The 48,431-nt window shown below is 57.6% G+C and carries 38 protein-coding genes; 18 read left to right on the top strand and 20 right to left on the bottom strand.

All coding sequences use genetic code 11. The features are described 5' to 3' along the window. Window positions 1-169: 169 nt before the first annotated feature. The 11 genes from SO180_RS30165 to SO180_RS30215 all read right to left on the bottom strand — a co-directional run bounded on the left by SO180_RS30165 (window position 170) and on the right by SO180_RS30215 (window position 15,721). A complete protein-coding gene (locus SO180_RS30165; RefSeq protein WP_449382468.1) occupies window positions 170-373 on the bottom strand; it encodes a hypothetical protein in 204 nt (67 codons plus the stop codon). 486 nt (window positions 374-859) lie between these two features. After that, window positions 860-1,795, bottom strand: a complete 936-nt coding sequence (locus SO180_RS30170; RefSeq protein WP_449382469.1) for a S1/P1 nuclease — start codon at window positions 1,793-1,795, stop codon at window positions 860-862. 1,748 nt (window positions 1,796-3,543) lie between these two features. Then, window positions 3,544-4,392, bottom strand: a complete 849-nt coding sequence (gene panC, locus SO180_RS30175; protein ID WP_449382470.1) for a pantoate--beta-alanine ligase — start codon at window positions 4,390-4,392, stop codon at window positions 3,544-3,546. 14 nt (window positions 4,393-4,406) lie between these two features. Continuing rightward, window positions 4,407-5,279: a 3-methyl-2-oxobutanoate hydroxymethyltransferase gene (gene panB / locus SO180_RS30180; RefSeq protein ID WP_449382471.1), complete on the bottom strand. Its 873-nt coding sequence runs from the start codon at window positions 5,277-5,279 to the stop codon at window positions 4,407-4,409. 368 nt (window positions 5,280-5,647) lie between these two features. Further along, window positions 5,648-5,923 carry a pPIWI-associating nuclease domain-containing protein gene (locus SO180_RS30185; RefSeq protein WP_449382472.1) on the bottom strand — a complete coding sequence of 92 codons (276 nt, stop codon included), beginning with the start codon at window positions 5,921-5,923 and terminating at the stop codon, window positions 5,648-5,650. Between the two features lie 69 nt (window positions 5,924-5,992). Then, window positions 5,993-7,165, bottom strand: coding sequence for a Wadjet anti-phage system protein JetD domain-containing protein (locus SO180_RS30190; RefSeq protein ID WP_449382473.1), 1,173 nt, complete (start codon window positions 7,163-7,165; stop codon window positions 5,993-5,995). A gap of 1 nt (window position 7,166) precedes the next feature. Next, complete coding sequence (locus SO180_RS30195) at window positions 7,167-10,646, bottom strand: SbcC/MukB-like Walker B domain-containing protein (RefSeq protein WP_449382474.1); 3,480 nt, start codon at window positions 10,644-10,646, stop codon at window positions 7,167-7,169. Further along, complete coding sequence (locus SO180_RS30200) at window positions 10,639-11,370, bottom strand: DUF4194 domain-containing protein (protein WP_449382475.1); 732 nt, start codon at window positions 11,368-11,370, stop codon at window positions 10,639-10,641. Before SO180_RS30200 ends, SO180_RS30195 begins: the two co-directional genes overlap by 8 nt. Further along, on the bottom strand, window positions 11,357-12,808 hold the full coding sequence (locus SO180_RS30205) for a Wadjet anti-phage system protein JetA family protein (RefSeq protein ID WP_449382476.1): 1,452 nt from the start codon (window positions 12,806-12,808) through the stop codon (window positions 11,357-11,359). The genes SO180_RS30200 and SO180_RS30205 overlap by 14 nt, the downstream gene beginning before the upstream one ends. A 468-nt stretch (window positions 12,809-13,276) precedes the next feature. Next, window positions 13,277-13,582, bottom strand: a complete 306-nt coding sequence (locus SO180_RS30210) for a hypothetical protein (RefSeq protein WP_449382477.1) — start codon at window positions 13,580-13,582, stop codon at window positions 13,277-13,279. Between the two features lie 63 nt (window positions 13,583-13,645). Beyond that, complete coding sequence (locus SO180_RS30215) at window positions 13,646-15,721, bottom strand: methyl-accepting chemotaxis protein (protein WP_449382478.1); 2,076 nt, start codon at window positions 15,719-15,721, stop codon at window positions 13,646-13,648. Between the two features lie 591 nt (window positions 15,722-16,312). On the opposite strand from SO180_RS30215, the gene SO180_RS30220 reads away from it, so the two are divergent. After that, on the top strand, window positions 16,313-17,239 hold the full coding sequence (locus SO180_RS30220) for a hypothetical protein (RefSeq protein ID WP_449382479.1): 927 nt from the start codon (window positions 16,313-16,315) through the stop codon (window positions 17,237-17,239). Window positions 17,240-18,373: 1,134 nt separating this feature from the next. On the opposite strand, the gene SO180_RS30225 is transcribed toward SO180_RS30220, so the two are convergent. The 5 genes from SO180_RS30225 to bioB form a co-directional block, all read right to left on the bottom strand. Continuing rightward, window positions 18,374-19,657, bottom strand: a complete 1,284-nt coding sequence (locus tag SO180_RS30225; protein ID WP_449382480.1) for an adenosylmethionine--8-amino-7-oxononanoate transaminase — start codon at window positions 19,655-19,657, stop codon at window positions 18,374-18,376. Continuing rightward, window positions 19,644-20,288 (bottom strand): dethiobiotin synthase, encoded by a 645-nt coding sequence (gene bioD, locus SO180_RS30230; RefSeq protein ID WP_449382481.1) that lies wholly within the window; start codon window positions 20,286-20,288, stop codon window positions 19,644-19,646. Before bioD ends, SO180_RS30225 begins: the two co-directional genes overlap by 14 nt. Further along, window positions 20,285-21,439 (bottom strand): 8-amino-7-oxononanoate synthase, encoded by a 1,155-nt coding sequence (locus tag SO180_RS30235; protein WP_449382482.1) that lies wholly within the window; start codon window positions 21,437-21,439, stop codon window positions 20,285-20,287. The genes bioD and SO180_RS30235 overlap by 4 nt, the downstream gene beginning before the upstream one ends. A gap of 79 nt (window positions 21,440-21,518) precedes the next feature. Then, window positions 21,519-21,872 carry an aspartate 1-decarboxylase gene (gene panD / locus SO180_RS30240; protein WP_449382483.1) on the bottom strand — a complete coding sequence of 118 codons (354 nt, stop codon included), beginning with the start codon at window positions 21,870-21,872 and terminating at the stop codon, window positions 21,519-21,521. 55 nt (window positions 21,873-21,927) lie between these two features. Continuing rightward, the gene (bioB, locus tag SO180_RS30245) at window positions 21,928-22,923 is read right to left on the bottom strand and encodes a biotin synthase BioB (protein ID WP_449382484.1); all 996 of its coding nucleotides are present in this window, start codon (window positions 22,921-22,923) and stop codon (window positions 21,928-21,930) included. 114 nt (window positions 22,924-23,037) lie between these two features. On the opposite strand from bioB, the gene SO180_RS30250 reads away from it, so the two are divergent. The 10 genes from SO180_RS30250 to SO180_RS30295 all read left to right on the top strand — a co-directional run bounded on the left by SO180_RS30250 (window position 23,038) and on the right by SO180_RS30295 (window position 33,133). Continuing rightward, on the top strand, window positions 23,038-23,670 hold the full coding sequence (locus SO180_RS30250; RefSeq protein WP_449382485.1) for a GntR family transcriptional regulator: 633 nt from the start codon (window positions 23,038-23,040) through the stop codon (window positions 23,668-23,670). 150 nt (window positions 23,671-23,820) lie between these two features. Then, on the top strand, window positions 23,821-24,150 hold the full coding sequence (locus SO180_RS30255; RefSeq protein WP_449382486.1) for a Dabb family protein: 330 nt from the start codon (window positions 23,821-23,823) through the stop codon (window positions 24,148-24,150). Window positions 24,151-24,266: 116 nt separating this feature from the next. Further along, the gene (gene pabB, locus SO180_RS30260; protein WP_449382487.1) at window positions 24,267-25,661 is read left to right on the top strand and encodes an aminodeoxychorismate synthase component I; all 1,395 of its coding nucleotides are present in this window, start codon (window positions 24,267-24,269) and stop codon (window positions 25,659-25,661) included. Next, window positions 25,658-26,242, top strand: a complete 585-nt coding sequence (locus SO180_RS30265; RefSeq protein WP_449382488.1) for an anthranilate synthase component II — start codon at window positions 25,658-25,660, stop codon at window positions 26,240-26,242. Before pabB ends, SO180_RS30265 begins: the two co-directional genes overlap by 4 nt. A 399-nt stretch (window positions 26,243-26,641) precedes the next feature. After that, window positions 26,642-27,967 (top strand): lysine N(6)-hydroxylase/L-ornithine N(5)-oxygenase family protein, encoded by a 1,326-nt coding sequence (locus SO180_RS30270; RefSeq protein ID WP_449382489.1) that lies wholly within the window; start codon window positions 26,642-26,644, stop codon window positions 27,965-27,967. Continuing rightward, window positions 27,964-29,211, top strand: a complete 1,248-nt coding sequence (locus SO180_RS30275; RefSeq protein WP_449382490.1) for an MFS transporter — start codon at window positions 27,964-27,966, stop codon at window positions 29,209-29,211. The genes SO180_RS30270 and SO180_RS30275 overlap by 4 nt, the downstream gene beginning before the upstream one ends. A gap of 22 nt (window positions 29,212-29,233) precedes the next feature. Beyond that, entirely contained in the window at window positions 29,234-30,013 is a 780-nt protein-coding gene (locus SO180_RS30280) for a phytanoyl-CoA dioxygenase family protein (RefSeq protein WP_449382491.1), read from the top strand. 24 nt (window positions 30,014-30,037) lie between these two features. Further along, the gene (locus SO180_RS30285; protein ID WP_449382492.1) at window positions 30,038-30,367 is read left to right on the top strand and encodes a cupin domain-containing protein; all 330 of its coding nucleotides are present in this window, start codon (window positions 30,038-30,040) and stop codon (window positions 30,365-30,367) included. Between the two features lies 1 nt (window position 30,368). Then, window positions 30,369-31,955, top strand: a complete 1,587-nt coding sequence (locus SO180_RS30290; protein ID WP_449382493.1) for a class I tRNA ligase family protein — start codon at window positions 30,369-30,371, stop codon at window positions 31,953-31,955. 11 nt (window positions 31,956-31,966) lie between these two features. Continuing rightward, window positions 31,967-33,133: an aminotransferase-like domain-containing protein gene (locus tag SO180_RS30295; protein WP_449382494.1), complete on the top strand. Its 1,167-nt coding sequence runs from the start codon at window positions 31,967-31,969 to the stop codon at window positions 33,131-33,133. Window positions 33,134-34,374: 1,241 nt separating this feature from the next. On the opposite strand, the gene SO180_RS30300 is transcribed toward SO180_RS30295, so the two are convergent. Beyond that, entirely contained in the window at window positions 34,375-36,468 is a 2,094-nt protein-coding gene (locus tag SO180_RS30300; protein WP_449382495.1) for a prolyl oligopeptidase family serine peptidase, read from the bottom strand. A gap of 1,376 nt (window positions 36,469-37,844) precedes the next feature. Here SO180_RS30300 and mddA point away from each other — a divergent pair. Further along, window positions 37,845-38,621 carry a methanethiol S-methyltransferase gene (mddA, locus tag SO180_RS30305; RefSeq protein ID WP_449382496.1) on the top strand — a complete coding sequence of 259 codons (777 nt, stop codon included), beginning with the start codon at window positions 37,845-37,847 and terminating at the stop codon, window positions 38,619-38,621. A 358-nt stretch (window positions 38,622-38,979) separates the two neighbouring features. Here the strand turns inward: mddA and SO180_RS30310 are convergent, their stop codons facing one another. Further along, on the bottom strand, window positions 38,980-39,633 hold the full coding sequence (locus tag SO180_RS30310) for a methyltransferase (RefSeq protein WP_449382497.1): 654 nt from the start codon (window positions 39,631-39,633) through the stop codon (window positions 38,980-38,982). A gap of 568 nt (window positions 39,634-40,201) precedes the next feature. On the opposite strand from SO180_RS30310, the gene SO180_RS30315 reads away from it, so the two are divergent. Next, window positions 40,202-40,948, top strand: coding sequence for an outer membrane protein (locus tag SO180_RS30315; protein WP_449382505.1), 747 nt, complete (start codon window positions 40,202-40,204; stop codon window positions 40,946-40,948). A gap of 1,125 nt (window positions 40,949-42,073) precedes the next feature. On the opposite strand, the gene SO180_RS30320 is transcribed toward SO180_RS30315, so the two are convergent. Both SO180_RS30320 and SO180_RS30325 read right to left on the bottom strand, forming a co-directional pair. Beyond that, complete coding sequence (locus SO180_RS30320) at window positions 42,074-42,838, bottom strand: autoinducer binding domain-containing protein (protein WP_449382498.1); 765 nt, start codon at window positions 42,836-42,838, stop codon at window positions 42,074-42,076. A 57-nt stretch (window positions 42,839-42,895) separates the two neighbouring features. After that, window positions 42,896-43,264 carry an adenine nucleotide alpha hydrolase family protein gene (locus SO180_RS30325; protein ID WP_449382499.1) on the bottom strand — a complete coding sequence of 123 codons (369 nt, stop codon included), beginning with the start codon at window positions 43,262-43,264 and terminating at the stop codon, window positions 42,896-42,898. A 574-nt stretch (window positions 43,265-43,838) separates the two neighbouring features. Here SO180_RS30325 and SO180_RS30330 point away from each other — a divergent pair. From SO180_RS30330 to SO180_RS30350, 5 genes are all read left to right on the top strand, one after another. Continuing rightward, window positions 43,839-44,273: an isocitrate lyase/phosphoenolpyruvate mutase family protein gene (locus tag SO180_RS30330; protein ID WP_449382500.1), complete on the top strand. Its 435-nt coding sequence runs from the start codon at window positions 43,839-43,841 to the stop codon at window positions 44,271-44,273. A gap of 256 nt (window positions 44,274-44,529) precedes the next feature. After that, a complete protein-coding gene (locus tag SO180_RS30335; protein WP_449382501.1) occupies window positions 44,530-44,790 on the top strand; it encodes a beta/alpha barrel domain-containing protein in 261 nt (86 codons plus the stop codon). Window positions 44,791-45,157: 367 nt separating this feature from the next. After that, window positions 45,158-46,348 carry an aminotransferase class I/II-fold pyridoxal phosphate-dependent enzyme gene (locus tag SO180_RS30340; protein WP_449382502.1) on the top strand — a complete coding sequence of 397 codons (1,191 nt, stop codon included), beginning with the start codon at window positions 45,158-45,160 and terminating at the stop codon, window positions 46,346-46,348. A gap of 38 nt (window positions 46,349-46,386) precedes the next feature. Next, window positions 46,387-46,854: a glycosyltransferase family protein gene (locus SO180_RS30345; protein ID WP_449382503.1), complete on the top strand. Its 468-nt coding sequence runs from the start codon at window positions 46,387-46,389 to the stop codon at window positions 46,852-46,854. Window positions 46,855-47,887: 1,033 nt separating this feature from the next. Beyond that, complete coding sequence (locus SO180_RS30350; protein ID WP_449382504.1) at window positions 47,888-48,154, top strand: hypothetical protein; 267 nt, start codon at window positions 47,888-47,890, stop codon at window positions 48,152-48,154. The last annotated feature ends 277 nt before the right edge of the window (window positions 48,155-48,431 follow it).

The raw sequence follows: 48,431 nt of genomic DNA on the forward strand, positions 1-48,431 counted from the left end.
TCCAGCCAGCATGGTGAATCAGAAACAAGCTGATTTGGGAATCCCAAATCGATTCAACCTAACCCCATCCCGCTTTAATCGCCGCCGGCTCAGCCGGCACGGGCATGAACCGTGGAGCGATGTAGCCAACACCAGTTTCTCGCTCTCACTGAAACGGTCGACTTCCGCGTCACTCTGGCGCGATCGTCGCAAGTCCAGCTTCGATGACTGCGATTTCTTGGCTTACTTGCGCGACGACTTGTCTTGGATCGATGCCGGTGACGCTCTTTAGTTGCCTCAGCAACCCCTGCCGATGCGCAAGAAGGCTCTCCAGCGCGCCACGGTCGTTTAGTCTGACATAGCCGTTGACGATCAACTCAACTGAATGCGACATCTATCTCTCAACTAAAGAATACCCTGATCTTGCTAATATATCGGATCCGGCAGCACCACGCAGCATCGCGTTTCGGAAACCTTGATTAGTAAGACTAACGAGCAAAGCTCCTTGTCGCCGTACATGAACCGCGCCCATTTTGGTGGCGGTCGCGGACGTGCCGATGTCTCGCGTAACCGGCGCCTTCGCGGCAAGGGGCCGCCGCCTCCAGAAGCGGCGGCCCCGCCCAACGCGAGCGACCAATGCCAGAGCGGGCTGCCAAATGATAGGAAGCGCGCCGACTTTTTGTTCGCGCCTTCTATTGTCCCGAAGGCGCTGGCATTCATCTCAATGGAAGCACAGTGCGTCTTGGCATGCTCGTTCTCACGCGAAGTGATACGACAAGCTGCCGTGGATTCTAGCCGCAATGCTCGCCTATCGAACATTTACTGCTGGGATGCTTTGCCGTCGTGCGCAACAGCTTAAGATGAGCACCTAGACGGACGCTCATTTGAATGCGTCGTTGAGGATCGCCGCAATCCTGGCGCCGGCGAGCGCAATCCGCTGGTTCGCGATCCTGTGGGCCCTCGACTGATAGGCCTGCGTGAGCTTATACGGGCCATCGCCGCCGCGGATCGGCGGTGCGTACACTGACTGCTTGGCGATCTCGAAGCTCTCCTGGATCCAATCCTCTTCATCCGTCGAACCGCTATCCACCGTACGAAGATCCGCCGCAGCGGCGATCGCATCTTGTGGTGGCGCGCTGGTCGGTCCCAACAGCCCGTCCCAGAACGCGTGGAGCTCTCTGGCGCTTCCACACTTGGTGCACTTGATCTTTACGTCGTTCCCGCCAGCGTCGCCATCTTGCTCGGCGTGCGTAAAGCGGGAGGTCGCGTGCAACGGTTGATGCAGGTCACCGACCAGATGCAGCAGCCAGGAAAGATCGTATGAGCGCACGTCGTCCGATGCCGTCTTATTCGCAACCGTGCTCTTGAAGACAGCAACCTGAGTTTGTGAGTTGGGCGATTGCGGCTGCTGCAAGGCGGTACCATCCGTCGAAAACGGTTCGTCTATGAAGTGCCAGTACTTGTGTCGGAAGTGATCTGCATAGCCGATGTTCTGCGAAGCTTCGGGCGTCTGGGGCGCAACATCGCCGTTTCTGTCGCCGTCGTTATGGTAGTCGCTGAGCGATTTGATCTGGTCCGGCCACGTCGCCGCCTTCACGAACGCGATTTGGTCACGCTGGCTCGCCGGCACGCCCTGGACCCAGCCATCATATTGAGGATTGAGTTTGAGGAGGCGCGTGGCTTCCTGCTTGGCGGCGGGCGTCAGCTGACTCCAGGCCAGCGCAGCCGCCTCCATATGTCCGAAGTTATTCCAGGCGTTGGCGGGCGCCCCCAAGAGCACTGCACAGCCCAAAGCGATCCAGAAACGTGTCTTCATGGAAATCCTCATCGAATTGGAAATGCAAAAGAACCCGCTGACGTTGCGGACGCGGATTCATACACGTCATTTATGTCGTCGAAAAGAAGGAAAGAGGGCGCTTGCCACGTGAGAGCCGGCTTGGGCGGCAAAGCTTGGTTCAAACCAAGTGCGGATCGCAATGCCGTGGGCGTACTGCCGGCGCGACCCGCCGGGTCGCCGTCCTCGTCATCACGCAAGCTCCCCATCGGTTTAATCCCCACACCATCGCAAGTCCCGCGCGGTCCACACCACTCGGAGGTTAAGCCAATGGAGGTCTTTCAGACCTAGAGGGCTGGCCGGGACACGCCACCGTATTGATCCATGACATTGTGGCGAGGCCGACGTTAAGCCAACATGAAGCTGCACTCAGCAAGGCCTCAAATCCAACAGGAACGAGAGTTTGCGCATCGTGCCTAAAGAAGGTCCGGGCTGTCAGGTAAGGGAAGGCGATGGCTGTCAGGTGACGACGTCGATAGCAGTCGTACTCGCAATATCCTCCTCCCGTTATCACGTCTCGCACATAACCTGGACCTAAGGACCGAGCACATCCGCTGCAGGTTGTGTTGCCGTGCGGGGTCCTGTGATTCACGAGGATGAACTTCATAGCGTGGCCCGTTAGAGATTTCATCCAGCCTGGGACTTGTCAGCGATGCTGTATCGAAGTTGCGCCGATCTCGGGGCAACCGCAGACCACATGGCATGTCCTGCCGATCTCGATGGAGCTAGGCCGCTCGCAGCCAGGAGAGCCATCTATGATCGCCCTCCCGCCGCACCCTGAAACGGTCGACGCACTTCTTGGAACAAAGAGCCGTTCGCCAGCAGTAGTAGCGGATCAGACCGAACCTTCCACCGCAGATCGCACAGCACCTTGCTGGACCATGCCCCGCATTTTGGGAGCTGTTTTGCATTCCTGCCTCCTGTCGGCGTTACGCGGATAGCCCTCGCGCCCGGCATTTCCTTCGGCGCAGCATTACGCGCGCAAACCGCGCGCGATTTCGGCCGGCGCCAAGCTTCCAGCGTATACGGGACACCGTGCGCCATCGCTTGATTGCGCACTGGCTTGACGAAGTAACCGCTCTATTGGAGGGCTTCGCCGATGTTGCTAACTATAAGCGTCGTTCGATCTTGATTAGTGCAATCAGTAGCGGACCTGAGCCTAAATCCTGCGCCCCATCGGCAGATTTCGAGGAATTTTAGCGAGATCGATCGATAACTTGCATTTGGGCCACACGGAAACGAGTTTGGCGCCGCCTTCGCACTCTCAACGCGCAGCAATCCGACGCCCGGTGGTCTCGAACTGTTCAAATCAGCATGGACACTCGGACCGGCCGAGGTGTTGCCTGTGTGGCTGGCGTAAGGCGCTCAGCGCTCCTTGCGAAGGCGGACGAGACGGCAGATCAAAATCGGTCTTATCTCCGTTTCGTTAAAAAAAGGCACAGAAACAGCGACGTTGCGGGCCAAGCACCGCAAAACTACTACACGACACGATGACCGAATTGGAAGGTGTGACGCGAGGGATATTCACCCTTCATATCTTCTTGCACCCGTTGGCCCGCGCCATCGGGCGAGAGAGAGAAAGTATGCCGCCCCCTTCGCCTGTCACGTTATGTGCTTGATATCGTGAGACTCGCACTCATGCTCAGCAGGGAGGATCGCGCGCCGCGGTCGCGCCTTACCGCGTAGAATCGTGGAGCCGCGATATCGTCGCTCGAACCCGATCGCTCGTACTACGTGCTCATGTCCGCCATGAGAATTACGTTATCGATCAGCCGCGTCGAGCCGACGTAGGCCGCAACGCACAGAGCCGCAGGATTAGCTAAGGGGCTTGAGGCCGGCTCAAGCGTGTCGGCATCGACCAGCTCAAGGTACTGCAGCCGGTCGACCTCATCCAAATGCCGCCTGGCGATCATGATAAGCTTCTCGCATTCGCGCTCGCCTGCGCGGAATTCGGCCTCCGCCGCGAACAATCCGCGACTGATCGCAAGGGCCCTCCGGCGCTCGTCTTTATTGAGATAGCGATTGCGGCTGCTCATGGCGAGCCTGTCCGGCTCGCGAACGGTTGGCACTGTGACGATCTCGACGGGAAGATTGAGATCAACTGCCATGCGACGAACGACCGAGCATTGCTGGAAATCCTTCTGCCCAAAAAATGCGATATCCGGCCGCACCATGTTGAATAGCTTGCAGACGACTGTCGCGACACCGCGAAAGTGCCCAGGCCTGAAAGATCCACACAACGGTTTTGCCAGTTCGCCAGGTTCGATAAAGGTCTCAAACTGAGCTGGATAGACCTCCCCTGCTTCGGGAGCAAAAAGAATGGTCACGCCGGCATCACGGCACAGCCCCTCATCCCGCAGAAAAGCACGCGGATAGGTGCCGAGATCTTCGTTCGGCCCGAACTGAGTGGGGTTGACGAAGATGCTTACGACCGTGACGTCGCACTGCGCCCGACTGGCCTCGACCAATGCCAGGTGGCCGTCGTGCAGATAACCCATTGTCGGCACGAAGCCGACCCGTTTGCCACGAGCTTTTGCGAGAGCGGTACGAAGCTGAGCGACCGTCGTAATCGTTTGCATATTTTGACTTTACATCAAGTTGGATTGGAAGGTGCCCAGTTTGAGAGCGCCTCGCTCATGCCTTCGGGAAGCCGATAGGATTCTTGTGGCGTCGGGAACGCGCCGTTGCGGACGTCTTCGGCCCAGTGTGACAGTGGCTCCTGCAACAGCCGAAAGCCCTCGACATAGGTCCGAACAAATTTTGGCCGACGGCCTTCGGTTAAGCCTAGCACATCATGAAACACAAGTACCTGGCCCGAACAACTGGGGCCAGCTCCGATTCCAATCGTCGGTATTGTCAAAATCTCGGTCGCTCGGGCGGCGAGCTCAGCCGGGATCCCTTCCAGAACGATAGCGAAACATCCAGCCTCCTGCAGACGGTAGGCGTCGTCGAGCAGACGTAAGGCATCATCGGCCTTCCGGCCCTGCACCTTGAAACCACCCATAACATTGACGCTCTGCGGCGTCAGGCCGAGATGGCCCATCACCGGAATCTCACAATCAACCAAGGCACGTACGATTTCGGCACGTTTGGCCCCACCCTCAAGCTTCACCGCGTCGGCCCCACGCTGCAGGAAACCTCCGGCGTTGCGGATGGTCTCCTCGGGACTGAGGTGAAAGCTAAGAAAGGGCATGTCGGCTACAAGCAAGGCGTGAGGCTTTGTGCGCGCCACGGCCTCCAGATGATGATTCATCATCGCCATGCTGACCGGCAGCGTGTTGTCGTATCCGAGGCAGACGTTACCAACGCTGTCCCCGATAAGGATGATGTCGACAACTGGATCGGCGATGCGTGCCGTCACCGCATCGTAAGCGGTGGTCATTACGACACGTCGGCCCTCCCCTTTCCACCGCTGCATCGCTGGAATCGTGACGCGTTTAACAGGCGTGTCCGAATTATGGCTCATCTTAAGTTCGATCCGTCGATTGCCCCGCGCATACTTAGAGTCGTCGCTTCCTAAAGAAGACAGGCGAAAATTGTCAATGCCGAACTGAAGAAAACAAACGTGCGCCTTCCAAAGTAAAGGCCAGATGCACCAAAACGTGCAATGATTGCGCGATCATCGGCTGGAAGCCTCCTCGTTGCTATCAACATGCGCGGTGGTTACATGGCAGGCGCGCGCGCCGGCCCGCCAGAGAGCAAGTCAGTCCCTTTTCCACCGGATGGTTTCGCCAAGGTTTAGTCGAATCCGGGTATCTCGTTTCCACTTGTGGCCAATCTCGACGTGGAATTCTTTTTGATCGAGCTCTAGTCCGCTCTTTAAAAACTGATCCGTCAGACCACCGCGGCTTGCATAGTAGGAGCGTTGCCGGCGAGTTGGGCCTTCCGGCTTGGGGGCTCGTACCAAGTGCATGATTTGATCGCGTCGTGATCCGGGGCCAATTGCTTCAGCATGTGATCGCTGAGATCGCGCGTGCTTACCGAGAAATGCTGAGCCCTTGTCGCAACGGTTTCCCGGTCCAGCGCAGCGATCGCTGTTCGTAGCAAATCTCCAGAAAAATCATCCTGGAGCCGGCCTTCGATCCGCTTTACCAAGTCATCATTAGGCATTTAAAGTCCGCGTTACCGAGGCCATGTTTCGAGCCAACATATGGGACTTGATGCCGGTGTACAGACAAATCATGAGATAGCTTCAACGGTAGTAATGGGCTCCGGATCGATCTTTTCCTGCTCAAGAGATCGAGCATCATCGCCTCCCAGGAAAGTGGCCAGAGACTGCCATGGGTGGCTTGGTAGCAAATCGATTTTCCGCGACGCCTTGCCGGGGATTCCGTGCAGGCGCGCCAACGCGGGATTCATGAGATGGGGCAAGACCGGGATTGGTAGAAGGGAAGTTAAATGCAGCGCGATACGCAGGCCGCCTTCGTCGATGTCTCCCCAATGATAGATACGCCTTATTCCGGGCCACCGTGAAATCGCTACCAACGCCGCTGCCACTGCCCTCGACGGGAAACCACCGGTGTAGACGGCGACCTCGTTGGCTTGCAGCACTTCCCGCACATGCCGATTGAAGCTCGCGAGGTTTTCGATCGTGATGATCGATCGGATCGCACCCGCTGGTTCGATCCCCGGTGCTTGTTCCGGGGGAAGCCCCACATAAACCAGGCTTGCGAAATCCACGCCCGCGAGACGAACCGGACCGGCCATCAAAACAGGCTGCGAAAACTTCTCCAAGCCCAAGCTCGCCATGGCTTCATTGTCAGTCAGATCGGCCTCGAGCTTTCCTATCTGCTTAAGGAAATTGATGATCCGCGATGCGTACCGTTCCAGGAGCTTGGTATTGCCTGTTGCTTGCCCGGAATACGTTCGAAGATCGCGTCGATCTATGGGATCACGCGTTAGAACGGCATCCAGAGCCGTGATAAATTCTGCGGCCTGCTCCGTCTGCTCAAAGCCAATCGAGAACGGTCGCTCTCCCCGCAGCCAACCGTCGATAATACTGTCTCGCGCCTCTACTGCGTCGGTGTGCTTTGGAACCACAGACGCTTGAAGTCGGGATACCGCCGCTCTTGCACGCTCGTGCGCCGGTGTCCTCCCAAGAAACTCGTAAAGGCGGACGGCATCTCTCAATCTGATACGTTCGGTCAGGTGCCGCGCCTCACCACGGCCTTTGACGACGCTGATGGCGCCTTGACGTTCCGCGTCCGCAAGAAGCCGGTCAAATGCCGCACGTTCCGCTGCGGACGGAAAATCGTAAGGCGCGCGCTCGGCCGGTTGGCGCGTCCGGTCGGGGACGCGTTCCACGCGGTCGAGAAGAATGCCCAAAATGTCGCGTGCCCTGCCTGCGCTCACGTCATTCCGCCGCCTTTTGCGTCGTTTGCTCGCTCTCTGTTCTGAACCATTCCACGCCGCGATGCTCCGGATTGGCTGCCTGCATCTCGGCCTGAGCTCTCGGGCCAATCCGTTCGGCATCGACGGCAACGCGATCCGTGCCGCTCATGCGCGTCACTGAGATGATACAGTCCACCGATTCAAGGAACGTCGCACGGTGAATCTCGGGTGCCGCGATGACCAGTTGGAGCCCGAGATCACGGTAGAGTGTGATGAGATTCTGCGTATTATTGATATCCAACTTGTTAAAGGCTTCATCAAAGGCAACCAAACCCATGCCTTCGGCACTGCCCTCACGTCCGCCTTTGGGGAAGTAAACGGACACCATGCTGGCGGCAATCGCTACATAATAAGGCGCCTGCCGCTGCCCTCCCGACAAAAGCCCAACCAGCTTCGAGAAGGCTTGCTGTTCACCTGCTTGATTCTCCAGGAACAGCTCGAACTCGAAATAGTTCCGGTAGTCTTCCAGGCGACGCGTATCCTGATCGCGAGTAACGATCTCCTCCACTTGCGCCATCGCGCGTTTCATCTCGTCGTCCGCCGCGCTTGCCTTATCCGCCAGTGCCGCAAATGATGCATCCTGGCTTCCGATAATACGCTTCACGAGATCGTAGAGCGGCTTAAAGTCCGCAGATATATACCTTTTGAAAGAGTACTTCTGGCCCACGAACGAATATGCGGCGAGCCGCTTGTTCAAAATGTCGAGCTGCGTCTTTATCTTCTCAAAGCGGTCGGACATTTTGGCGAGCAGGTCTTCCTTGAGCGCCGCCTCAAATTCATGACGGGCTTGAATGACTTTCTCGCGGTGGGGCCGGAGTTCATGTTCTTCGAGTCGAATCTCCCGCGCCGCGCACCAGAAGCAATGCTCGGCATGGCCGGCATCCTCCGGAAGAGGACTTGGGCCTTGAATATACTTCCGGACGTACTCACTAAATTCTCGCAGGGCACGCGTACCGTTCTCGCGCGCAAGCCGCGCATATTCGTCGGCGGCCTGCCTTGCTTGATCGCGGCGCTCCGCGAGAAATCGCACTTCCTCGCCGCGCTTCTGGAATACCTGCACACCCAGTGTCGTTCGAGCCTCGTCGATCGTAAAGGCGCCGGCCTCCGCGAAGGCGATCAGTTGCGTCGTGCGATCGGTGGCTTGTTCTCGCTCGATTGCTTCAGCCGCCATCAACATCTTCGTCACGGCTTCCTGACGCTCCGTGATGCGCTCTCCGGCGCGAATTGAACGCGTACTGCTTGTCCGTTCTTTTTCACGCAACTCTGTTAGTTCTTTCTCGTAAGCGTCAGTCTCCTTTTCGATGCGCTCAATCTCCAGCCGAAGGGCTTGGCTCTTAGGATCCTCGACCTGTTCCCGATCTTTCTGAAGCGCTATTCGCCGCGCTTCGGCCCGCTTGACGTTTTCCGCCGCTTCTCGCAATTGCGATACAATGTCTTCCTTGCGTTCAAGTCCAGCTAGGTACGTGACCGCGCTGTCGAGCATCTTCAGTTCCCGTTCCTTCTCACTCATCTGGGTTCGAAGGAGGGCACATTTCGCTTGCGTGGAGGCCAACGCCGCAGTTTGCGCCGTCTTTCCAAGAATAGGACTGAGATCGCTAAATACCCGAAGTGAAAGCGCGGCCGTCGTCTTGCCGTTGCGCATAACGGCGTGATCGGACTCCTGCAATTCCTGTTCGGTATCGGCGCGTACGTAGCGTCCGACCTGGGTATCGACAAAAGCACGCGCGTCGATGTTGTCGGTCCGCAACACGTTCGCAATCGATCGTTGCGGTAGGGTGCGGTTTGAGCCGCGCCGCGTCTTGCGCGTATTGACGATCCGGCAACCATGCAAGCTTGAACGGTGCCGCCACAGATAGTCAAACGCCCTTTCAAGCTGCAACTCCGGCACGATCAGGGCCTCGCGGTTCGGCCCAAGAAGCATTTCCAAGGCGAGAGCCCACGATTCGTCGGCGATCTCCACAACATTTGGAAGAGCCCTGCTTTGAATGTCGTTCAACGCCAGAGCGTCCATGAATTGCCGCACATGGGGCGAAAGCACGCTTGCGCGCCCATCATTCGTGCCGCGGAGCGACTGCTCCAGATTGTTTAACTGCTGGCGGTCCTCGGCAATTTCCGCGATTCGGATATCGCGTTGCTGTGCGAGCGATGCGCGGACCACAAGGATCGCCAGCGCGCGCTGCGCCAAGTCCGCTAGGGATTCGCTTTCGACGACAAGCCGCTCCGTGGTCTGTTCACTGGCAGCGCGGACAAGCTCGGCCGCCGCCTGTATGGCACCATGATGCACGATCGGCACGAATTGACGTATCGCGGAAAATTGGGAGATGTGCCGAAACTCATTCATGGCACTGTCGAATGACAAAATGGCGCGGGCCTTATCGTCGTTGGCAACCCGTTCCTCGACCTCGATAGCTCGAATCTTTGACGCGCCCTCGCCGTCCGCGAGCATGGTCCGCTTGCGGATGACTTGGTCGCGATTCTCCGATACGACCCCGGTGTGATTGACGATCAGCCGATTAAGCGATGCATTCTCGTGGTCGGCACGCTCCTTTTCCTTCGCCAGCTCCCTGATCTCAAACTCCAGCCGCATGCGCTCCGAGGCGCTGGCAATATATTCCTCCGTTTGCGACTGGAGCGTCTGCCTCGCCCATGTCGCGAAGCGACTTCGGACGAGGCGCACATCCCTGATTTCCGCTTCAAGTTCTTCAGCGCGCTTTTCCATCGACCGCCATGTCTCAATGGACGAGCGAATGCGCTCAACATTGAGGGGGTCCGCTTCAAGCACGAAGCGCCTCACAAAGTCCGTGGGATCGCGGATTTCTCTGGCCAGGACGGCGTTATTGAAGCTCCGCAGAAAGAGGCGCGCATCCGGCGATGAACGCGGCCGCATCGCGGCCAGGTACTCCGCGACGAATTGCGTCGATCGGGCGTGCAGCGTAAGCGCTTTGCCGTGCCTTTTCTTCAGCCGCTCGATGATTTCGTCATGGGACACGACAAACTCGTCGCCGTCTTCGTCGAGCTCGATAAAATCCTCAAACGAGAACGCGTAGCCCCGCGCGATGAATAGCGCCCGCGCCGACTCCGTTCGCTCGCTATGATCTGCATGTAGAAGTAGGCCGATGGACAACGGCTCATCCGTCGCCGTATCGCGAAACGTAAGAGCAAGAATCGTCTCACACCGTCCACGCTTGGGTGCCCCGCGATCGAAATCACTCACTTGGCCGAGGCAATAGCTCAGGACCGTGCGATCGCTTTTCTCGCCGGCAGAAGGATTGAGGTCGATGAAATTTCCGTTGTTGCCCGTAATGACCACTTGAACGCCGTCGAGGATGGCGCTCTTGCCCGCTCCGGTCGGTCCAATGACGGCGATCATGCCGGCCACATCGAGGTCGAGAACCTCGAAAACATACCAATTGTGGAACGAGAGGCGCGTGAGCTCATACATCAAAAGATGCCTCGTCTGGGTCGAGGCGATGCCGTTCCGATGACGGTCCAGCCTTATCCGGCACGACAGCTGAGTCGCGCTCGCGCACACTCCAAGCAAGAAACTCTTCAGGCGCTCCCAGCTCCACCCACTTTACAACAGAGGCGGTAAGGACATCATCGACAAGAATGCCTATGCCGGGGAGAACCGTAACCGGGGTAAGCCGCTCGACACGGTCCGCATCATGCAGCAGAACGGCTCCTCGCCGCCGCAACGACTTCAGGATTTCTTCTAGCCGCGACTCAAGGGGCGGCTCTGCCTTTGCAAGCGTCCGGATGCGGTCAAATATTTCGTCGGTGTTGGTCTCAACCCGACCGACTTCATCCATAAGGCCCGCGCGCAAGCCTTCGTCATAGGTGACGCGCAGCGCAAGCAGGACAAGCGTCTCGTCTTTCTTGAGACGCGAGAATTGCCAGCCGTATCGGTTCTGGCCTCGGACCAGCGCGATCATTCCGGTTGGCGGCTCTATGACAATGCCAACCCCCATCGCACCGAAGTACCGTTCGAAAAATGTGCTGTGACGGCGAATGAGGTCGTAGATTTCTCGCCGAAGCAGGCTTGTATCCGGATAGATGATCTGGTGAGCAAGGAGCGCTTGAATCGCGGTCTCAATATCGACTTTCTCGACGGGCGGGTTGCCCCGCCGACCTTCGAGAAGGTCGCGAAGTTCGTCAAGCTCCAGCATGCGACGCTACCCTTCCCACGCGACGAACGACAAAGTCGGGACATGAGATCCACTCATTCTCGAAGCGTGTGGGCTTAATTTCGATCGCATAGCGCCGTGCCAGAGCGCCGTCGCCGATCTGCTGCAAGGCACGGAGCCGCTCGAAAATGAAGAAATCATCTAGCGACGAGAGAGGCATGTCGGCCGCTTGCAGCTCTTGCCGTTCGCCGAGCGCAGTTTCGAGATAGACGGCCATCTTTGCCGCTGTGATTGCTGTACGGCCCCGGTAGGCATCAAGCGCCGCGCGATAGGCGAGAAATGCCGAATCTGGTGCTTCGCGTCGAATTTTTTGGGGCTTTACGACCTCCCGCCCACGTTTGTGCTGATAGAGGTCTTCCCTGCCGATCACCACTTGTTCCGGAAGGAGGTTATGCGGGATGGATAGCTCGAGCGAGGAGGGACCAGCCAGATCGCCGAGCTTGGCTAGCGCCTCGATCACACGCTCGGTCTTCGTCTCCGCAATGCGATCCATGAACCGCAAGGTATTGGAAATTCGCCGTTCAAGCCGCTGGTTCGTGGCCTCGATAATTTCGAGATAGTCCCCGATCCGGTCAAATACCGAGATAACGTTGCGCAATTCTTGGGCAATTAACGCATACGCGTCTTCAATGCTCTCACCGCGCCCTTCCTTGACGTAGGCTTCGGAGAGGACAGTCATCCTTATCTCGTTGGCAAGAATGCCCTCCGCTGTGTCGATAATCTTACGCCTGAAGCGGAACGGATTGGTTGTGCTCTTCAGCCGCTTGAAATCTGAGATCAGGAAATGCTCGACGAAATCGTCAAAGAACTTCCTGAACAGGGTCCGCATATCGGTCTGGCCAATCAACTCTTCTTCAATTTGCCGTATTGCGCTTGAGATAGAGCGCAAGTGATGCATAAAGGACTTGGCTGACCGCTCAGCGTTGCGAACGGCCTCCGACCTGTTCTCGGGATCTTTATCGGCTCCTTCGAGCTGCAACAGAACTTGCAAGACTTCACCTCCATAGGAGCGCGTTCGTCCTGCTTTTATTTCGAGTAGCGTTGTCAGAATGAGGCGTCCGTTGGCATTCATATCGACAACGCGGCGGTAGCGGTCCCGAAATTCGGCTAACCACCCCGTTTCGAGAAGCCGCCGGTACGCGACGATGGCCTTGGTATCTGTGGTCTCGGCTGCCGGCGCATACGGAGCCTCATCGTCGAGTTGGACGTTGCGTCCCTGACGGTCGATAAATTCCCGAATCGCCTCGGTCATTTCCTGTCGGGAAACGACGCCCGGAATATCTCCGAAAACATCGCGGTCGATGTGCTCCAAAAGGTCGGCGTAGAACCAACGCGCTGCGCCAGAAAAAATGCGAAAGATATCCGGCGGTAAACCGCCAAATATTCGAGAGCGCGCTTCGTAGGCTTCTTCCCCTGTCATGGACCGTCCCCGATTAGACACATCCGCGGGCAGACGCGAAAGGATTATTCCAGCATCCTATGAAGGCGAGTGTGAATAAAAACAACAAATACAGCAAGATAGCCTTTTTGGCGCGCCGGGCTCTCCGGGACCAGGCTGCCGTGATCCGGGCCTTTCGGATCGCTAAACGGGATGCCGCGTCTCGTAGCCGGCTCCCATCGCACCAATGGTCTGCGTCGCTTGCGCGACATGTATAAGACATAAACTCACTCATACACGTAGATATCCAAAATACGTCAATATTATCAGCCTGTTCTGCTAGATTTCATGCGACCCAAAATCGAGTGCCGCGCCGGTTCGCAGCGTTTTTTGCGTGTTGCGCGCATCTTTTGTGCAATCTTGAGCCTACGCCTATTTGCGAAGGGCTCCTTGACAAGGCACAGTGAGAACGAACTCAGCCTATGATGAGCCTTGGCCGATGACCTTGCTTCACGCGCTCTGCCGCTCGTTAGAATTGAGCCGAGTGGGTCCGTACTCCGCAACAATCCACTTGCTCGTTGTGACAGTGCCGCCCATTTCGTTCTCTGTTGCCAACCGGGGTGCTTCGAGCCTGGCCTCAGCAACGGCCAAACTGTCAAACATGCCAACCAATGTTGTGTTCGGCAGTCGATATCGTACGTTGTTCAAGCCCAGGATCCACAGTTTCCAGCCCTGCGCCGCTGCTTGCTTCAAAAAGATGGGGTGCGGATCAGGGCTGCTCCCCTTTAAATCATACGACGCAAGATAGACAGGCATTCTGAAAGCCTCACTGAGAGCAAATAATCACACCATCAAATAGTTATGCAGGAGCTTCAGTGATCACGACCTAACCCCGGCGAGAAAGCCATCGACTTCCAGTTTGAGACGATGGCTGCTTTGGGCCAGCGCATTTGCAGATGTCAGTACCAGCGAGGATGACGCACCTGTGCTCGAGGCGCTCTGAGCAACCTGCCGGATGTTGCTGGCGACCTGCGTCGACAATTCTGCCGCATGTTGGATATTCTGCGCAATATCTTTGGTTGCCGTACCCTGCGCTTCGATCGCAGCAGCAATCGTCGATGCGATTTGCGAGATCCTGCCGATGCTGCTGCCGATCTCCGTGATGGCGCAGACCGACTCTTCCGTGGCCGCCTGGATATCCGCAATTTGCTCTGCAATTTCCGAGGTCGCCTTGGCTGTCTGTGTTGCCAGCGACTTTACCTCGTGCGCCACGACCGCAAAGCCGCGGCCGGCCTTGCCCGCGCGCGCGGCCTCGATCGTTGCGTTAAGCGCCAAAAGGTTTGTTTGGCTGGCAATTGCGGCGATTAGCTCAACCACGCCACCAACCTTTAGCGCAGCTGCCGACAGGTGCTTTATCCTTTGGTCGGTTTCTTCCGCCTGACGCACGGCGCCTCTGGCGATTTCTGTAGATTGCCCGACCTGGCGTCCAACCTCCGTAGCAGACGCCATCATCTCAGCGGTACGTGCAGCGACGACCTGAACATTGCCTGAAGCTTCCTCCGAGGCGAAGGCGACTTTGTCAGAGACTTCCTGTGTGTTGTGCGCCGTGTCCGTCAGGCTGCGAGCGGAAGCCTCCAGCTCGGTCGAGGCGGATGACAGTGTGTCGATGACGCCGCTTACCGCATCTTCAAACGTCCTCGCAAACCTCTCCAGCTCCGCCTTCCGTCGCATCCCCGCCAATCGATCCTGTTCCAGATTCGCTGCAATCTCGGCCTGCGCCTTCTCACCTAGTTTAAGCTTGAACGATTCCATGGCCTGCGCCATTTCACCGATCTCGTCTGAACGATCAAGTCCGGGTAGGGTCACCTCGAATTGCCCGGCCGCCAGTTGGCGCATCGCTTTGGTCATGCGTGTGATCAGCCGGGCCATGCCCTGCCCGACAAAGACGGCAACCAACCCGATTACGAGCGTGGCAAACCCAATTCCCCAGCCTAGCATCTGGCGGATGCGCGAAACACGCTCTTCTGCTGCGGCAGAGCTGGCATCAGCCGCCGCGATCGCTTTCAGGAGGAGAGGACGATTGCGACCGTAAATCTGCCCGAGATCATCAACCTGGTCATCCAACGCCTGTTGAGCAACCATGAAGGCCACAAAGCTAGCTCGGTAGGAATCAATGAGCGCCTTCAGTTCCGTCTTGACGTCCGGCGCCAACTGGGAAGACGCAAGCGCGATTCCGAATTCGGCGACCCGCTTTTCCAGTTGATCGCCGTACTTCTCCTCACGCCGCAGCATGAAATCCTTTTCGTGCCGCCGCATCATCAGCATCAAGGCGGCTAGTTGCGGTTGATTGAGCTGCGTAAGCCGGGACTCGGCCTGATGCACGGAGTCGCGCAGCTTGCCTTGAAGCCCATCATTTTCGGCGAAGCCGAGGACGCGCTGCGCTGAAACGATGTTGTTGAAACGTGTTGCATAAAGGCCGATTCCGGCGCGCAGGAAGGATACGTCCTTCAGGGGGGCACCCTCCGGCAATGAGGCAACATACTTCTCGATCTGGCTGAGGTCGGCCAGTTCCTCCCCGATGCCTTGGGCGTGCCGCGCGATCAACGCTTGATCGTGCTTACGCAGAAACTCCAGCGCTAACTGCTGCGATTCAAGAAACGCTGCTGAAAGTGCCGTTAGGTGAGCACGCACGTGGATGCTCTGATCTGCCTCGCGCTGCACCTGCGCAACATAATTGAGCCCCACGATGCAAGTCGCTCCAGTGGCGAGCACGCCCACTATTCCAAGCATGGCAATCTTGGTTCGCAGGCTTGGCCGAAGTCGCGGAAGAATTGGCAATACGAAGCGTTTCGCAGCCGTTGATACGGACATCAAATTGCCAATCAATCCGCGACCATTTCCACTGCGCTTCTGATCAGAACGCTCGAAACGTAAGCTCGGGGAGATGCCGACCATTCGCAACCTCCGTTGGGTTTGTTACACAAGGCTAACGAAGAGACCGCGATCGACGTCGTACCGTGACGAGAGCGGAGCGGCAGTTTGCTTTTGCGTTCTTTGGCTTTCACGTCGTCAGGCTCAGCGTGTTCGCTTCGCCCATTGATCCATCCTCGACTGCCCCAAGAACGATTTCGAGATCGGCATATCATGTCCTCTAGCCGCGGACTCGCACAGCATGCGGCAGCACGCGCGTAAATTGAGCGATGTTTGCCGTAATTGCGCAGGATTCACTCGTTCAGGAGGACAAATCTCCGGACCTTATCAACTCCGGCACCGGCAAGTGCAACCCATCACGGAACATGCTAACAAGGACAGCGTTGGGCGCGACTACGGCAAGGAGTTCTCCATCAAGCCGCTGGATAGGGCGATGGCACAGATAGAATCCCCGGTGGACTTGTCAGGCTTGGCTTAGCAGGTACCTTGAATTCCCTTGACTGCTCTATCGCTAATTGCAGAATGGCGGCGGTTTCAACCGCAGCAACCGGACAGTTACGTTAGACCAGCTTTCCTCCGGCCACGCACTCGACATGACGCGAGTTAGGGCAGAGAATGTCAGTGCTCATCGACTATCGCAGCCGCGATTTTCCCGCTGTCTATTCTTTTCGTCCATATAGTACCCTCTCAACCACTTGGAACGAGCTTCTCTGGGCCGCCATAACGATTGGTCGCCCAAGCACCTACCACGTCTTCAGGTACGGCGAAGCCTCGTTCCATGAAGCTATTTTCCGGTTGGCCCTAGTACGGATGGCCGTCGAGCAAACTTGGAGCGATCGTCTTCAACGTACAAACGCCTTCGCCGCGCTCGACCCTACAGAGAAGGGGATGGTGAGCTACTTTCTGGGCATGACACTTTGCAAGCTATTCGCTTCAAGTTTACTGGGTACACCATGGCTCCTCCACCTTGATGTATTTCGTAATTCGTTGAACCCACTCCTACTTGGACGTTCGCGTCCCGATCTTGTTGGGCAGGATATCAGTGGCAATTGGCATGCCTTCGAAAGTAAGGGCCGCGCGTCAGTTCCGACATCGACCGACAAGGCGAAAGCTAAGGTTCAAGCGCAAAGGCTCGTCTCGATCAATAACCGCAATTGCACTCTTCAAGTCGGTTCGTTCGCGTTTTTCCGTTCGGAGGTTCTGGAGTTCTACTGGCGCGATCCCGAGCCGGATTCAAAAGATGATCCGATTCGCTTGCCGAGACCTGAGGCAGAATGGCGCTACTACTATGAACCGGCGCTGAGCCTAGCGTCTGACGTCGGTTCAGGGCCTATGGCTGCCGAGAGAGAATTGGCGGACGTAACGGTAGAAATACACCCGAAGGTCCGTCACTTGCTCTTGGAAGGCCGCTGGGCAGGAGCACGGCGTTTAGCCATGCGGTTGCGCACGACGCTCACGTCTGAGGGCTACAAGCCAGACGGCATCAAACTAAGTGTAGGTGAAAGCTGGTCGAGGCCCTACGTGCCAACTGAGCGCGGTTAAACTATTAAGTCGCCGAGATAGTTGGAGCATGACCATCACCGTCATTGCATGGCTTGATGAAGGCCTCAAAGCTACAGAACCCGATACTACCTCAACGACCAGCTTGAGGCATCGACCTTGAGCTGCCCCTGAGCATCAAGTCTTGCTAACGGGTGACAGCGCATTGAGGTGCCGCATTGAGCTCGTTACACTTTCCCCTCCCCCTCTCGCGCATGTAGTGGCTGCAGGATTGGGTTTCGCCTTCTCTCACCATTGGCTCTCGCATACGTGACCCTTGAAGTTGGTCTAGTGTAGAGGTGAGAGCTTCGTAAGCGTCGTTCTCTCCCTTGCGGAAGTCGACCGGCTTGGTTGCCACCATCACCCGGACAGTTCCGGTCGGGCCGATCACCGGCTTTCATGGACGATGGCCCTGACATCGCCACGTCCACGCCTCGGCCGATCTGGATAGTGACGCCCTCGGCCTCGATCTCAATGCCCCAGCATCGCAACGGCGAGCCCGGACATCCGGCTTGGCCTTGCATCGCGCTGTCTTGCGCTCATGGCCAACGGCTACGGCCGGTACCATGGCGTCTACCACCGCCGGTACAAACGGCGGAAGGTCAGCCATCGGCGTCGGCAACTGGCGTGCGTGCCAGCGCCAGGTGAACACTTGTTGTGGGGTCAGCCCGTGTCGCCGGGCAATCTCGGATATAGGAGGGTTTCCTATGTTTGTCCGCGCGTACCCTCGCGCATCGACCACTGAGCAGGAGGCACGCCGCGCCAAGGAGCAGCTGAAGGCCTTCGCTGCTTAGCGTGGTCTCAAGGTCGCGTCCCGGTATGTTGAAACGAGAGCAACGCGAAGCTTGCCCCTGTGCTGTTCCGACTGCTGGCCGTGCATCACTTGGAGACATTCTCCTGGTGGAGCAGGTTACCCTTTCGGTTTCCAGGACGGAGTGACTACATCGGCGCGAGCGAAACGCTGGATCCGCCGTGCTCCCTCTGGACAGGCGAGAGTTGCCCATCGTGAAGACGGACGTCCCTTTTCAATCTTGCGAGCATAACGCACCTCTATGGCTTCTTCGTCAAAGCCCACCTCGGGCAAGCGCGATGCTCGCCCTATCGTCGGAATAGTTAAGAAGTTGGCGCTCCTCGTGCCTAGGCACGCAAAGCGTCCCTTTCAGCCATCGCATCGGCAGCATCCCAGATGCCAGCGTAGATTTCATCAAGGTCTGCCGCTGTCGCACAATACGGCGGCATAACGTAGATCGTATTGCCGAGCGGCCGCAGCAGCAGATTTCGCTTCTTGAAGAAGGCGTGAAGCTTTGGACCCATGTCCGCCAGATAACCCGGATCGCTCGTCTTCAGATCGAGTGCTGTCACCGTGCCGGTTCGGCGAACGTTTCCGAAGCGCGCATCGGCCCGGAATGGCTCAATTGCCTGCTCTTGCATCGCGGCGATCGCCGTCACGCGTTGGTGAGTTTGGGGATCTTGCCAAAGATCCAGATTGGCTCTTGCAGCCGCGCAGGCCACGGGATTTGCGGTATATGAACTCGAATGGAAGAACGTGCGGGTCCGATCCTTCGAATAATGCGCATCGAAAATATCCGCGCGACACAGTGTTACCGCGAGGGGAAGCGCTCCACCTGTAATTCCCTTGGAGTAGCAGACAATATCGGGAGTGACATTGGCCTGCTCGCACGCGAAGAGAGTTCCAGTGCGGCCCCAGCCCGTCATGACCTCGTCGGCAATGAAAAGGACGTCCGAGGCCTCGCAGATACGCTTCATCTCTCTGAGCACCCAGGCCGGATACATCAGCATTCCGCTGGCCCCCAATATCAGAGGCTCGACAATAAAGGCTGCCGGAATTTCGTTTCGACATGCTGACTCAAGGGCGTCGAGCGTGTCCTGCTCATGACCTGTTGCCGGAAACGGGACCGAGGTGACGTCGAACAGCAAGGGCCCGTACGCCGCGTTGAACACGCCCCTAGCCCCAACCGACATCGCGCCAACCGTATCGCCGTGATACGAATGTTGCATCACGATGATGCGTATTCGCTGCTGGCCGACATTATGCCAATAGCCGAGCGCCATTTTTAGCGCGACTTCCACGCTCGTAGAGCCGCTGTCGGAGAAGAAGACATGCTCGAGCCCGCGAGGCGCGAGTTTTAGAAGCTCGGCCGCAACTTCCTCGGCCGGATCGTGGGTATGGCCGGCAAAGATGATCTGGTTGAGCTTGCCTGCCTGTTCCTGAATCGCGCGCACAATATATGGATGACAATGACCATGCGTCACCACCCACCAGGATGAGATTGCATCGATGATGCGGCGACCATCCGCGGTGTGAAGATAGGCGCCCTCGCCCCGAACAATCCTCGTCATCTCGTCTTGAAGGGCGTGTTGCGTGAAGGGATGCCAGATCGGCGACTTATTCTTTGGCATACAACTTGAAACTATCTGCACGAAATGAGGCCTTGAATGCTGCCTCCAGCGTGTCCGCCGTGAGGGGAGAGAGCCATGGCAATCGACCCAACCAACGCACCCGCCCCATCTCGCGAATGATGGTCTGGGTTTCGGCGTTTCTTTCGCCAATGAAGGCCATCCCGAGAATTGGGATCTCACGCTTTCGGAGCGCCTCTACCGACAGCAGCGAATGATTGATGGTACCCAGTTCTGTGCTTGCGCAAAGCACGACCGGAAGCCGCCATCGCTCGAACACATCAATGTAGAGTGTGTCGCCGCTCAGCGGCACCATCAACCCGCCCGCGCCCTCGATAACCAACGGCTGCCCGCCGGTATCTGGCACTTCAAGCGAATCTGGCTCGATGCGAACTCCGTCAAGCTCGGCAGAATAGTGGGGCGATGCTGGCGTTCGAAGGCGGTAGCGCTCTGGCAGGATGCGATCGGCCGACAGGCCGCCCAGCCGCGCCACAGCCTCGGCATCGGTCTCTTCGCCGAGGCCAGCTTGAATCGGCTTCCAATAGATCCCGCCAAGGAGTTTCGCAAGCCCTGCGGCAAACACCGTCTTTCCGATTCCGGTATCTGTGCCCGTCACCACGATGCTTGGGCTCATAGAAGTAAACCTCTCGTCTCCTCGATCAAGGTATCGAGCATTGCACGCACGTCGTCCTCGCTGACGTTGAGTGTTAGTGAGATTCGCAAACGGGCCGTGCCCACTGGCACGGTCGGCGGCCGGATCCCGCGGATATCGAACCCGCGAGCCCGCAGCGCAGAAGCGAGCCGCATCGCACGCGCGTTGTCACCCACGATGTATGGCACGATTTGCGAATCGGACGGACTTTTCCAACCGCACTTGCTCATCTGCCGATGCGTGAACGCGACCAGCTCGGTGAGACGCCGCTGATGCTCGGGTTCCTGCTGAAGGATCAGAATCGCCTCCTGCACGGCGACAGCCATCAACGGCGAGGGTGCGGTGGCAAAGATAAACGGACGGCAACGATTGACCAGGAAGTCTCGTAGCACGCCAGACGCAGTGACCAGCGCGCCCGCAGCGCCCAGCGCCTTGCCGCAGGTATGAACGACCAGGAGATTTTCTCGTCCTTCATAAGGCGCGGTGAGCCCCCGTCCCTGCTCGCCGTAAACACCCGTGGCATGGGCCTCATCCACCATCAGGAAGGCATCATGCCGGTCGGCGAGCGCAACCAGCTCTTTGAGCGGCGCAAAATCACCGTCCATGCTGTAGAGACTTTCGGCCACGATCCAGATGCGGCCGACCCCGCCATTTGCCCTCCAGTCACGAATCGCGCGTTCGACCGCCTCCGGGTCATTATGTGCGCTTATACAAAAATTAGCGCGGCTGGCTCGCGCGCCTTCATGAATGCTCGCGTGCACGAGAGAATCGAGGACGAGGAGATCGCCTTTCTGCGGCACCGTCGTCAGGACAGCAAAATTTGCGACATAACCGCCGCCAAAGAAGAGCGCTGTCTCCGCCCCAAAGAACCTGGCAGCTTCAGCTTCCAGACTTTCGTGCTCCTCGCAATTGCCGCGCAGAAGGCGCGAGCCGCCGGCGCCGATCGGTGTGCCGGCCTCGATCGCTGCCAAAACAGCCGCCTTCATGCGCGGCGCGCTCGCGAGCGCCAAATAGTCGTTCGACGTGAAATCGATTCCTTCACGCGGATTGAGGCGGCGCAACCGGTGGTCTTCTTTCAGAGCATGCAATGCCGCGGCATATCCGGCAATTTTTCCCGCGTGGATTGAATTCATTCTCATTTCTCGGGTAACGAAATCACGCAAAATTCGAATGGGCGCGAAGAAAAACGGCCTTAGGTCCGTTTTTCGGCCGCTAAACCGGCGTGATCCGATTTTCGCGATCAACCAGCACGATGCGGGGTTTGAACGTTTTGGCTTCCACCTCGCCAAATGAGGCGTACGCAATGACGCTAATTTTGTCTCCGGGTAACGCCAGTCGCGCGGCCGCACCCTTCAAGTCAATGGCACCCGAGCCGGGAGGCGCTTCGGTCACGAAAGTGGCAAAACGCGCGCCGGTTTCGACGTTGTGAATTTCGACGCGTTCGTTGACCAGGAACCCTGCTGCGTCCAGCAGCGTGCGATCAATTGAAATAGAGCCTTCATAGTGCAGATCGGCTTCAGTCACCGATGCGCAGTGGATCTTGCCTTTCATCAAGGTAATTTGCATTTCTCAACCTATGCCTAAAGGAGTTTCGTGAAGACCGCTTCGCCGTCCCGTTGGTTCAGGCAAGCCCGGACGTGATGCCGAGCCTGGTCAGCAAATTTGCGTCGCGCTCGGTCTTCGGATTTTTGGTCGTGAGCAGCACGTCCCCGATGAAAATTGAGTTCGCACCGGCCAAAAAGCACAACGCTTGCAATTCGTCGGTCATGTCATGCCGGCCGGCCGACAACCGCACCACGCTCATTGGCATCATGATCCGGGCGGTGGCGACCAGGCGGACCAGCGCGATCGAATCGGGGCGCTCCGCGGTATCGTTGACCGGAACCCCCTTGACCTCGTTCCAAAGATTGATCGGGACGCTTTCCGGAGGCTTTCGCAGATTAGCCAGCAGGACCAGCATGTCGAGGCGATCCTCAACGCGCTCGCCCATGCCGATAATGCCGCCGCAGCAGACCTTGATCCCAGCCTCGCGCACGTTTTCAAGCGTGTCAATTCGATCCTGCAACGTGCGAGTCGTGATGATCTTGTCGTAGAATTCCGGCGATGTGTCGATGTTGTGATTGTAGAAGTCGAGCCCGGCCCGGGAAAGCTGTGCTGCCTGCCCCAGTGTCAGCATGCCCAGCGTGACGCAGGTTTCCATGCCAAGGTTCTTGACCTCGCGGACCATCTCGCAGACCCGATCCAGATCGCGGTCCTTCGGACTGCGCCAGGCCGCGGCCATGCAGAAGCGGGTCGCACCAGCTTCCTTGGCCTGCTGCGCGGTGGCGACCACATCAGCGCGATCCATCAGGCGGGTCGCTTTCACTCCGGTTTCGTAACGTGCGCTTTGCGCGCAATAGCCGCAATCTTCCGGGCAGCCACCCGTCTTGATGCTGAGGAGGCTTGCTGTTTCGACGTGGTTTGGATCAAACTTATCGCGGTGAATGTTTTGCGCTCGAAACATCAGCTCAGCGAATGGCAAACCATAGAGCGCTTCGGCCCCGCTACGTTTCCACTTTCCGCCGGCCTCTTCGAGCTCGCAGCTTCCGTTCCGGTCAACTCCAACAGCAACACCCATAGGCCTCAAGTCCGTAATCATAGATAATCGCGTGAATTATCTCTCGTCATCGACATTAGATCGATGCTAATCGATGCGGTATCGGGGCGCACCCATTTTTCTGATAGATAATCTATGATGAGTGAGAACAGAACGACTGCTGGACGCATCGCGGAGTCAATCGGTGAGCGCATTATCAACGGCGCGCTGCAGCCAGACGCAAAACTCCGGCAGGATCATGTAGCGCGGGAATTCAATTCAAGTCATGTCCCAGTGCGAGAGGCTTTTCGGCAACTCGAGGCTCAACATCTTGTCGTGAGCGCACCGCGCCGCGGGGTGCGGGTCGCCCCGCTCGATGCGAATTCGGTGAAAGAGATCGCCGAGATGCGTGCAGCGCTCGAAGTGGTCGCGTTGCGCAATGCAGCTCCAAAGCTCTCATCGGTCCACCTGGCACGCATTGAACTTGCGCTGATTGAAGGAGACAGCGCTCAGACGATTGAGGATTTTGAGATGGCCAACCGGGCCTTTCATTACGCCCTGGTTGCGCCCTGCGCGATGCCCCGCCTGCTCGCCAGCCTCGACGAACTCCAGCTTGCAAATTCTCGGCTGGTATTCGCGATGGCAAGGACGGCCGGCCGGCGTCCACGGTCCAACCAAGATCACCGCCTGATTCTGCAGGCCCTGCGAGCGCGCAACCTCGACCTGGCCTGTAATCTACTCACACGTCACATTCAGAGCATTGAGCGCCTGGCGCTTTCCACCTCTTGATCAGGAAAACGCCTTTGTGAGCTCAGTTCAGACGCGAGGCGCAACAGTATCAAACAATCGATCATCAATATGCAGCAGCGAAGCGTTGCAGAGATCTCGATCCCAAGTTAGTTATGCGCTCATCTCTGATAGCACTCCTTAAGGCCATCCATGATTCGTCACATTGTCTTGTTCAGCGCAAAAGATGAGGCCAATATCGATCGTATCATCGAAGGCCTGTCGGTTCTCACGAAAATTCCGCATGCAAGCCGGCTCGAGGTCGCTCGCAACCGTAAGAGCGACCAGCTCGGCAACGACATCGACGTCGTTGTCTATGGTGAGTTCGAGAACGAGGCGAAACTCGAGGCCTACAAGGCGCACGATCTTTACCAGGAATCAATCAGGCGGGTACGGCCACTGCGCGAGTTGCGGCTCGCGGCAGACTATTGTGTGTCGGCGGATGTGCGGCTCCTCGCTCGCCGCGCCGTATCGGCCGGCTGAGGCTAAGCTGACCGTCGGTCTCACGAGCTTGCAAACTTCCGACCGAATGTCACTCTCCTTTGGCGGCCTATCATCGGAAGCGCGCGGACGCCACTCACCGGTACAGTGATAGCCCGATGTACGTCCGCGAACTGCAATGGATTGCCCCTGTCACGGCAATGCGGCGCCTCGCCGGCAGCTCTCATCTTACATTTCTCGATAGCGCAGCAAGTCACAAGCTCCTTGGGCGCTACTCATATCTGACCTGCGACCCGTTCGGCACCTATATCATCGCGGACGGGCAGGCGAGCTGGAACGGACAGGCCATTGACGGTGACCCCTGGGAAGCCCTTCGCACCCTGCTCGCCAAGTATCCGCAAGAGCATCACCCTGATCTGCCGCCATTTCAGGGAGGAGCGGCCGGAATCTTTGGTTACGATCTGAACAGGACACTGGAGCGATTGCCCGTGCCGGCAAGTTCTGGACACCGCTTGCCTCAATCCATTCTGCATTTCTATGACGTCCTCGTCAGCTACGATCATCGCGACGACAGATGCTGGATTGTGTCGACTGGATGGCCGGAGCAGGATCCCGCACGCCGGGCTGCGCGTGCACGCCAAAGGGCCGATGAGTTTGCAGCTCTCCTCGCCGGCTCACACGTACCGCGGGACAATGCCCATGGCGCAGTCGGACCATGGCAGTCGAACTCCAGCCGCGCGTCCTACATTGCGGCGGTACAGCGCGTCATTGACCTCATTCTGGCTGGCGATATCTTTCAGGCCAACATTGCGCAGCGCTTTAGCGCCAGACTCCCAACCTTATTTGATCCTGTTGCCTTCTACTGCCAACTGCGATCATTGAACCCCGCACCGTTTGCAGCGCTCCTGCGTTACGGCAATCTCACCATTGCATCGAGCTCGCCGGAGCGATTTCTGAAGCTCGACGGACGGCGGGTCGAAACGCGCCCCATCAAAGGCACGATCGCGCGTTCAACGGATTTTAGGGAAGATCAGCGTCGCGCGCGGCTCCTAGCCGCATCCGACAAGGACCGCGCCGAGAACATCATGATCGTCGATCTCCTACGAAGCGATCTTTCTCGTGTTTGCACGCCGCATTCAGTCGACGTTGCAGCGCTGTGCAGCCTCGAAACCTATGCCTCAGTGCACCATCTCGTATCGGTCATAACGGGTGAGCTTGCAGGGGACCAGGACGCGGTCGGCCTTATTCGCGCCTGTTTTCCAGGCGGCTCCATCACCGGGGCGCCAAAGGTGCGAGCGATGGAAATCATTGCGGAACTCGAGCAAGTCGCGCGAGAGGTCTATTGCGGGGCGATCGGTTTCATCGGCTTCAACGGGCACATGGATACCAATATTGCGATCCGCACCGTCACGATCGACGACGGCCTGGCTGTCTTTCACGCAGGGGGCGGGATAACTGCGATGTCGGATCCAGCGGCCGAATACATGGAGACTCTGACCAAGGCACAGCCAATCTTTGACGCATTTCGCGCCATTTCTACCGGTGAACGTTGATTATCATCATCGACAACTACGATTCCTTCGTCTTCAACATTGCCCGCTATTTCCGTAAGCTCGGGGAAGCGACGGAAGTCGTCCGAAATGATGCCATCAGCCTCAGTGATATTGTTCGTCTCAAGCCGCGCGCCGTGGTCATTTCCCCCGGTCCCTGCACCCCAATAGAGGCGGGAATATCGACCTCAATCGTTCGCGAACTTTCAGGTCGTGTCCCGATTTTCGGCATCTGCCTTGGACACCAGTGCATCGGGAGTGTTTTCGGCGGACGCGTCACACGTGCACGTCGTCCCATGCACGGTCGCTCCTCATTCGTTACGCATGACGGCCGCGGGCTATTCGAAGGACTTCCTTCCCCCCTTTGCGTCGGGCGCTACCATTCCCTCGTTGTTGAGATCGATCAATCACGCGCGTCGCGTCTTATGGTAACTGCGCGCTCGGACGAGGGCGAGATCATGGCGCTTGCACATCGCGATCAACCTACCTATGGCGTGCAATTCCACCCTGAATCGATACTGACCCAACAAGGAGATGCTCTGCTGACAAACTTTTTGCGACTGGCAAAGAGTTTCCAAGCCTGAGGATGGGCCCTTATGTCGCACGCCTCTCCCGCAATGAGGCGCCGGCGGCATCAGTAGGACTTTAAGTCCGATCGCATTTCTCTGCCCTCTGGCCGCCAGCAACCTATTGACCGCGCTTTCAGCGACATAAAGGCGGCTACGTCGCCCGGGCACGGCCAGTTTCACACATCCGCTACTGCCGACCAGCGATTGACGCGAATCCCCACCATTTCCTCGCCATCCAAGAGACCGCTCGGCAGGAGAGACGAATTTCGGCGCGCGGCGAGAAGACGCACTTACCTAAATCCCGGTCCGGTCGGGCTATAAAACATCTTGTATCTCACGCGGTGTCAGATTGTAGGCTTTCAAACGCAGCAACCGACCGCCTTCGATCCTTACACTGTCGTGAGAGAGACCTTCGTGGATACGCTGGATGTTATTGGCGTCGGGATCGGTCCCTTTAATCTCAGCCTGGCAGCCCTGATCGAACCTACCCCGCTACGCGCACTATTCCTGGAAAAGCGCGGGGCATTCTGCTGGCATCCAGGCCTGGCGTTGCCGAACAGCCGATTACAAGTGTCGCCGTTCAAGGATTGCGTGACGCTGGTAGACCCCACCAGCCCCTATTCTTTCCTGAACTACCTGGCACGACACGGACGGCTCTACGGCTTCGTCAACAGACGCAATGCTTCGACCTCGCGGCGGGAGTTCACTGACTATTACCAGTGGGTCGCGCGACAACTTGGCACGCTCCGCTACAACGAAGAGGTCGTCGACGTCGCGCCCTTCAGGGACGGCTATCGCGTCAATACGAGCACAACGACATACCTGGCGCGCGCCGTCGTGATAGCGGTTGGCGTTGAGCCAACGGTCCCCCCGTGCGCCAGACCCTTCATTTGCAACACCGTCTATCACGCCGCTGACTATCTCGACCAGGACTCACCTGGCGCAGACGAGCATGTGCTCGTGGTGGGAGGTGGTCAGAGCGGCGCGGAGATTGTCGAGCACATCCTCAATCGTCCCAGCGCTCCCCGGATTACCTGGGTCACATCGCGCTCAAACCTGTTTGCGATGGACGATACCAGTTTCGTGAACGAGGCCTATGGGCCGGGTTACAGCCGGCGCTTTCATGCCCTGCCGCTCCAGCACCGCCGCGCAATCATCGAGCGTGAAAAGCTAACGAGTGATGGCATTTCTGCCGAATTGTGCAATCGCCTCTACGACATTTTGTACGAAAGGGACGTGGCGGGTACGTCGTCTGACAGCTTCGTTCTCCTGTCCAGCGTCGTTGTGAAAGACATTGCGCCCCTAAACAAGCGCTGGGGAGTCAATCTGACCGATCTCGTCACGCGGCAACATCACAGCATCCTCGTTGATCGCATCGTCCTTGCCACGGGCTTTCAGCCGCGCACTCCACCCTTTCTACAATCGCTACTGGGCGGCGCGCACATGGAGGATGGCCTACCCGTGCTGGGCTCGGACTACGCGGTTAGCTTCAATCAGCATATGCCAGGACCGGTATATCTCCAGAATCAAAGCCGTCTGCAGCACGGATTGCAGAGCGCAAACTTGTCACTGGTGGCGTACCGCAACAGTCTCATCATCAACAGCCTCCTAGGGCGTCCCTTCTATCTGGATCAATCAGGCCAGCAGATCCTCGATGGTTACGAGTCCCCAGACGCTGCGGATCTGAGCACACTGCCGGATGCAACGAGACTTGCAGAACATATGAGCGCAATCACATGAGTGCGTCCCGATCCTCCATCTTACGAATTGTCGATGTGCCCCCTTCAGCTGCGGATCGGCTATCTTGCAAACTGTCCTACCGCGCCTTTGGACCATTTTTGGTCGCATCCAGTATCATTGCGGCAGCTTATGGCACGAGCTTCATATTGCCGGAGTATATGGAAGCGCTCGGTATGGAGGGCGACGCCGCAGGTACCGTTATCTCCAGTGGCATGGTTGCAACGATCGTGTGCTGTTGCCTGGCAGGCCGAGTTGCCCAGCGCATTGGCATTATGCCGACGATAGCTGCCGCATCGTTAGTGATGGCGCTGGCCATGGCGGCCTTCGCTGCTGCAGCGTACGACACGCGAATGGCCTATGCGGGCGGCATGCTCGTCGGTGCCGGATGGTCGGTGTTGTTCATCCTCTCGCCGCTGCAGATCATCCGTCATTTGCGTCCCGCAGCTCGTATAGAACATCTGACGATCCTGTCCGGCGCCCAGATGGCAGGACTTGGGCTCGCGGCCCCACTCGGCCACTTTCTGACAGAATGCACCGGCTCAATGGCGATGATGTACGCGCTTTTCGCGATGGCCTGCGCAATTGCAGCCATCTGCGTAGGCGTCGCACGACACGCCATGTTGAGCATCCCCTCGGTACCCATGCCTCACATCGAGGTCACCGTGGTCGAAACCGTCGCCCTGCTTCGACACGCAACAGTCGCACCGATCGTCATGATCGTGGTTGCGGCCTGCATTTTTTCCGGACTATCGACATATCAGAGCGCCTATGCAGCGTCACGTCAGCTCAATCCCGACCACTTCTTCCTCGTATTCACCGTTACCAGCGTGGCGCTCCGCTTTTCAGTCGCCCATATGCTGGACCGAGTGCCCGTACACCGGCTTGCGCTCACGCTCTTTGTCGCTACCGGCGCCTCATTGGCGTTGCTCATTATCAATCCTGGCGACACTCTGCTGTATCTGTTGGCCGCCGCAATCTTCGCCACAGGCTACGGGCTTAGCTATTCCGCCCTTATCGGAATGGCCGTCAATCTCGCGAGCGAGCGTGGGCTCTCCGTACCAGTTACTTCACAGATCTTCACCTTAGCCTATTTCCTCGGGTTGTTCGGCTTTCCGTTCCTCGGAGGGCACTTGATCGGTGGATTTGGCGTTGACGCGATGTTGCTCACGCTATTGGGCGCGACCGCCTTTAACGGGGTGCTGGCAATTGCACTCCGGCCAAAGGCAAGAACCTACTCTCCCTAATCTTCAAAAAAGGAGCTCGCACATGCTGACCGAGGCACAGAAGGCGAAATGGCATCAGGATGGATATCTTCGGCTTGAAGGCTTCTTTGATGCGCCTACGCGGGACAAGATCTCTGAGTTCGTGGAAGGCGTCGCGCGCTGGGATGTGAGCGTCGACAAGTGGATGATGTGGTTCGAGAAAACGGCCGATGATCGCAAGATCATCTCAAAGGTCGAGAACTTCCTGGACTACCATGGCGCTCTACGCGAGACGCTGCTGGCCGACGGCCGCATTTGCAACGCGATAAAGACGCTCCTCGATGAAGACACGCGGATGCTAAAGGAGCTGCTGATCTTCAAGTACCCTGATAGCGGCGGATATCGCCCTCATCAGGACATATATCATGTCCCCCACAAGCTCCCCGAGCGGATGGTGCACGCCATAGCAGCCGTTGCCATCGACGATGCGGCTCCGGACAATGGAGGCCTATTCTTCACACCGGGGCGCCATAAGGAGGGAGTTTTTCCCATGGATGCCGGCGGCGTCATAAATCCGGACGTAGCCGAGAGCTTTGAATGGGAGCCGGTGCCGTGGAAGGCCGGTGATGTCTTTATTTTCGACGACTACGCGCCCCACTACTCGCTGCCGAATAAGAGCGATCGCTCTCGCCGCACACTCTATTTGGTGTTCCAACGCGCCTCTACCGGCGGTCCTGATCGTGCCGAATACAATCGAATGAAGCGCGCCTACAACCCGCCAGAAGGCAAGGTCGCTGACCCTGAAAATCTAAAGATGCCTAACGGCATCTTCTATCGCGAGTGATCGCAGCCCTTAAGGAAAGACCACGTGTACACCAAGCAGATCGATCGCTCCCTGATGCGGACCGAATATGGCGTGCTGGTTTGCCGCTTGCTGGAGCATTTACCGGATGATCTCAGCCCCGAGTTCGGTGCCTCGGTCGTTGAGGTCGCACCCGGTGGCGCGGTCGATCTGCATGCGCACCATGAACACGAGCTGTGGCTGTTGATTTCAGGTCAGGGAGAATTCGAAGCTGACGGGCAGACGCGGTCGGTGAACGAGGTGACATTGTTCTACATGCCGCCACACCAGAAGCACGCTATCCGCAATGTCAGCCAGGAGAGCACTCTTAAGTTCCTCTCTATCTGGTGGGATTGACATGCGCACCTATTTCGTATGTCCCGCTCCCCCCTGTCCTAACGGCAAATTACATCTCGGTCACGTTGGCGGCGTATACTTGCTCGCCGACATCTTTGTGCGCTTTCAGCGCTTGGCCGGCCACCGCGCGCACTATGTCACCGGCGCGGACGAGCACGGCACCTATACGCTTGTAAAGGCACGAAAGCTCGGGCAACCCGTTGGCGACGTTGCACAAAAGCACATTGACGAGATCCTGCAGGGCCTGCGTGCCATGCACATCACGCCCGATGTCTTCGTTCGCACATCCAGCGAGATACACAAGGAAAACGCACTCGCAATCTTCCGCGAGCTGCAGGAAGCCGGTTATGTCGAGGTCCGCAATGGTGTCCAACTCTATTGCGAGCATTGCGACGAATTTGTCGCGGACTCGCTGGCAGCTGGGAACTGTCCGGCGTGCGGCTCTGCGACCGACAGTAACTTGTGCGAGAACTGTGGCCTGGCAATTCGGCACGACACCTTATGCAACGCCCGGCACGCCACCTGCGGTCACAATCTTGTACTAAGGCGCACTGAGCAGGCCGTGTTCGATACGCCTCGCCTTGCGAAGGCGCTGGACACAGCTATTGGACAAAGCGCCTGGCCCGCGGCGATCCGAGACAAGGCGCGCGCTTGGCTCGCCAGAGATATGCATGGTTTGCCGATGTCGCGTCACTTCAGTCATGGTGTAGAGTTACTGGAGCCCGAACCTTTGTTCGGTCAAACCCTGCTCACATGGTTCGAGGGCCTATGGTGCTTCGACACCGGAATTCGCGAGCAATGCGCCAATGATTTTCTGGACGCCAATTCAACTTTGCACGACCCCACAACCCAGCTTGTGTTCTTCATGGGCCAGGATAACCGCTTCTACTATACGGTAGGTGTGAGCGGTGCCCTGCTCGCGCGCGGCTATCCAATTCCCACAAATCACTCGGTCCAGGATTTTTACAAGCTCGAGGGTCAAAAGTTTTCCACCAGCCGAAACCATGCGCTTTGGGCCGACGAAGTTGCGCGCGAGGTAGACCCCAATGTGCTTCGCTATGCGCTCGCTCGAATTGCGCGGCCATTCGGCCGAGATGAAAACGAGTTCGACGTCGATCAGCTGATCAGGGCGGCCTCACATCTTCGCGTCTGGGAAAAAGCACTGCGCCAACTTGCCACCCACGCACGCACATTGGACAGCAGGCGTCTCAGATCTCGTCTGTACATGCTGGCTCAGCGTTACGCTGATGCAATCGAGGAGCTCCGATTCTGGGACGCGCTTGATATCGTTGATACCTACTTCGAGGTCGCCGATTTTGCGCGTGACGACAGCGGCATGTGGAACTCCGCGCAGATCTCTCTGTTCCTGAGCCTTCTGTATCCTGTGGTTCCCGAGCTAGCGATCCGATATGGCCGTCATTTCTTTGGTGAAGCATGGCAGCCGTCCTTCGGCAAACCTGCTGCAAAAGCTAGCCTGCCACCAAAGATAGATTTCCCCCGTGTTAGCACGGCGATACCTGCGAACTTCATCGCAGCTTACAACGAACGTTTTCGTCCACAACAGGCTGAGCAGCACAGCGGAATTTGAACGACAAAGCCATGAACTCACCCGTCTCTAACCGCAGCTCTCTGGCTCAGAGCTTTGCGCCCTTCAACTACTCAGCTGCGAAGCACGCAATCCATTTCGGGTATGGGCTCCCAGATCCGGCAATGTTCTCAGAGCTGGCCTGGCCGGACGCATTGAGCCAAAATACCGGCGTCGCCACCGTCGACCTGCTGCAGTATACGGATGCGGTGGGTTTGCCCAAGCTCAGAGAAAAGCTCGCACAACGCTATAATGTGCAGCAGGACCAGATTATCCTGACCGCTGGGGCTTCACAGGCTCTGCAATTGGTCGGCGACGTCTGGCTCGACCCCGGCGATGTCGTCCTGACCGAGGACCCGTCCTATCTGGGTGCACTGCGCATTTTTTCGATCGCGGGTGCAACCATTCTCCAGCTTGGGATGGGAGCCGATGGCGTCGACCCGAACGAACTTGAACAGACCTTGCGGCATAATGCCCGCGTGAAACTTTTCTACACGACGCCAGCATTTCATAACCCGACTGGGCGCCAGATGCCGCGCGACCATATGGCCCGCCTTGCAACGATGCTAGCCCAGTATGGCGTGGCGTTGGTCCAGGATCTCGTCTATTCGGAGTTGCCGTACAATGATGCAGCTGCGTGGCTGCCGTCAGGCGGCAACGTCATTAATATTCATAGTATTTCCAAGGTCGCCGGGCCCGGGTTACGGGTAGGCTGGGTGCTTGCAGACTCGGATGTCATCAACAGACTAGCACGCCTTAAATGCGACGGCGGCGTCAGCCCTATCGTCAGCAATATCGTCTTATCGCTGCTGCAATCGGACGCATTTGATGCGCACATTGCGCGATTACGCCAGCATTATCGCGCCAAGCGGGACAGCTTGCACGCCCGGCTGCAGCGAAGTCACTTTTGCGAGCCTGACTATCTCCTTCCAAAGGGGGGTTTCTCGTTCTGGGTACGTCTGGCTGCGGAAATTGAGGCAGAGACTTTCATTAAGGCAGCAAGCTGCGAGCATGACGTCCACCTGAGACACGGCAGAGATAATGGCCCACAAAGCGGCCATTATGTACGCCTGTGCTTTAGCTATCTCCCAACAAGTCTAATTGAAGACGGGCTAGCGAGATTGGATAAATTGCATGCCAAGCTGTGCGGATCATCGTCAAGCACGTCTTTCGAAGATTGACGGTTCAAACTGGTGAGATACGCCCATTCTCTGGCTAGCTGCGACATGCCGCCTCAACATGCATTCGAGCTTGAGCGGCACCCGAACGGCACTCCGGTGGGATGACCTTTCGTCTGGCGAGTTAAAAAATCCGTCGTGAGCGCGGCCCAAGTATCGACCAGCCGCACGAATCGTTGAGGACCGAGCGCACCAGCAACTCCGGTCAGACCAAGACGAGGCTGTGTAGCCGATGGCGGCGAGGATGACATTGTCACGCCAGCCTCATAGCGCTCGAGATGTCAGCGGCCAAGATGGCCGTCGGCCTCGATGCGACCAATCTTCAGGCTCGATGGCGAAGTGGTGCCTGAGCTCACGCTTGATCCCGACGAAGTGCCCGCGTTTCTAACCGAAGATCACGACAGGGCGCCGGTTTCCCGACGAGATAACTCCTCGTCAACATAGTTGGCCGCGATGAGCAACTAGTGAGATCTCGGCGACAATTCAATGATGCCGCCGAAACCTGTAGCCATCAAACGGTTGCTCAGAGCACACCTCAGGTGCAGCACGGGCTGGCCCAGGGGAGCGCAGCCCGAGATGGTGACGATGAAGTGATTTGACGTCGAACCGATATGGCTACGGCTTCCTCTTGCTGATGTACTCGATCTCCGGTAGTTCCGTACGCTTCGTTTTGCTGTGCGCGCACTACCGTCGATGTCCGAGCGGAATGCCCAACTTTAGCGCCTTCTGACGCAATGAACCGACGCTTCGCTTTGTAAGCTTTGAAATTTTCGTAACGGGTGTCTTCGCCCTCGAGTGTACGCGTAGTTCTTTCACGTCCGCCTTCGTGTACTCGCGACGGACAACCTTCTTGTCTTGCGTCTTGGCCATAACAACTCCGTTGGCATTCCTACGCATATCTAGCAGGAATGAAATGAAACTGCCAAGCGCGCGTGGGTTGCATGCACAACGACTCTGGATGTACCGATGTACTCAAGTATCCCAAAGTTTACTTTGAGCTTGGAAGAGTGCTGCCCCTAGATGGAAGCTAATCTCGTCCCTGGGCCGCGGCGAATATGTCATCCGTAAGCAGAAATCTGGGCGCGACCGATTGATTCTGCACGAGCGCAATGCCGTATAAGCGTTGGCAAGACCTATCACGAGGAGCTTGCGTTCGGTCCCGATCTTGCGCTCGTCGAGGTCGCCCTAAAAGAACGCTAGCAATTTGGGCTCCGATGTTTGCGAGATCGTAGGTGAATTTCGCTTTAAGTCTTCTCGTCCAGCCAGCCAATCTTGCGTTTCAGGAATTCGAAGCCCAGCACCTGAAAGGCGGCATGCTCCTTGTTGTCCCTGCCATAGCCGTGCCCGCCGCCGTCCGGCTCGTAGAGATAAGCCTCATAGCCGATCCCCTGGAGCTTGGCGACCATCTTGCGGGCGTGTCCGGGATGGACCCGATCGTCCCGTCGCGTGGTGGCGATCAGGATCGGCGGATAGTCCTGCCCTGGTTTGGCAGTATGGTAGGCGGAATAGGTCTTAAGCCATTCCCACTCTGCGGGCTTGTCGGGATCGCCAAATTCCGCAATCCAGCTTGCGCCCGCGAGCAGCTTGGTATAGCGGCGCATATCGATCAGCGGGATGGTGCAGAACAGGGCGCCGAAACGCTCTGGGTACCGCGTCAGCATATTGCTGATAAGAATGCCGCCGTTCGATCCGCCTTCCGCCGCGATGCGCTTTGCCCTCGTGACGCCGCGGCGGACAAGGTCGGCCGCGACGCTTGCGAAATCATCATGAGAGAGCCGCTTGCCGGCAAAGCGTCCGGCATCGTGCCATCGCGTGCCGAACTCGCCGCCACCGCGCAAATGTGCCTGCACCGTGGTACCCCCGCGCTCGAGCCACAGCTTTCCAAGCGCGGAATTGTAGTACGGCTTCACCGAGATGCCGAATCCGCCATAACCGCTCATATGGACGGGCGCTTCGCCGGTCTCACCTTTGGGTCCGCACTGCACATAGGGAATGCGCTCGCCGTCGACCGAGATCGCTTCATGATGGGTGACCACGAGTCCATCAGCGGTAAAGGTCTTAGGCGCCTCCTTCAGCAGGGCTGGACTGGCGACGCCCCGCTCCAAGAGCATCACGAAGGGAGGCGTGAGCGGATCCTGGATCTTAGCGAGAAGCTCACCATTGCCATCAGATGGATCGCGATCAAGTGGCCAGACATCAACGACGCCGATATCGGGAAGCGCGTTGAGCTGCTCGCGGCTCCAGGTGGCGGCGGATGGCGTGCAGATCTCGAACACCGGCCGCAGCTCGTCGAGGATGGAGAGGACGAGCTTGCCATGGACCCAGAAAAATCCCTGCAGTGCTCGTCGCGGCCTCGCCACAAAAAGGACCAAGAAATTGCGCTTCCCAGCAAGAAAAGCGGTCAATGACATGCCAATCAGGGTATCCGCCGGGTAGATCACGCCGGCAATTGTCGCAGCCGAACGGAGCTTCACCGTGAGCCAGTCCTGATGCGCCTGCAGCCAGATATCGGTGGGAAGGTCGATCTTGACATGCGCCCCCGACTCGATGCCGAGCCATACGTGGAAATTGAAAAAATCCAGCTGTTCAGTGAACCAGACGCGTTGCTCCTGTCCGGTACGATCGATCCCGCAACTGACGCCCATGCGATCGGGCGACGTCTCAAACACCACGGCCGCGCGCTCGATGGGTTCACCGCGGCGCCATAATCGTACGGTCCTCGCATAGCCCGACACGGTCGCCATGCCCTTGCCATAGGCGCTGGACAACAGCAGCGTATCGGGATCAGCCCAACTGGCGCTACTCTTCGCTTCTGCCAGCACAAAACCGTCAACCACAAAGCTCTTCGTCGCCAGGTCGAATTCGCACAGCGTCACGGCATCGCTGCCGCCCCGCGATAGGGCGATCATCACGTGCGAGCTACCGGACAGTACCGCGGTCCAGCTCAGAAGCCAGTCCTCGTTCTCGGTCGCCGCGAGCCGATCGACATCTAGTAAAAGCTCCCATGATGGCTCAGACTTGCGAAATTCTTCTAGAGTTGTCCGACGCCAGAGACCCCGCGGATTCTTGGCATCCTTCCAAAGGTTGTAGAGATATTCGCCATGCCGGCTTACATGGGGAATATTGTCCGGCCGGTCGTAGATCAAAGCCAGCGCATCGCGATCCCGCGTGAATGTCGCGCCTCCAAACACCTGCAGAGTTTTGCCGGTCTGCTGCTCTACAAACTCGAGCGCTTCCCTGCCCTCTATCTCTTCCAGCCAGAGGTAGGGATCATCATCCGGCGCGGAGAGTGTTGGCTTTCCACCCCTTGGCGCTGACGGCGAGCTTGCTTTAGACACCGTTCACTCCAATGTTAGCATCAACCGCGCTTAAGATATTCCATCGAGGCCGGCACGATATATTTCCCAGCCTACAACCTGACGCGGCATTAGATTCAAGCTCATTCTGTGAACTACAATTGCGTAGCGAATGTCCGCGGCTTAGGGCCTGGCACAGTCTAAGAAGCTGGACGCATCTCCGCATTTGGACGAAGGCTGCAGGCAATCCTATTTGTTCAGATCGCCACATTATGTGAGATCGCCGACGGACAGCCTTCCAATCCTGCGTGGCCCTCGCTCGCCCGATTGACTTCGGCAACAAGTCCGTCCTTTCCGAAGCCGCCTGATGTGGCAAGACGCTTTCGGCTTAGAATTTCGAAACACGCCCTGTGAACTCGCTTGTCATTCTGACTTCTTCAGCGTCGACTTAACGCTATCTGGGCCAGATTTGCGTAGCAACGGAGATCGCCCATAGCGGCATGTCGCCGCGCAATGCTTGGCATTTTGCCTCAGCCCCAACTCATCGATCGTTTTCGACCCGATGCGTTGTGCGTTCTATGCAAATCGCTCTCCTACGTAACGCATGACCGGCAATCGCTTTTCAAGAATACCCTCTGTCTCTATTCAGCCCGATGAACAAGCTCGCCGTAGCCGACCGTGATTGCTAAGGCAGGCGCGGTCGATATCGCGGTGAGACGCGCAGAACTCCGAGCGAGCCGGCACCTAGATTTGGCCACTGATTCCATTATTGAGCAGCCAGATCGCTCGCCCCAGTCCTCATCGGGCGCAATCCCGCAGGATCCTGTGCAAGAATGCGTGTTGTCGGACACTCAGCTATAGCCGAGCTCCAAGAGACCAGGTCTCCGAGAACGCACGATCGTCAAGCTCTCGTGCAAACCGGCACAAGGGGTGGCTGGCTTCATAGAGACGCCCATCTTGCCAACCGTGTCCCGGCGACTGCGGCGATGTCAGAGATCCAACAACTGGCAGTACTATTCCCAATGGCACGCCGTTAGCGTCGCTGTTCTCCCGACAGGCTAGATCCGCATCGCATGCCGTGATCGGCACGTCCTTTGCTGAGATGAGGACGAAAGCCCCGCAGCCAAGGCTGCACGCAACGGGCGGCGCTAGGAGTTCCCGATGAAACCCGCCCAGTTGACGCATCGCTCCGCGCCCAATCAGGCCAGCTTTCCCATAAGCCGCGGTGTTTGGCTTGCGCATACGTTTGAGGGATCCTTTCGTGATGATCGCGATCAGCGAGACATTTGCCGGGGCAGAAAGCTATCGGCTGCGTCTTCGGCGTTTGCGGACGGGCCACGAGGCTTTGATCGCGTCCCTTTCCTGACTCTTCAGCCCCAAACCGCGTGGGGAAAGCCGTTACCGCGAGCGGAGAGACCATGCTCCACATAAAGCCCACCAGCCACGGACCTTCCCAGGGTCGACTGTCACGATGGGCCGCATTTCTTTACGGCCTGCTCGCCTACCTGGCTTTCCTTTTCGCAATTATATATGCGGTAGGCTTCGTAAGCGGCCTGGTCGTACCGAAAACGATTGACACGGGGCCTGGCACCTCGCTCGCCGAAGCGCTTTCCATAAATACGCTGTTGATCGCCCTGTTTGCCATCCAACACACCGGCATGGCACGCAAAGGCTTCAAGAATTGGCTGACGCGATATGTGCCGAAATGCGTCGAACGGAGTACTTATGTGCTAATGGCGAGCCTGTGCCTGCTGTTGCTATTCTGGCAGTGGCGTCCCATACCGGCAATCGTTTGGCAAGTTACGGACCCCGATGTGTCGGTCATGATCGGGACAGCAGCATTTATCGGCTGGGCGCTGATGTTCACCAGCACGTTCTTGATCGATCATTTCGAATTGTTCGGATTACGGCAAGTCACGGCCAACCTCACGGGCCCCGGCCTGCCGGAGCCGCAATTCCGGACTCCGCTGTACTACAAATTTGTGCGACATCCCATCTATCTCGGCTTTATTATCGCGTTCTGGGCCTCACCCGTCATGACGATCGGCCACCTCTTCTTAGCAATCGGGACCACCGCCTACATTTTTGTCGGAATTTTCTTCGAAGAGCGGGACCTCCTTAAGCTGTTCGGGAACCAGTATCGCCAATATAGAAGACACGTCTCCATGCTCATCCCCTGGCGCAAATCGGGGTAGGGCATCAAAGCCGAGAAGGGAAGACGCTCATGTCTTCCGGACCGTGCGCCACCGAGCTCCTGGTTCCCGTAGGATCCGAAAGACGAAACATCCACCGGCAGCAGCTCTGTATCAGAGAAGGTGCCGCTTTCGGCACCCTGATGTCCGCTGTTTTGCCGCACGCAGCAAAGCATCACCGAGCAAAGTCCGCCCAAATGAACGAGCTGCGATGGCCGTGTACGCGTCCGCTTGCTATGAACCACCTAAGCGACGGAGGCGGCGCGATACCCTTGAGCCACATCGCGAAAGGTCCAATCAGGGCGCGGCAATATTCTAACCGCGCAGCATCAGAAGCAATTCGGCATGAGATTCAAGGACGCTATCGGACCGCGAGTACCCAAACGATCCGGACGTGGCCCCCTGGGCTCGTCGGCCTGAAAATATGCATATCTCTGACACGCAGCTTACTCTCATCGATCAAGTTCACAACGCGCCCAACATCTCCTTGGTCAGAGAAGAGCACATACATTACGCCCTTATCATTTAAGCGGAGGTGCGCTCCTGCGAGAACTGCTGCCATGACTTGGTGATCTTGATCGAAACACGAGCGTTCCAGGTCATCCCTTGCCTCGCGATTCCAATAGGGCGCAGCAAATAGAATGACATCGAATTTCTCACCGGATTGCAGTGCAGAATAAGTATCGCTATGGCGTACGTCGGCTTTTCCCGCGTAACCTAGCCGCTCGATGTTTATCTCCGTCGTGCGAACGGCTTGCGGATTAATGTCGAGAGCCACGAGGCGCCCTGCGCCGGCGCGGAGCGCGGCAAGCCCTAGCACACCTGATCCGCATCCGAGATCGAGTACCGTCGCGTCATTTTCGATGCGCCACTTCGACATTAAGGCGTCCGGACCGTGACTTAGTCGTGGTGACAGAACGCCTGGCAGGATGTGCAGGGGCATGCCGCTCACCTCCACATCGTGCGGCAGTTCGCTTAGCCGCAGTTCGGCTAGCATTGCGTCCACGTCCGTCATTTGGCACCGTGCAGATGCGCCTACCCACGTACTCATTTTAACGCTCCCATCTTTGGGTGCAGACGTCGTCGCGGGCCATCGGGACCCACCTGCGTATCGGGCCGACGCCTTAGCGAATTGCCTCAGCGCGCCGGCAGTCTCCCTACCTAGGAAGTCCTAAAGAAGGACGCGCCGCTCTCCATGGAGGACTTGCCAAGGCAGCACGGTCATCAGCGCGCTTATTCTCGCCCGGATGACACGACAGCTTCCAGGAAGAGGTCTTTCTCGTTTGCGCATCTAAAGGCGACCAGCACCCCACTCCAGTTGCTGATCCGATCAGCGACAGCATGCACGTGGCCATCCTCAATTAACGAGCTTCGACACACGGCCAACCTAGCCTGTTGTCGCGTTGATCGCCCGCTAGGTCTCGATGCGAGCGAGGCTACTGAGACCCAAGCGTACAACTTCACGCAGCGTCAGATTCAAGTCGATTCTTTCGAGTAAATGTTGCGCCGCAGTTACAGCAATTCGTGTTGGTGCTGTTATGACGCGCGCGGCCGGGGGCCCTCCTAAGGAAATGAAGCTCGAAATGAAAAACTTGTTGCTTATGACTGCGAGCATCGTCGCACTCAGCGCTGCGGCGCCTGCATTCGCCGCGGATCTTGCTGCACAGCCTGTCTACACCAAGGCGCCGCCGCAACCCGCGCCGGTCGCGATCGCGGCCTACGACTGGAGCGGTTTCTATGCTGGCATCAACGGCGGCTGGGGTTCGAGCCATAACTCCTGGGATTTTGCAGGCACGACCCCTGAGGGCTCCCACGACGCAAGCGGCGGCACGGTCGGTGGGCAGATCGGATATCGCTGGCAGATTGGCCAGACAGTGCTTGGCGTCGAAGGCCAAGGCAACTGGGCCGATTTCAACGGCTCGAATGTCAGCGCTGCCTTTCCGACCAACAGCAATCACACAAGGATAGATGCGTTTGGCTTAATCACTGGTCAGATCGGTTATGCCGTCAGCAACGTACTGCTATACGTCAAAGGGGGCGCCGCGGTCGTGGGCAGCAACTATCAGATCAACTCCGTTCCCCCAGGCACGCAGCTTGGGAGCGCGGACACTACGCGTTGGGGGGGCGCCGTTGGCGCCGGGCTTGAGGTCAACCTAACGCCGAACTGGTCGGCTGGCGTCGAGTACGACCACGTGTTCATGCCGACTAGCGACGTGAACTTCACAGCCGCCGGTGGTGGTGCGCTTGGGAACGATCGCATCCGCCAGGATTTTGATCTCGTGACCGCGCGGGTCAATTACAAGTTTGGCTGGCCCCTGGTTCTCAAGTAACGATCTCCTGATCTTCAATCGGCGATCGAGAGCCCCGGCCCTTCGCCGGGGCTCTTTGTCGAGATATTCCTCTGCGTGCAACGGTCACCTAAATACCTGCGAGAATTCCCGCGTTAACGTAACTCGGGTCCGTTCTGACGGCCCACGGATGCGTCGGTTAGGCAGTGCTGAGCGACACCGACTGCGCAGATCGCCAACGCGTGATCCCTCCGGAAGATTTTCGGTCCAGACCGTAGATTTGTCTCGCCTTCAGTGATCCAGCATCTCGAACCATCGCCGAAACCACCACCCCGTACTCCCGTGTTCCGACTTTGACTTTGAAAGCTTCGACACCCCAATGCCTTGGCGTTCGGCAATCAAGGCGCCGTAGCAGGCAGGCAATCTCCCGTTGTGCTCGGCGAGGCACTCCTACACCACTCTTCGGCATGATCTGGAACGCGGCGATGATGCCTGCCTCTCGATGTCCTCCGCAGCGCTCGGCTACTACGAGGGGTATCTTGCTCAATGGCTCGCGAAAATCAGATGGATCTCGCCGCCAATTTTCGGCAGCATCATCGACTGGCGTCGCTCAGCGAAATCGCTGACGCACGCGCATTTTGCACACGTGAAGACCGAAATAGCCAAGCATAGGTAGATCGACCCAACGATGCCCCTTGTGCTCGATGTGTTGCGCCAAGTCGCGCTCGGCAAAAGATATCCAATACTTCACGTACCTAGGCATGCTGAGCCTGGGTTCAGCGGCAAGGGCGGCAGCTTTATCGCGGTTTTCAGGGCCCGGTTTTCTGCAGAGGCTTCTCTTCGCAAAGTATGGGAATAGCTGGGTGATCTATTTCAAAAGCCATTCGCACGCGCCTACCTTTGCGTAGAAGTAGATGAGATCAATCAGAATGCGTCAATGCATCTCCTGCTAAGCGATCTTGTCGAGCGCGCTGGGTATTCACCAGCCCAGGCAGCGCTGGTCTGCCGGCAACGGCCGATAAAATAGCATCGCCTTTCAGTCACCGTCACGACGGAGTAGATTTCGCGACATTCATGGCGACAAGCGCAGCCGTTTGACGCCATACCGCCGCGAGGCCCGCTCCTTTGCAGATGCCAAGGTAGTCCTGCGAGCGGACGCCACACCAGCTACGCGACCATTGGCGTTGCCGCTGCAGTCACCGAAAATTCAATAAGACCAAGACGAAGGGCCTTTACAAGACCTTGAGTTCGGTTCGCTGTCCCGAGCTTTCGTATTGCGTTCTTAAGATGGAAATTCACCGTATTTTCGCTCACGCTCAGTATCTTCCCGATTTCCCAGGACGACTTGCCCTCCGCCACCCATCGCAGGCAATCCTTTTCGCGCTCTGATAAGGTCACTTTTCTATCGCAAGCACTATCCAAGGGTCTTGTGACCTCCGCAAATGCGACATGAAACTGCCAAGCCAGCGCGTTGAGACGGCTCACACTCCCCTGAGGATCGGCATCATCAAAACTGGATGCGAACGATACCACAGATATACGGCCTGATGGCCCAAACAGCGGCACGCTGATGCCGTGCTTCAGGCCCGCCTCTCTGGCCTCCTCTAGTACACGTTGTTCACATGCCTGAAGCTGATATTCCTTGGCCAGCTGGTCCCATAGAAACGGCCCCGCATACATCGGTGTCCGCCGGACCACCGGATCGACGGTGTAGTACTTGCGTTCCAAATAGCGCTGGCACCAGTCTGGCGGAACCTTCATGGCTATAAGAGGCGGTGGGCACCCCGGCAGACGAAGCGGCTCCGCGAAGGTGAGTGCTCCGTAAGCGACTTCAGTGAAGCCCTCTTCGCTCGCACAGCTCACAAGCAGATCAAACAGCGCTTTGAGAGATTGCGTTTGATTAGCGCATTCGACGAAGCTGAAGAGATTCATGTGGCGCCTCACGCGATCGGCAGAAGGCCGCTATTGCGCCGTTCGACTGAACTTGTTTCAGACGGAGGTCGGGTCTATTCTCGAACTGCTCCAGCACACATTGCGGGAGAGCCAATGCGGCGATACCTGCGGATCGAAAGCGGCTGTAAGCGCAGGTAAGAGCTGCACACGGTGGCGACAATATATCGCCTGCAAGTTCTTGTAGATCGCGGCCACCTGCGTATAGCTGATCGACAGTGAGCCGGCGTCGGCGAACCCGGGATCTGCGAAGAGCACGGCGGGCTCGGATAGGGACACCGCCTTGGGTAAGGAATCCGATCCGTCTGCAGGTTCTACTGTGAGGACGGTAATCTCGCCGTCGAACTCCTCGCTCAGGTCCAGCGCCCCTTCCAGCAAGAGCCGTTCGAGGCAACTGATGATGGTCACCGCTCTGGCGCTCGCTGATATTGGCGAGAGGCCGCATGCGAATTCGAGTGGACTCGGGAACCTGTTTAATGCAAATGACGCTGTGCATGCACTTCTCCAAGTACCTTCCAAGGGACTGAGATGAGACCAGCAAGTGTCATACCAGTCGCACCCCACGCGAAACTCAGTTGTCAAGACAAGAACTTCGAGGGATCGCCAGGCTTTAACCGAATTGAAGCACCGCGACATACGTCGGATTTACGACAGCTCCGTGTGCACCAGCGACGACATCCCTCGATGTAGACCAAGGAATCTCCTGATATGGGGCGGCATACGATTTCCTGCTCGCACAGAAAGCTGAACACGCAAACCTGGCGGCTATACGCACGCGAGCGGCCGAAGCTCTTTACCGATTTGCGCCGGACGATGCATGCATTTCCGACCCAGTTAGAATTTCGCAATACGATCCGGCGCAGACTAGTGCGAAGCCTAAAATTCTATGCCCCGGATTGCCGACATCCGAAGCTTTGCGCGTCAGTCAACTACTAACGTTGGCAATTGATCGAGCTGACAGAGACGTGCCAATCAGAGCTTGATGAAGGCGCGCAGGTCGCGCCTCAGGAAATTCGGCATGCAATACAGATCTGTTCGCGAAAACGGGCCCGATCGAGGCGTGAGAACGCTGCCTGCCGATATACTTCGACCTCAGGTTTGCTCCAATGACGACCTCTCATTTCTCATGGATGCCCATGATGGGCTTCCGGGCGCAATCGCTCAGCGTGCAGGTTTCAAAGGCCTGTGGGCCTCAGGCTCTCTCGGCTACCGCGATGCCAACGAGGCATCATGGAGCCAACTCGTCGAGGTGGTCGAACGCATCGTTGGCTCGACCGAGCTGCTGGTGCTCGTTGACGGCGATAGCGGTTTCGGCAATTTAAACAATGCGCGTCTCCTCGCGCGACGCGTCGGCTCCCGCATTGGCGTAAGCGTGAGCACGCAAAAGCGCCTCCTCCATTGGACGACCGGCAATTAGCGCTTCGATCCGCGCACGAGAATCAACTCTTGCCCAGCCGTATCCCTGACTGCCCGCAGACGGCCCGATAACTCATCGATGTCGGCTATGGAATGCCGCTCGCCAACGAACGAGTTCATTTTCGGAAAAAGGCTGTCCTGCAGCGCGAGGCCGGCGGCCCCACGTTGCCGGAGTTACGATTCTCATTCACTCGCGAAGAAACACCGCGTATGAGATCCTTGAATTTGCGAGTTCTTGGCAGAACCGACTGCCCATCGTGATCATTCCAACAAAGTACTATCGAACGCCAGTCTCTACATATCGCGATGCGCGCATCTCCACGGTGATCTGGGCCAATCACTCCATGCGAGCTGCAAAAGTTGCCATGCGCAGGGTCTGCGGTCGCATCATGGCTAGGGAAGGCATCGCGAGTATTGAACCCCATATTGCGACGCTCCACGAACTTTTCGACTTAGTGGGATACGACGAACTCGTCCGTGCCGAAGCGCGATATCTCCAGCCTGATGACCAAAAATAGGAGGTCTTCATCCGCCCCAAGACTCATGCATTCTTGACGACTGACGCCATGCACCCGTCCTTTTCATCGTTGCCCACCATCTGAAATCTCCGACCCAGCACCTGTTCGCTTTCGTGGAGATATCATTGAATGGCAGACGGGCTCCCGGTTTCGCGATCGGCTTGCGCGTTTCCGTCTCATCTCGAGCTGTTCACCTTGCGCGACCGCTAGGTGCCGAGGAATCGCACCGCATTCATTTGGCGGCTGAAAACGATCAGACAGGAATCCTGAAATGTGTTATTGTTCATACCTGAATTTCGTTTGCTACAAGTGCGACAGACCTCCGACCAAACAGCAACGATCTCATTGATTTTGAGGGAAAGCGCTCGTGTTGGCGCGCCGGACAGCCCTGGTCAAGTTGTGGGACCACACTGCAACGAGAACCGCCGGGAAGCAGGGTACGGCACGCGGCGAGGACATCATCGATCTGACCACAGGAGAGATCTGGAGCGAACTCGCTCCATCGGTGCGCGAGGGCGCGATCGCTGCGATCAATGGCAACCTCAACCGCTATACCGACCCGATCGGGTTGCTGGAGCTGCGCCATGCGCTTGCTTGCAGGTTGTCCGGCGAGACGGTTCAGCCATGGTCCGCAGACGAAATCGCTGTGACGAGCGGCGCCAAGCAGGCGCTCTTCAATGCGGCCATGGCCATTCTAAATCCCGGCGATGAAGTACTGATCCCCACCCCCTACTGGACGACCTTCCCGGCACAGATCGTTATTGCCGGCGGCACGCCGGTCTTTGTCGAAACTCGCCACAATAGTTATGTACCGAGGCTTACCGATCTTGCCGCGGCCGTTACCTCAAAAAACCAAGGCGATTGTGATCAACACGCCAAACAATCCGACAGGTACGGTCTACGACCGCGACACCCTTGCTGGCATAGCCCAACTCGCATGGAACGGAACCTCTGGATCGTCTTTGACGAATGCTACGGAGCTTTCGCCCATCCCCCACATACACACCATCCGATCCTATCTGTGGCGCCCCAGGCACGCGATCGCACATTGATCGTCAACTCGTTTTCCAAATCGTTGGCTCTGACCGGCTGGCGAATTGGCTATCTCGCGGGTCCCAAAACGGTCATCAGCGCAGCTAAGACGCTACAAAGCCATACAACTTCAAATCCCAATGTCATTGCACAGCATGCGCTGCTGCATCATCTCAAATCCGGCGGTTCTGCCTTCGAACTGGAATTGCGGCGCCACTGTGAGAATGCGCGAGCGCTCGGGCTCTCAATTCTTTCAAATCTAAAATTGGTGTCTCCGCCTGCTGCCCAAGGCGGATTCTTCTTCTACCTCGATCTCAGCGGGTTCCAGCGGCGTCCCACGGCCAATGGCTGCGAATTCAATCCCGATGACCTCGCTGATGCGCTGCTGATGAACGCTGGTGTGGCAACGGTTTCGGGCACCGCCTTTGGCGATCCTTGTGGTCTCCGGCTCTCCTACGGCACCGATCTTGAATTGCTCGGTAAGGGCTTGCGGAGCCTGACCGCAACTCTGAACGAGTGGAACTGAAATTCGGCTCCGCGAGTCCCAGTATGAAGAGAGCAGCAATGGAGCCCCAGATTCCGAGCCGCGCCGATGTCTTCTTCGAACGGGATGTATTGAGCCATTTGATGGCAAGCGAAGCTCCCGATGTGGCTGCAGTAGCGCCCTTTGACGAGCTGATGCAAGGACCGGCCGCTTTGTTGTCGGATAGCGGCATCATATCAGGCTTCCGCATCAACCGAACTGCAGCAGACATCGTTGCGGATAGCCCAAGACTTTTCAAGACGTTAAACCTGCTGCGATTTTCGTTGCCGACTCTTAAGGCAACGATCGTTCCAGCGCTGGATGATATCGTCACGTCGGGAGCCATAAGGGCCTACACTGAGGAGCTTCTCGCCTATCTCATCGGTGATGCGAAATTGACCGCACTGAAGATCTACGTGTCGCGGAGCTCATTTTCTAGACTGAGGAACAGCCGTCCCTTACCATCCAAGCCGAAAGATAGGCGAGGAACAACGCTGAAGTGCCTTTAGGATGCAGCGAACGCCACCACATCCGGAGGTCTTCTCTTTTGTTGTGCCAGCTTATTCCTCGCTCCTCTCAGCACTTCGAGCCGGCCGTGGCCACCCGCGCTTTAGGCTGTGCCGGGAAGCACCTGGACGGGTCGGGTCGCACGAAGTATCGCGTGTTGCGAAGATCGCAGAGAGCCTCCTCGGTTCGGCGACACGGTTTACGGAGCTGTATTGCCCGTAGTCGTGGTGGTCAGGCTCACCTACTTTGCAAATTTCGGCGTCATCCAGCGGGCGCCTCTAAGGGGCCGTTGTCATACGACGTGTCGTTGCTGGCCCTCTTGCTGCCTCACGAACCTCTCATCCCTGCTGAATCGCGTTCGTTAACGTCTGCTCTTGGTCCTTGCTGTCGCTCACGTCGCCTCAGTTCGTGTCCTTTACACCGAGCAACCTTATCTCTACGGCAATCGGCCTCTTTGCCGGGTCGCGTCATCGGCTGCTTTAACCGCTTGTTCCCTTTGAGCAGCCGGCGAGCAACATGAGAAATGTGCTGGGGAGGAAAAAACGCGGCACGAACTGTCGTTTGGTGCGGAGCCCACCCCGCGGTACCGGTACCCTATGCTGAAGACCTCTACCGGTCTTTGGGTTTACAGGCTCACCAAACAATCGTCATGCACTCGCTCTTGTGCCGGTACCGAATAGACCGGCCTCCATTCGCGAGCTCGGTTGCGGACATGCATGTCGAGGCTGCCGCGAACACCACTCCTTAGGGCCATCATCGCGGCGCCGAGCAGCCAGCGGTACAACAAGAGCGACCACTCTTTTGCTCCGTCCGGTCATCCACGAAGCGGCGTCCGGGAGCCTATTCGGGTTCCTCGTCGCAACTTTTGTCGCGCATGAGGCACCCTCCGAGTATGGAAGACGTCTGGCATCGTGTAGCCCGTTATCACCGCATTTCATATTGCGCACCCTGTCCCTACTTGCAATGAGAAGACTGCGGTGAAGACGCGATCGAAACTTCTGCGAGCACGCGATCTGTCCCGGCGAAACCGCACACATGGTGGATCTACTGCGAATCGGCGTCGAGCCGTTCACCCAATGCGCCGGTGTGCGCACAATCTATGGCGCAAGTAATCCGAGCGACGAGACCATCGCGGCAATGGACACCGCTGCCGAGGCATTCGTGGCCATGGACGAGTTCGCGGAGGTGGCAAGCCGACGAATGGCCGGTCCCACTGGCGCCGAATGGGGTGTCATCACCTCTGGGACTGCAAGCGCGCCATTGTTGGCCACTGTCGCATTGCCGGAATTGATCCAGAGCTGATTTTACGGTTAGCAGCACATCTGGGCCGCGGAACAAGGTGTTGATCCCCTCCGATCAAACGATCTGCCTACGAGCGGGCGATCCGCGTTGCGGGTGCGCAGATCGTCAGCATTTCCACCACAGAGAAGTTGGCGAGGCATCGGATGGTGACGTCGCGATGAGAGCTATCGCCGAAAGTTGGTGACGGCGGGAATCGGGAGGGCGGCATATCGTGGGGGTGCTTGACGCCTCCACTTCTCCACCGAAGGAGCGATATGCCGTGTCCAACGATAACGTC

It is taken from the genome of Bradyrhizobium sp. UFLA05-112 (genome assembly GCF_053572325.1).

What these genes read in the sequence shown, in the direction of transcription:
- panD (WP_449382483.1), bottom strand. Translation starts at nt 21,872, where the DNA reads ATGCAAATTACCTTGATGAAAGGCAAGATCCACTGCGCATCGGTGACT.
- SO180_RS30330 (WP_449382500.1), top strand. Translation starts at nt 43,839, where the DNA reads ATGAAGGCGCGCAGGTCGCGCCTCAGGAAATTCGGCATGCAATACAGA.
- SO180_RS30275 (WP_449382490.1), top strand. Translation starts at nt 27,964, where the DNA reads ATGAGTGCGTCCCGATCCTCCATCTTACGAATTGTCGATGTGCCCCCT.
- SO180_RS30170 (WP_449382469.1), bottom strand. Translation starts at nt 1,795, where the DNA reads ATGAAGACACGTTTCTGGATCGCTTTGGGCTGTGCAGTGCTCTTGGGG.
- SO180_RS30220 (WP_449382479.1), top strand. Translation starts at nt 16,313, where the DNA reads ATGTCAGTGCTCATCGACTATCGCAGCCGCGATTTTCCCGCTGTCTAT.
- SO180_RS30295 (WP_449382494.1), top strand. Translation starts at nt 31,967, where the DNA reads ATGAACTCACCCGTCTCTAACCGCAGCTCTCTGGCTCAGAGCTTTGCG.
- SO180_RS30350 (WP_449382504.1), top strand. Translation starts at nt 47,888, where the DNA reads ATGGTGGATCTACTGCGAATCGGCGTCGAGCCGTTCACCCAATGCGCC.
- bioB (WP_449382484.1), bottom strand. Translation starts at nt 22,923, where the DNA reads ATGGGTGTTGCTGTTGGAGTTGACCGGAACGGAAGCTGCGAGCTCGAA.
- mddA (WP_449382496.1), top strand. Translation starts at nt 37,845, where the DNA reads ATGCTCCACATAAAGCCCACCAGCCACGGACCTTCCCAGGGTCGACTG.
- SO180_RS30290 (WP_449382493.1), top strand. Translation starts at nt 30,369, where the DNA reads ATGCGCACCTATTTCGTATGTCCCGCTCCCCCCTGTCCTAACGGCAAA.
- SO180_RS30210 (WP_449382477.1), bottom strand. Translation starts at nt 13,582, where the DNA reads ATGCCTGTCTATCTTGCGTCGTATGATTTAAAGGGGAGCAGCCCTGAT.
- SO180_RS30225 (WP_449382480.1), bottom strand. Translation starts at nt 19,657, where the DNA reads ATGCCAAAGAATAAGTCGCCGATCTGGCATCCCTTCACGCAACACGCC.
- SO180_RS30215 (WP_449382478.1), bottom strand. Translation starts at nt 15,721, where the DNA reads ATGGTCGGCATCTCCCCGAGCTTACGTTTCGAGCGTTCTGATCAGAAG.
- SO180_RS30185 (WP_449382472.1), bottom strand. Translation starts at nt 5,923, where the DNA reads ATGCCTAATGATGACTTGGTAAAGCGGATCGAAGGCCGGCTCCAGGAT.
- SO180_RS30345 (WP_449382503.1), top strand. Translation starts at nt 46,387, where the DNA reads ATGGAGCCCCAGATTCCGAGCCGCGCCGATGTCTTCTTCGAACGGGAT.
- panC (WP_449382470.1), bottom strand. Translation starts at nt 4,392, where the DNA reads ATGCAAACGATTACGACGGTCGCTCAGCTTCGTACCGCTCTCGCAAAA.
- SO180_RS30195 (WP_449382474.1), bottom strand. Translation starts at nt 10,646, where the DNA reads ATGTATGAGCTCACGCGCCTCTCGTTCCACAATTGGTATGTTTTCGAG.
- SO180_RS30165 (WP_449382468.1), bottom strand. Translation starts at nt 373, where the DNA reads ATGTCGCATTCAGTTGAGTTGATCGTCAACGGCTATGTCAGACTAAAC.
- SO180_RS30235 (WP_449382482.1), bottom strand. Translation starts at nt 21,439, where the DNA reads ATGAATTCAATCCACGCGGGAAAAATTGCCGGATATGCCGCGGCATTG.
- SO180_RS30200 (WP_449382475.1), bottom strand. Translation starts at nt 11,370, where the DNA reads ATGCTGGAGCTTGACGAACTTCGCGACCTTCTCGAAGGTCGGCGGGGC.
- bioD (WP_449382481.1), bottom strand. Translation starts at nt 20,288, where the DNA reads ATGAGCCCAAGCATCGTGGTGACGGGCACAGATACCGGAATCGGAAAG.
- SO180_RS30280 (WP_449382491.1), top strand. Translation starts at nt 29,234, where the DNA reads ATGCTGACCGAGGCACAGAAGGCGAAATGGCATCAGGATGGATATCTT.
- SO180_RS30250 (WP_449382485.1), top strand. Translation starts at nt 23,038, where the DNA reads ATGATGAGTGAGAACAGAACGACTGCTGGACGCATCGCGGAGTCAATC.
- panB (WP_449382471.1), bottom strand. Translation starts at nt 5,279, where the DNA reads ATGAGCCATAATTCGGACACGCCTGTTAAACGCGTCACGATTCCAGCG.
- SO180_RS30255 (WP_449382486.1), top strand. Translation starts at nt 23,821, where the DNA reads ATGATTCGTCACATTGTCTTGTTCAGCGCAAAAGATGAGGCCAATATC.
- SO180_RS30205 (WP_449382476.1), bottom strand. Translation starts at nt 12,808, where the DNA reads ATGACAGGGGAAGAAGCCTACGAAGCGCGCTCTCGAATATTTGGCGGT.
- SO180_RS30310 (WP_449382497.1), bottom strand. Translation starts at nt 39,633, where the DNA reads ATGACGGACGTGGACGCAATGCTAGCCGAACTGCGGCTAAGCGAACTG.
- SO180_RS30315 (WP_449382505.1), top strand. Translation starts at nt 40,202, where the DNA reads ATGAAAAACTTGTTGCTTATGACTGCGAGCATCGTCGCACTCAGCGCT.
- SO180_RS30320 (WP_449382498.1), bottom strand. Translation starts at nt 42,838, where the DNA reads ATGAATCTCTTCAGCTTCGTCGAATGCGCTAATCAAACGCAATCTCTC.
- pabB (WP_449382487.1), top strand. Translation starts at nt 24,267, where the DNA reads ATGTACGTCCGCGAACTGCAATGGATTGCCCCTGTCACGGCAATGCGG.